This is a genomic window from Selenomonas sputigena, assembly GCF_026015965.1.
Classification (GTDB): Bacteria; Bacillota; Negativicutes; order Selenomonadales; family Selenomonadaceae; genus Selenomonas.
Map to the genome: position 1 here is coordinate 1288187 of NZ_CP110383.1, position 57671 is coordinate 1345857.

The 57671-nt window shown below is 56.9% G+C and carries 46 protein-coding genes, 4 tRNA genes, 3 rRNA genes and 2 pseudogenes (1 of these 55 cut by a window edge); 6 read left to right on the forward strand and 49 right to left on the reverse strand.

The annotated features are described in order from the left end of the window. From mfd to rsmD, 16 genes and pseudogenes are all read right to left on the reverse strand, one after another. Nucleotides 1-2051 carry the 5' portion of a transcription-repair coupling factor gene (gene mfd, locus OL236_RS06265; protein WP_265071742.1) on the reverse strand. 1291 nt of this gene lie to the left of the window's left edge, so 2051 of the gene's 3342 nt are visible here — the first part of the coding sequence; the start codon lies at nt 2049-2051; its stop codon lies beyond the left edge, outside the window. A 117-nt stretch (nt 2052-2168) separates the two neighbouring features. Beyond that, nucleotides 2169-4643, reverse strand: coding sequence for a leucine--tRNA ligase (gene leuS, locus OL236_RS06270; RefSeq protein WP_265071743.1), 2475 nt, complete (start codon nt 4641-4643; stop codon nt 2169-2171). Between the two features lie 67 nt (nt 4644-4710). Beyond that, a complete protein-coding gene (locus tag OL236_RS06275; protein ID WP_009645725.1) occupies nt 4711-5994 on the reverse strand; it encodes an SLC13 family permease in 1284 nt (427 codons plus the stop codon). 84 nt (nt 5995-6078) lie between these two features. Continuing rightward, nucleotides 6079-6387: a hypothetical protein gene (locus OL236_RS06280; protein WP_009645721.1), complete on the reverse strand. Its 309-nt coding sequence runs from the start codon at nt 6385-6387 to the stop codon at nt 6079-6081. Nucleotide 6388: 1 nt separating this feature from the next. Then, nucleotides 6389-8053, reverse strand: a complete 1665-nt coding sequence (locus OL236_RS06285) for a glutamine--tRNA ligase/YqeY domain fusion protein (protein ID WP_265071744.1) — start codon at nt 8051-8053, stop codon at nt 6389-6391. Nucleotides 8054-8287: 234 nt separating this feature from the next. After that, nucleotides 8288-9070 (reverse strand): HD domain-containing protein, encoded by a 783-nt coding sequence (locus OL236_RS06290; protein ID WP_265071745.1) that lies wholly within the window; start codon nt 9068-9070, stop codon nt 8288-8290. A gap of 67 nt (nt 9071-9137) precedes the next feature. Then, on the reverse strand, nt 9138-11186 hold the full coding sequence (gene uvrB / locus OL236_RS06295) for an excinuclease ABC subunit UvrB (RefSeq protein WP_009645705.1): 2049 nt from the start codon (nt 11184-11186) through the stop codon (nt 9138-9140). A gap of 27 nt (nt 11187-11213) precedes the next feature. Next, entirely contained in the window at nt 11214-11609 is a 396-nt protein-coding gene (locus tag OL236_RS06300) for a putative toxin-antitoxin system toxin component, PIN family (protein ID WP_265071746.1), read from the reverse strand. 11 nt (nt 11610-11620) lie between these two features. Then, nucleotides 11621-11920, reverse strand: coding sequence for a type II toxin-antitoxin system RelB/DinJ family antitoxin (locus OL236_RS06305; RefSeq protein WP_265071747.1), 300 nt, complete (start codon nt 11918-11920; stop codon nt 11621-11623). A 347-nt stretch (nt 11921-12267) separates the two neighbouring features. Next, on the reverse strand, nt 12268-12642 hold the full coding sequence (locus tag OL236_RS06310; RefSeq protein ID WP_265071748.1) for a hypothetical protein: 375 nt from the start codon (nt 12640-12642) through the stop codon (nt 12268-12270). A 168-nt stretch (nt 12643-12810) separates the two neighbouring features. Then, nucleotides 12811-13629, reverse strand: a complete 819-nt coding sequence (gene larE, locus OL236_RS06315; protein ID WP_265071749.1) for an ATP-dependent sacrificial sulfur transferase LarE — start codon at nt 13627-13629, stop codon at nt 12811-12813. Then, nucleotides 13626-14924: a nickel pincer cofactor biosynthesis protein LarC gene (gene larC / locus OL236_RS06320; RefSeq protein WP_265071750.1), complete on the reverse strand. Its 1299-nt coding sequence runs from the start codon at nt 14922-14924 to the stop codon at nt 13626-13628. Before larC ends, larE begins: the two co-directional genes overlap by 4 nt. A gap of 3 nt (nt 14925-14927) precedes the next feature. Beyond that, a pseudogene (gene larB / locus OL236_RS06325) lies at nt 14928-15671 on the reverse strand (nickel pincer cofactor biosynthesis protein LarB). A gap of 43 nt (nt 15672-15714) precedes the next feature. Continuing rightward, nucleotides 15715-16200, reverse strand: coding sequence for an ATPase (locus OL236_RS06330; protein ID WP_037369825.1), 486 nt, complete (start codon nt 16198-16200; stop codon nt 15715-15717). A gap of 51 nt (nt 16201-16251) precedes the next feature. Further along, on the reverse strand, nt 16252-16740 hold the full coding sequence (gene coaD / locus OL236_RS06335; RefSeq protein WP_265071751.1) for a pantetheine-phosphate adenylyltransferase: 489 nt from the start codon (nt 16738-16740) through the stop codon (nt 16252-16254). Further along, a complete protein-coding gene (gene rsmD / locus OL236_RS06340; protein WP_009645701.1) occupies nt 16709-17308 on the reverse strand; it encodes a 16S rRNA (guanine(966)-N(2))-methyltransferase RsmD in 600 nt (199 codons plus the stop codon). The genes coaD and rsmD overlap by 32 nt, the downstream gene beginning before the upstream one ends. Before the next feature lie 113 nt (nt 17309-17421). On the opposite strand from rsmD, the gene OL236_RS06345 reads away from it, so the two are divergent. Continuing rightward, complete coding sequence (locus tag OL236_RS06345; protein ID WP_265071752.1) at nt 17422-19095, forward strand: DUF4127 family protein; 1674 nt, start codon at nt 17422-17424, stop codon at nt 19093-19095. A gap of 87 nt (nt 19096-19182) precedes the next feature. Here OL236_RS06345 and OL236_RS06350 read toward each other — a convergent pair. The 29 genes from OL236_RS06350 to ybaK form a co-directional block, all read right to left on the reverse strand. Beyond that, nucleotides 19183-19273, reverse strand: a tRNA-Ser gene (locus tag OL236_RS06350). A 103-nt stretch (nt 19274-19376) separates the two neighbouring features. Beyond that, complete coding sequence (locus OL236_RS06355; protein WP_265070005.1) at nt 19377-20243, reverse strand: NAD-dependent epimerase/dehydratase family protein; 867 nt, start codon at nt 20241-20243, stop codon at nt 19377-19379. Next, the gene (locus OL236_RS06360) at nt 20240-21532 is read right to left on the reverse strand and encodes a glycosyltransferase family 4 protein (protein ID WP_265070006.1); all 1293 of its coding nucleotides are present in this window, start codon (nt 21530-21532) and stop codon (nt 20240-20242) included. Before OL236_RS06360 ends, OL236_RS06355 begins: the two co-directional genes overlap by 4 nt. Before the next feature lie 43 nt (nt 21533-21575). After that, entirely contained in the window at nt 21576-22133 is a 558-nt protein-coding gene (gene rfbC, locus OL236_RS06365; RefSeq protein WP_265070007.1) for a dTDP-4-dehydrorhamnose 3,5-epimerase, read from the reverse strand. Then, nucleotides 22130-22768, reverse strand: a complete 639-nt coding sequence (locus tag OL236_RS06370) for an HD domain-containing protein (RefSeq protein ID WP_265070008.1) — start codon at nt 22766-22768, stop codon at nt 22130-22132. The genes rfbC (OL236_RS06365) and OL236_RS06370 overlap by 4 nt, the downstream gene beginning before the upstream one ends. Further along, nucleotides 22765-23826 carry an FkbM family methyltransferase gene (locus OL236_RS06375; RefSeq protein WP_265070009.1) on the reverse strand — a complete coding sequence of 354 codons (1062 nt, stop codon included), beginning with the start codon at nt 23824-23826 and terminating at the stop codon, nt 22765-22767. The genes OL236_RS06370 and OL236_RS06375 overlap by 4 nt, the downstream gene beginning before the upstream one ends. 13 nt (nt 23827-23839) lie before the next feature. Then, on the reverse strand, nt 23840-25660 hold the full coding sequence (locus OL236_RS06380) for a B12-binding domain-containing radical SAM protein (protein WP_265070010.1): 1821 nt from the start codon (nt 25658-25660) through the stop codon (nt 23840-23842). A gap of 143 nt (nt 25661-25803) precedes the next feature. Beyond that, a complete protein-coding gene (locus tag OL236_RS06385) occupies nt 25804-26799 on the reverse strand; it encodes a radical SAM/SPASM domain-containing protein (protein WP_265070011.1) in 996 nt (331 codons plus the stop codon). Continuing rightward, complete coding sequence (locus OL236_RS06390) at nt 26796-27830, reverse strand: radical SAM/SPASM domain-containing protein (protein WP_232208182.1); 1035 nt, start codon at nt 27828-27830, stop codon at nt 26796-26798. The genes OL236_RS06385 and OL236_RS06390 overlap by 4 nt, the downstream gene beginning before the upstream one ends. Further along, nucleotides 27821-28837: a radical SAM/SPASM domain-containing protein gene (locus OL236_RS06395; RefSeq protein ID WP_265070012.1), complete on the reverse strand. Its 1017-nt coding sequence runs from the start codon at nt 28835-28837 to the stop codon at nt 27821-27823. Before OL236_RS06395 ends, OL236_RS06390 begins: the two co-directional genes overlap by 10 nt. An 11-nt stretch (nt 28838-28848) precedes the next feature. Continuing rightward, nucleotides 28849-29874 (reverse strand): radical SAM/SPASM domain-containing protein, encoded by a 1026-nt coding sequence (locus OL236_RS06400; protein ID WP_009645722.1) that lies wholly within the window; start codon nt 29872-29874, stop codon nt 28849-28851. 2 nt (nt 29875-29876) lie between these two features. After that, nucleotides 29877-31022 (reverse strand): FkbM family methyltransferase, encoded by a 1146-nt coding sequence (locus OL236_RS06405; RefSeq protein ID WP_009645663.1) that lies wholly within the window; start codon nt 31020-31022, stop codon nt 29877-29879. A gap of 12 nt (nt 31023-31034) precedes the next feature. Continuing rightward, nucleotides 31035-32315, reverse strand: coding sequence for a glycosyltransferase family 2 protein (locus OL236_RS06410; protein WP_265070013.1), 1281 nt, complete (start codon nt 32313-32315; stop codon nt 31035-31037). A 246-nt stretch (nt 32316-32561) separates the two neighbouring features. Next, nucleotides 32562-32637, reverse strand: a tRNA-Trp gene (locus tag OL236_RS06415). A gap of 4 nt (nt 32638-32641) precedes the next feature. Beyond that, a tRNA-His gene (locus tag OL236_RS06420) sits at nt 32642-32717 on the reverse strand. Nucleotides 32718-32754: 37 nt separating this feature from the next. Beyond that, nucleotides 32755-32871: ribosomal RNA gene (gene rrf / locus OL236_RS06425) — 5S ribosomal RNA — on the reverse strand. 173 nt (nt 32872-33044) lie between these two features. Then, a 23S ribosomal RNA gene (locus OL236_RS06430) occupies nt 33045-35962 on the reverse strand. A gap of 365 nt (nt 35963-36327) precedes the next feature. Further along, nucleotides 36328-37882 (reverse strand): 16S ribosomal RNA (locus tag OL236_RS06435). Together the 16S, 23S and 5S rRNA genes with 2 tRNA genes alongside form the textbook arrangement of a ribosomal RNA operon. Before the next feature lie 638 nt (nt 37883-38520). Further along, nucleotides 38521-39732, reverse strand: coding sequence for an MFS transporter (locus OL236_RS06440; RefSeq protein WP_265070014.1), 1212 nt, complete (start codon nt 39730-39732; stop codon nt 38521-38523). Nucleotides 39733-39908: 176 nt separating this feature from the next. Continuing rightward, a complete protein-coding gene (locus OL236_RS06445) occupies nt 39909-40805 on the reverse strand; it encodes a LysR family transcriptional regulator (protein ID WP_265070015.1) in 897 nt (298 codons plus the stop codon). A gap of 96 nt (nt 40806-40901) precedes the next feature. After that, nucleotides 40902-40977 (reverse strand) — tRNA-Ala (locus OL236_RS06450). A 67-nt stretch (nt 40978-41044) separates the two neighbouring features. Further along, a complete protein-coding gene (gene rfbB, locus OL236_RS06455; protein WP_265070016.1) occupies nt 41045-42052 on the reverse strand; it encodes a dTDP-glucose 4,6-dehydratase in 1008 nt (335 codons plus the stop codon). Beyond that, nucleotides 42049-42621, reverse strand: a complete 573-nt coding sequence (gene rfbC / locus OL236_RS06460) for a dTDP-4-dehydrorhamnose 3,5-epimerase (protein WP_265070017.1) — start codon at nt 42619-42621, stop codon at nt 42049-42051. The genes rfbB and rfbC (OL236_RS06460) overlap by 4 nt, the downstream gene beginning before the upstream one ends. A gap of 11 nt (nt 42622-42632) precedes the next feature. Next, nucleotides 42633-43505: a glucose-1-phosphate thymidylyltransferase RfbA gene (gene rfbA / locus OL236_RS06465; RefSeq protein ID WP_265071796.1), complete on the reverse strand. Its 873-nt coding sequence runs from the start codon at nt 43503-43505 to the stop codon at nt 42633-42635. A gap of 42 nt (nt 43506-43547) precedes the next feature. Continuing rightward, nucleotides 43548-43982, reverse strand: coding sequence for a hypothetical protein (locus OL236_RS06470; protein WP_009646867.1), 435 nt, complete (start codon nt 43980-43982; stop codon nt 43548-43550). Between the two features lie 149 nt (nt 43983-44131). After that, entirely contained in the window at nt 44132-46189 is a 2058-nt protein-coding gene (gene recG, locus OL236_RS06475; RefSeq protein WP_265070018.1) for an ATP-dependent DNA helicase RecG, read from the reverse strand. A gap of 154 nt (nt 46190-46343) precedes the next feature. Next, nucleotides 46344-47948, reverse strand: coding sequence for a phosphoenolpyruvate carboxykinase (ATP) (pckA, locus tag OL236_RS06480; RefSeq protein WP_265070019.1), 1605 nt, complete (start codon nt 47946-47948; stop codon nt 46344-46346). A 133-nt stretch (nt 47949-48081) separates the two neighbouring features. Continuing rightward, nucleotides 48082-49587, reverse strand: a complete 1506-nt coding sequence (gene thrC / locus OL236_RS06485; protein WP_265070020.1) for a threonine synthase — start codon at nt 49585-49587, stop codon at nt 48082-48084. A gap of 27 nt (nt 49588-49614) precedes the next feature. Continuing rightward, entirely contained in the window at nt 49615-50172 is a 558-nt protein-coding gene (gene ybaK / locus OL236_RS06490; protein WP_265070021.1) for a Cys-tRNA(Pro) deacylase, read from the reverse strand. A gap of 121 nt (nt 50173-50293) precedes the next feature. Between ybaK and OL236_RS06495 the strand changes: the two genes are divergently transcribed. From OL236_RS06495 to rpmB, 5 genes and pseudogenes are all read left to right on the forward strand, one after another. Next, nucleotides 50294-50482 carry a type II toxin-antitoxin system HicA family toxin gene (locus OL236_RS06495; protein WP_013740702.1) on the forward strand — a complete coding sequence of 63 codons (189 nt, stop codon included), beginning with the start codon at nt 50294-50296 and terminating at the stop codon, nt 50480-50482. Nucleotides 50483-50528: 46 nt separating this feature from the next. Next, nucleotides 50529-50981, forward strand: coding sequence for a type II toxin-antitoxin system HicB family antitoxin (locus OL236_RS06500; RefSeq protein ID WP_009646853.1), 453 nt, complete (start codon nt 50529-50531; stop codon nt 50979-50981). Nucleotides 50982-51015: 34 nt separating this feature from the next. Next, nucleotides 51016-52905, forward strand: coding sequence for an NAD(+) synthase (nadE, locus tag OL236_RS06505; RefSeq protein ID WP_265070022.1), 1890 nt, complete (start codon nt 51016-51018; stop codon nt 52903-52905). A 113-nt stretch (nt 52906-53018) separates the two neighbouring features. Further along, nucleotides 53019-53167 (forward strand): annotated as a pseudogene (locus OL236_RS06510) (secretion protein HlyD). 25 nt (nt 53168-53192) lie between these two features. Then, nucleotides 53193-53384, forward strand: coding sequence for a 50S ribosomal protein L28 (gene rpmB, locus OL236_RS06515; protein ID WP_006192484.1), 192 nt, complete (start codon nt 53193-53195; stop codon nt 53382-53384). Between the two features lie 86 nt (nt 53385-53470). On the opposite strand, the gene OL236_RS06520 is transcribed toward rpmB, so the two are convergent. From OL236_RS06520 to OL236_RS06535, 4 genes are all read right to left on the reverse strand, one after another. Next, complete coding sequence (locus OL236_RS06520; RefSeq protein ID WP_006192485.1) at nt 53471-53869, reverse strand: RidA family protein; 399 nt, start codon at nt 53867-53869, stop codon at nt 53471-53473. Nucleotides 53870-53917: 48 nt separating this feature from the next. Next, nucleotides 53918-54283, reverse strand: coding sequence for a chorismate mutase (gene aroH / locus OL236_RS06525; RefSeq protein WP_264918750.1), 366 nt, complete (start codon nt 54281-54283; stop codon nt 53918-53920). Between the two features lie 88 nt (nt 54284-54371). Then, entirely contained in the window at nt 54372-55979 is a 1608-nt protein-coding gene (locus tag OL236_RS06530) for an ABC1 kinase family protein (protein WP_265070023.1), read from the reverse strand. Nucleotides 55980-56034: 55 nt separating this feature from the next. Further along, nucleotides 56035-57660 carry an ABC-F family ATP-binding cassette domain-containing protein gene (locus OL236_RS06535; protein WP_265070024.1) on the reverse strand — a complete coding sequence of 542 codons (1626 nt, stop codon included), beginning with the start codon at nt 57658-57660 and terminating at the stop codon, nt 56035-56037. Between the last annotated feature and the right edge of the window lie 11 nt (nt 57661-57671).

The following is a 57671-nucleotide window of genomic DNA, read 5'->3' on the forward strand; positions in this document are numbered from 1 at the left end:
CGCTGCTCCTCATCGACGATCAGAAGCCCGAGATCGGAAAAATGCACGCGCTTCTGATTCAGGATAGCGTGCGTGCCGATGAGCACGTCGACCTTGTTCGCCTCCAGACGCTCGATCGTCGCCTTCTGCTCCTTCGCCGAGCGAAAGCGGCAAATGACGTCGACGCTCACGCCGAAATCGGCGAAGCGTGCGGAAAACGTCTGAAAGTGCTGCTGTGCGAGCACGGTCGTCGGCACGAGCACGGCTACCTGCTTATGATCCATGACCGCCTTGTAGGCGGCGCGGATCGCCACCTCCGTCTTGCCGAAGCCGACATCGCCGCAGAGCAGTCGATCCATCGGCTCGGGCTTTTCCATATCCGCCTTGATCTCCTCAATGGCGCGGCGCTGGTCGGGCGTCTCCTCATAAGGGAAGGCGTCCTCGAACTCCCGCTGCCACGGCGTATCGGGGGAAAAGGCGAATCCCTTCGCCGCGCGGCGCTTCGCGTAGAGCGCGATGAGTTCATCAGCGATGTCCTCGACGGAAGCACGCGCGCGCGCCTTCGCCTTGACCCATTCCGTGCCGCCCATGCGGTGCAGCCGCGGCGTCTCACCCTCCGAACCGATGTACTTCTGCAGGAGTCCCACCTGATCGGTCGGCACGAAGAGCTTGTCGTCGCCGCCGTACTTGATGTGCAGATAGTCCTTCTTGATGCCACCCACATCGAGCGTTTCAACACCCAGATACTTGCCGACGCCATGATTCACATGGACGACGTAATCGCCGACGTTGATCTCGCGAAAGTGCGAAATGCGCTCTTCCTTCGACGCTTTCTGCGCGAGTTTCTTTTTCTGCCTGCCGAAGACGTCCTTTTCGGATACGACGACGAGTCGCGCTCCGGGCAATTCGAAGCCATTCGAGAGCGTGCCCACCACGATGTTCAGATAGGCGTCGCTCAAAGGCTCATCGCCCGCTGCGACGGCAGATGGTATGCGTGACTTCGCAAAAAGTTCGCGCAGGGAAGCAGCCTTTTCTGCCTCGCCGACGAGAAGGACGACGTGCTGCTTGTTGGAAAGCCAGTTTCGCGCCTCATTCTTCAAAAGATCCATCTGTCGTTGGAAGGGCGCGACTGCCTGCACAGCCAAGCTCACGAGACTGTCCGGCTCCGCGCCGTGAATCTTCTGCAGCATGAGAGCGGCGAAGAAGGTTGCATTGCCTTCGGCGCCCGCCACAAGTTCTTCCCATGAGAAAAGCTTCGCCCTCAGCTCGGGCGTCTCCTTGACGAGTTTTTGTGCACTTTCACGCGTGCGCAAGGGTTCGTCGAAAATGACGGCTCCCTCGCCCTCCAAGTAAGAGAGGAATGTCGCATCCTCGCCGGATTCCTCAGGGGTCGCGACGGGCAGTACCACCGCTGAAGGCACATTGCGCACGGAGCGCCGCGTCGCCGGATCAAACTCGCGCAAAGAATCGATCTCATCGTCGAAGAATTCCAGACGAAGAGGTAAGGACGCATTAAGCGGATAGATATCGACGATACCACCGCGCGCGCTGAACTGCCCGAGGGCGTCGACCTCGCCCGCCGCCTCGTAGCCAAGCTCGACGAGACGCGAAAGAAGCGTCTCGCGCGAGAGCGTCGCACCGACTTCAAGGCGCAGGCTCATGCACTCGAAATCTCGGCGCGATACGCCCTTCTGTACAGCGGCGGCGGCGTGAGCGAGCACGATGACAGGATTCTTCTTGAGCAGCCTGCCGAGTATGCCCATGCGCAGAGCCGTGCGCTCCATGCCCTTCGCCGTCGCTTCCACCGCCATCATGTCGACCTCGGGCAGTTCCAGGATTTCACGTGCCGGCAGAAGCGCCGTCAGATCGGCGCGCCACGCCTCGATCGCCTCGCGGCTGTGCGTGACGATGACCATGGGCTTCTCTGCATTGTCGCAGGCGGCAGCAAAGAGCGCATGCTTCTGCGAGCCGCTGAGACCGTAGACGAGCGTCTTGCCCGCGCGGCGCGAAAAGGCCTCGACAATCTTTCGAGCCGAGCCATCCTGCATCATTTGTTCAAAAAGTGCTTTCATGATTCCACCATTCGGCAAAGCGCGAAAAGGAGCTTGGCGAAGCGCCAGCCCCTCTGCGCAGTGCGTCGGAAGGAGCACTCCCAGCGCACTTGCAAACGCCTTTATTGTTCAAAAAAGTCATTTGACGACAATGTTGACGAGCTTCTTCGGCACGCAGATGACCTTGACGACCGTCTTTCCCGCCGTGAGTTCGACGACCTTTGGCTGCGCGAGCGCCAGCTTCTCCATCTCCTGCGGCTCAATATTCGCCGGCACCGTCAGCTTGTCGCGCACCTTGCCGTTGATCTGCAGGACGATCTCGACCTCGTCCTCGACGATGGCCGCACGGTCAAACTTCGGCCACCTTGCATCGTGCACGCTTCCCTTGCCCTCCATGCGGCTCCAAAGCTCCTCCGTGATATGCGGCGCAAAGGGCGCGAGCATCTTCACGAGCGCAAAGGAAAGCTCACGCACGAGTCCCGGATGAACCGGCTTTTCCTGGAACGCATAGAAAGCGTTGACGAGTTCCATGACGGCGCTGATCGCCGTGTTGAACATAAAGCGCTCGCCGACGTCCTCCGTGACCTTCTTGATCGTCTGGTGCAGCGTGCGGCGCAGCGACTTCTCCTCAGCCGTCAGCGTCGAATGGTCGTAATCATCAATGCCCTCTTTGATCGCATCCTCGAAATGCGCGACGATGCGCCAGACACGGTTCAAAAAGCGGAATGCCCCCTCGACGCCCTGGTCGCTCCACTCCAAGTCACGCTCGACAGGCGCGGCGAAGAGAATGAAGAGGCGCGCCGTATCGGCGCCATACTTTTGGATGATCTCCTCGGGGGAGACGACGTTGCCCTTCGACTTCGACATCTTCGCGCCGTCCTTGATGACCATGCCCTGTGTCAAGAGATTTTGGAACGGTTCATCGAAATCCAGAAGCTTCTCGTCGCGCAGTACCTTCGTGAAGAAGCGCGAATAGAGAAGATGCAAAATCGCATGTTCGATACCGCCGATATACTGATCGACAGGCGCCCAGTAGTTCACCTTGTCCGCCGCAAACGGCTTGTGCGTGTTGTGCGGATCGGTGTAGCGCATGTAGTACCACGACGAGCAGATAAAGGTGTCCATCGTGTCCGTCTCGCGCCTTGCTGGACCGCCGCATTTCGGGCATGTGCAGTGCACGAAGGATTCGCTCTGCGCCAAAGGGGAAACGGCGCCTTGCTCGAAGTTCACATCCTCGGGCAGCTTGACGGGCAATTCCTCTTCGGGAACGAGCTGCTCGCCGCATTTGTCACAGTAGATGACGGGAATCGGCGCACCCCAGTAGCGCTGGCGTGAGATGAGCCAATCGCGCAGGCGATAATTGACCTTGCGCCTGCCGAAGCCCTCCTTGACCGCCTTTTCTACAATTGCCACGAGCGCCTCGTGCATCTCCATGCCGTCGAACTCCGCCGAATTCACGAGGATGCCGTCCTTGTCCGTATAGGCTTCCGTCATTTCTTCAAGCTTTAGCTCACGATCCTTCGGGCGCAGGGTGACGATGATCGGCAGGTCGTACTTCTTCGCAAACATCCAGTCGCGCTGATCCTCCGACGGCACGCCCATGACGGCGCCCGTGCCGTACTCGGCGAGGACGTAGTTCGTGATCCAAAGCTCAACCTTCCTGCCGTTGAAGGGATTGACGGCGTAAAGCCCCGTGAACATGCCCTCTTTTTCCGACTCGCCCGACGTGCGCTCAAGCTCCGACTGCGCCTTGACCTTGTCGGCGAAGGCGCGAAGCTCCTCCGCCTTCGGATTATCCGCGAGGATCTTCTCCATCAGAGGGTGCTCCGCCGCGAGCGCCACGAAGGTCACGCCGTACGCCGTATCGGCACGCGTCGTGTAGACGGCGATCTTCTCGCCGAGCGCGGGCACGTCGATGTCAAATTCCAAGCCCTCGGAGCGGCCGATCCAATTCTCCTGCATCGTCTTGACGCGCTCGGGCCAGCCCTTGAGCTTGTCGAGATCGGCGAGAAGTTCGTCCGCATAGTCCGTGATCTTCAAGAACCACTGTGAGAGATCCTTCTTGTGCACCTCGGAGTCGCAGCGCCAGCATTTACCGTCGATGACCTGCTCATTCGCGAGCACCGTGCCGCACGTATCGCACCAGTTGACCGACGCTTCCTTCTTGTAGGCGAGCCCCTTCTTGTAGAAAAGCTCAAAGAGCCACTGCGTCCAGCGGTAGTACTCGGGACGACAGGTCACAGCCTCGCGGCTCCAATCGTAGGAAAGCCCCATGCTCATCTGCTGGCGCTTCATGTTCTCGATGTTGGAATATGTCCAGTCGGCGGGCTTCACACCGTGCTTGATCGCAGCGTTCTCCGCCGGCATTCCAAAGGCGTCAAAGCCCATCGGGTGCAGCACATTGCAGCCTTGCATCTTCTTGAAGCGCGCGATGACGTCGCCGATCGAATAATTGCGCACATGACCCATGTGCAGATTGCCCGACGGGTAGGGGAACATCTCCAGCACATAATATTCAGGCTGCGTGCGATCGATCTCCGTCTTGTAGACATCATCCTTCTGCCACTTCTCCTGCCACTTTTTTTCGATTTCCTGCGGAGCATATCTCTCCATACAACAAAGTCCTCCTAGAGAAAGAGGGGCGTGCGGGTCTCCCCGTGCGCCCCAAAAAACTTACGGTTTACAAATACCTGAGCCAGATGTAGACGCTCGAAATCGCAATCGAGAGCGTCATCATCGGCAGCGCGATCTTCATGAAGCTGATGAAGGAGATCGGCTTGCCGCGTTGCGCCGCCATCGAAGCGACGACGACGTTCGCCGAGGCGCCGATCAAGGTGCCGTTGCCGCCGAGGCAGGCGCCCAGGGCGAGAGACCACCATACGGGATCGAGATTCGTCATGCCCATCTGCCCCATATCCTGAATCAGCGGAATGAGCGTCGCGACGAACGGGATGTTGTCGATGAACGCCGAAGCGTAGGCACTCATCCAAAGAATGAGCATCGAGGTCGCCGTGAGATCGCCGTTCGTGATCTTGATCGCCTCTTCTGCGAGCATCTTGATGACGCCCGTCTCGACGAGTGCGCCGACGAGGATGAAGAGACCGGCGAAGAAGAAGATGGCGAGCCATTCGACCTTCGACAAGACCTTCGCGATCATCGCCTCCTTCTGTGGGAAACTGATGAGGAGCAGGAGGCCTGCGCCTGTCATGGCGGCGGTCGCCGTGTCGAGGTGGAGCTGTCCGTGCAACACGAAGAGGCTGATCGTAATAGCGAGCGCGAACAGGCACTTCTTCAAGAGACGCGGCTCGACGATCTGACTCTTCTCATCGAGCTGCATGACCTTCTCGCGCAGCTCGTCCGTCGTGTGGAGCTTCTTTCCGTAAATCACGATCAAAAGAGCGATCGTCACGATGAAGATCAGGATACAGATCGCCGTGAGGTTCGTGATGAAATCCATGAACTGCAGGCCGACGGCACTGCCGATCATGATGTTCGGCGGATCGCCGATGAGCGTCGCCGTGCCGCCGATGTTCGACGCAAGGATCTGCGCGATGAGGAACGGCTTGACATCGACGTTGAGCTGCTTCGTGATGCTGAACGTGATCGGCACCGTCAGAAGCACCGTCGTCACGTTGTCAAGAAGCGCCGAGCAGACGGCCGTGAGGAGCGAGAGAGCGACGAGCAGGGAGATCGGCTTCGCCTTGACCTTCTTCGCCGCCCAGATTGCGAGGTAGTTGAAGAGTCCGGTCTCACTCGTGATGTTCACGATGACCATCATGCCCATGAGGAGTCCGAGGGTGTTAAAGTCAATGTGATGAATCGCGGTCTCCTGGTTGATGATTCCGAGGAGGATCATCAGCATGGCGCCACAAATACCAATGATGGTGCGGTGAATCTTCTCTGAAATGATCAGCGCGTAAGCCGCGACGAAGATCACGATAGCAACAATTGTGCTTGTTTCCACTGGTTACACTTCTTTCTTCATAAATTTTTAATAATAAATCTCAAAACACCTTTCATCTTGGAGCCCGCCCGCGAAGAAGCCGCCTCACCTCCCCTTCGTTTCTTTCGGCGCGAGCATGATCGTCGTGCCCTCGCGCTTGATGTCTATGCGATAATTCTTGATGCCCTCGGCAAAAAGATCAAGTTTCAGTTGGAGAAGCTCCTTGCCCAACCGGTCGAGAAGGTCAGGCGTGAGTGCCGCTCGCGAAAGATCCGCTTCCTTTTCGTGCACAGCGCGGCGGCGCTTTTCCTCCTCGTGCGCTTCATGCGCGAGGAAGCAGTCTTCGAGCGTCGCCTCTTCCTCGAAGCCTTGGATCATCGCCTTGTCAGAAAGCCCCTTCGGTATCTTTCCCATGTCAACCCTTGACCTTTCCCCACGAATCCTTGAGTCCGACGACGCGGTTGAACACGAGCCTGTCGGGACGCGTATCCTTGTCCACGACGAAGTAGCCCGTGCGCAGGAACTGATAGTGCGTGCCTTCCGCCGTACGCGCAAGACTCGGCTCGACCTTCGCCCCCTCGATGACTTCGAGAGAATGCGGATTCAAGGACGCAATGAAGTCTGCCGTCGTCTCCTCATCGTCCGTCTTCAAAAGATAGTCGTAGAGGCGCACCTCGGCGTCCATGGCATCCTTCGCCGATACCCAGTGCAGCGTGCCCTTGACCTTGCGGTTCGCCGCACTGCCGCCCGACTTCGACTCGGGGTCATAGCTGCAGCGAAGCTCTGTGATCTCGCCCTTTTCATCCTTGACGACTTCCTCGCACTTGATGATGTAGGCGTGCTTCAAGCGCACCTCGCCGCCTGGGCGCAGACGGAAGAACTTCTTCGGCGGCTCTTCCATGAAATCCTCGCGCTCGATGTAAAGTTCGCGCGAAAACGGCACATAGCGCTTGCCGCCGCGCGTCGGATGGTTCTCTGCCAAAAGTTCCTCCGACTTGTCCTCGGGATAATTCGTCAGCACAACCTTCAAAGGATGCAGCACCGCCATGACGCGTGCAGCGTGCTCATTGAGGTCTTCTCTCACACAGTGCTCAAGCATTGCCACGTCGACCGTACTGTTCGACTTCGCGACGCCGATGCGCTCGCAGAAGTCGCGGATTGAAGCCGGTGTATAGCCGCGCCGCCGAAGCCCCGAGATTGTCGGCATCCTCGGATCATCCCAGCCGCGCACATGCCCTTCCTCGACGAGTTGGCGCAACTTGCGCTTGCTCGTGATCGTATTCGTGACGTTGAGCCGCGCGAACTCGATCTGGCGCGGGCGCGTATTCTTATCGAAGCCCAGGACTTCCAGAAGCCAGTCGTAGAATGGACGGTGATCCTCAAACTCTAAGGTGCACAGGGAATGCGTGATATTTTCAATAGCATCTGACAGAGGATGCGCGAAGTCGTACATCGGATAGATGCACCAAGCGTCCCCCGTGCGATGATGCACGGCGTGCGCGATGCGGTAGATGACGGGGTCGCGCATCGTGATGTTCGGCGACGCCATGTCGATCTTGGCACGCAGCACGCGGCTGCCGTCGGGGAACTCACCCGCCTTCATGCGCTCAAAGAGCGCGAGGTTTTCCGCGACACTGCGATTGCGGCATGGACTCTCCTTGCCCGGCTCCGTCAGCGTGCCGCGATAGGCGCGGATCTCCTCCGCCGTGAGGTCATCGACGTAGGCAAGCCCCTGCTCGATCAGGGCGCACGCATACTCGTAGAGCTTTTCAAAGTAGTCCGACGCATAGTAGCGGCGATCACCCCAAGAAAATCCCAGCCACTTGATGTCCTCTTGGATCGAGTCGACGTACTCCGTATCCTCCTTCGTCGGATTCGTGTCGTCAAAGCGCAGGTTGCAAAGCCCCGCATATTTCTCCGCCGTGCCGAAGTTCAAGCAGATCGACTTCGCATGACCGATGTGTAGATAGCCGTTCGGTTCGGGCGGGAAGCGCGTATGTATGCCCTCGGGATGCTTGCCGTTCTTCAGATCCTCGTCGATGATGTTATAAATGAAATTCGATGATATCGCTTCTGCCATATTTGCAGCTCCTTCTGGCGCATCCGATCAACGCTTCACCGTCTGCACCGGAAATTGAGGAAGCACGGATACATTCAGCATTTCCTCAAGAAAAAAATTTAACGCCTCTTTATTCGAGGCGCAATGCGGAAAATCCTTCTGCTCGCTGAATTTTCCTGAAAAAACATTCGATTGAGACTTCTGGCGAAGATTCGCCCGCTATCACAAGCCTCCCAAGACTTCCTCCAGCCGCCATCACTTCCCGCGCTGCAGAACCTCCGCCGGCGCCGCGTCCTCCTCAGCACACTTTTTCTCCACATAGGCGTGCAGCCGTTCGATGCCGAGCGCCATGCGCGGATCCTCAGGTAGGTGCGCGATGATGTCCTCGATGTAGCCGCGCTCTTTGACGCGCCGCAAGGTCCAGCTGAAATTCACATCGTAGACCCACATGAGACGCACGAGCTTGCGGTCGTCCATCGTGCGGATCTTCGTGTAGTCCACTTGATCGCCCGCGATGAACTTTTCGAGGAAATCGGGACTGACGCCCGTACCGTCCGACGGCGCGAGAAACGGGCGCAGCACGCGGAAGATATCAAGCTTGTCGGCATCGCGCAAGAGGCGCGCAAAGAAAAGCTGCCGCGCATCTTCCGTCGGCGCGATGACCTTCTTGTTGTGGTTCAGAATAGAGAAGCGCACGAGAGCCTCGTCCTCAGGCACAAGACGCGCAAGGAACGGCAATTCGTCAAGCACCTTGAGTCCGAGCGCCGCATGATCCTCCGATACGGCGTCGTTGAACGTGCGGTAAAGCGTAAATTGACGAAAGCGCCCCACATCGTGAAAAAGCCCCATGATTTCCGCCAGCTGCACATCGTGCGCAGAGAGATGCAGATGTTTGGCAAGCTCCACGGCAATCGAGGTCACACGGCCAGTATGCACCTCCTTCATGCGGATCGCCTGCTGCACCTCCTCGTCCTCCGTATAGAAGGAACGCATGTAATCCGCCATCCAAGCGTGCATCTCACGCAGTAGTTTCTCCAAAAATGTCGCCTCCGCTTGTGTGCTTCAATTTACAGTATAACACAGCGCCCTCCGAACAACAATTTCCTCATGCGCCCTTTTTCTTCTTGCCCGGCAGCGATCCTTCCAACTCGATGATCATGTCGCGCAGTTCTGCGGCGCGCTCGAATTCCAAGGCGCGCGAAGCCGTCTGCATCTGGGCGAGCAGCGTGCGGATCAGAGACTCCTTCTGCTTCTTCGTGAGCTTCTTTTTCTTTCCATCGGACTCCTCGCCGTAGGAGGCGCGGCTCTCGGCGACAAGCGTCGTTTCGATCAGCGGCACGACGGGCTTGACGATGGTCTTCGGCGTGACGCCGTGCTCCTTGTTGTACGCCTGCTGCACCGTGCGGCGACGCTCCGTCTCGTCCATGGCGCGCTTCATCGAGTCCGTGATGCGGTCGGCGTAGAGGATGACCCTGCCGCCCGCATTTCGCGCCGCACGCCCGATCGTCTGGATCAGCGACGTGTCGGAGCGCAGGAAGCCCTCCTTGTCGGCATCGAGAATCGCCACGAGCGACACCTCGGGCATGTCGAGTCCCTCGCGCAGCAAATTGATGCCGACGAGCACATCGAACTTTCCCGCACGCAGATCGTGGATGATCTCAGCACGCTCGAACGTCGCTATGTCCGAATGCAGGTAGCGCACGCGCACCTGCATATCCTTGAGGTAGTCCGTGAGGTTCTCCGCCATCTTCTTCGTCAGCGTCGTCACGAGCACGCGCTCGTCCTTCTTTGCACGAATGCGGATCTCCGACAAAAGATCGTCCATCTGCCCCGCCAAAGGCCGCACCTCGACGATGGGATCGAGCAGCCCCGTCGGGCGGATGATCTGCTCGACGACCTGCTGCGCCTTTTCCAACTCATATTTCGCAGGCGTCGCCGAAATGTAGATGATCTGATTGATGCGCTGCTCGAACTCCTCGAAAGAAAGCGGACGATTGTCAAAAGCGGACGGCAGACGAAAGCCGTTTTCCACAAGCGAAATCTTGCGCGAACGGTCGCCGTTGAGCATCGCCTTGAGCTGCGGCATTGTCACATGGCTCTCGTCCATGACGATGAGGAAATCGTCGGGAAAGTAATCGAGCAGCGTATACGGCGCCGCCCCCGCCGGACGGTGTGTGAGGTGCCGCGAATAATTCTCGATGCCCGAGCAGTAGCCCATCTCCTGCATCATTTCAAGGTCGTAGTTCGTGCGCTGCTCAATGCGCTGCGCCTCGATGAGCTTGCCCTCTTCCTTGAAATGCGCGACCTGCGCGATCTTCTCCTCGTCGATCGCCGCCATGGCGATTTCCATGTCCTCCTTCTTCGTCACATAGTGCGAAGCAGGAAAAACCATCGAATGCGTGCGCTCGCCGTAGATCTCTCCAGTCAAGACGTCGAACTCAAGGATGCGCTCAACCTCGTCGCCGAAAAGCTCGATGCGCACGGCGCGGTTATTCCAGCCCGCAGGAAACACTTCTATGACGTCGCCGCGCACACGAAAGCGGCCGCGCTCAAAGGCGATGTCGTTGCGCTCGTACTGAATGGCGACGAGCTTGCGCAAGATGTCCTCACGCACGACCGTCTGCCCCTTGTGCAGCGACAGAACCATCTCGTGATAGCTCTCCGGCGAGCCGAGACCGTAGATACACGAAACGCTCGCGACGATGATGCAGTCGCGCCGCTCGAAGAGCGAGCACGTCGCCGAGTGGCGCAATTCATCAATCTCGTCGTTGATCGACGCATCCTTTTCGATGTAAGTGTCCGTCGAAGGAATATACGCCTCGGGCTGGTAGTAGTCATAATAGCTGACAAAATAGCCGACATAATTCTTCGGGAAGAACGCCTTGAACTCACTCGCGAGCTGCGCAGCCAGCGTCTTATTATGCGCGATGACAAGCGTCGGCTTCTGTACGCGCTCGATCGTCTTGGCGATCGTGTACGTCTTGCCCGTGCCCGTAGCGCCAAGGAGTACCTGCGCCTCTTGCCCGTTCTCGATGCCCGCCGCCAGATCGCGGATCGCACGCGGCTGATCCCCCATCGGCTCAAAAGGCGCCGAAACCTCAAACGGTATCTCCTTATCAAACTCCATCGTATTGAGCTTAGGCAAAATCGCCATGTGTGCGCCTCCCCTGTGCAATCTATTTCAACTGTCCATAATATCCAAAAGCTGTTTTGGTGTAACGATATATGGCCTTTCAGGAAAATGCTTCATGTTTCCAGTAACGAGATATGCTCCATCCAAGCGCTTTTCCATGACGACTTTATAAAAAGGTATATCTTTCATATCAGGCAAAATAATATCAATCGGCCTTGCCTGCACAAAAATGCCGAATCGTTCCATGAAAGACAGCAAATACTCTATCTTCTGCGGAGAAAATCCAAACTTCTTGCGTTCTAAAACCTCTCGATACTCTTTCATGATTACATCGCTGTACAACGGAACGATTTCTCCTGTAATCATCCTGCCAACAACCTGCACAGTAGCAGCGTCATCTTTAGAAGACAGCAACGCAGACACCAGTACATTCGTATCAATCACAGCAAGGCAAGTCATTTCCCTGCTCCCTGTCGAGCCATTTCAATCTCTCGATTGATTTCTTCCAACGTCATATCAACCGCACCGCTTCTCTTTGCTTCTTGGCGAAGAGTCATGAACGCTTGCATAGCGCCCTCTCTCGTCAACTTCGTCTCCAACGAAGAGATTTCAAAAGGTATCCTGCGCTCTCGTACCACGGCTCTGACAAACACATGGATAGCGGTCGCCATATTCATCCCAAATTCCTGGCACAATCCCTCAAATTGTCTCTTAAGCCCCTCTTCCATCCGCACGCTGAATGTTGTCTGCGCCATATTGAACACCCCCTTGAATATCCAAAAGCATACATTCCCTTGCCGCACCTGTACGGCTCTGTTCTCGGCAAATATCTACCTTCATTATAGCGAACGGGCGGAAAAAATCAACCGCGTCGAAATTGCTCTTTTTCGATCTTGGAGGAAAAGAGAACGCCGAAAAACCGTATTTCTCATAGAAAGCGGCATTCTTGCTCTCTTCCTGCATAATTTCAAAATACAGAATACGTAATCATACGATGAAAAGAGAGAATCCCCTGCCTTTGGCACACAGCCCAAACAGGGGATTCTCTTGCTTGCATCAATAGTATTCTATTGGCATCCTATGGTCGATGTACATGCTGTACTCAGTTGGGTAGAGCGTTGGGCGCTGCGAAAATGAAATGGTAGACATCAACGCCAGGAACACGCATGCTGCCCAGATCGCGCACGGCGCCCATGGATTTCCAAGTGCTGTAGATGACTTTGTTCGGCGTGTACACTTCCACGCCGTTGCTCAGTTCCGCAGCGATTTCATGAGCCGCAGGCGGACCCGAGCGAGTGCACCAATATTCGGTGTAGCTGCTGCCATTCTTCACGTAGACAGAGGAGCGCGCCTGATCGGTGCATTTCGTCTTCATGACGCTCTCACTGATCGAATAGCGCTCCACGGAGGCGAAACAGAGGCTGGACGAGAGTAACAACATAGCAAACGCCACGGAAAGTACTTTCTTCAGTTTCATAATGGTTCCCTCCTTTGAAAATTTTAAAATCAACCCGTGCGCCAACTCCTCTAGAACACCGGATGCCTGTTCTCATTATATCATATATTAGGCAATGAGCGTCCTCTCATAAATGAAAAGCAACCGCGCCGAAGAGGCGAATCATCTCCTCTAGGCGCGATGCATCCTCTACGAATCCATATCCAGACCTTCATTCTGACTGCCCATGCGATAGCCACGCAAATCCAGCGTCACATAGGTAAAGCCTGCCGACCGTACGGCATCTTCCATCTCTTCCCTGTGCTGCCAGAAAACATCGAACTCCGCCGGCTCGATCTCGATGCGTGCGAGTCTGCCGTGACAGCGCACGCGAAGCTGACCATGGATGTAACGGCGCAGGGCATTTTCTGCGACTTCCACCGCACGAAGGCGCTCCCTCGTCAATTCGATACCATACTCGATGCGCGAGGCTAGACAAGCGGCGCTGGGCTTCGACCATACGGGGACGCCCCACGCTTTCGCCACTTCGCGTATATCGCGCTTCGTCCACCGCGCTTCTTTCAAGGGCGAGGCGACGAAAGGAGCAAGCTCTTCGATCGCGGCGAGTCCTGGGCGATAGTCTCCCGCATCGTCAGCGTTCGTGCCATCGAGGACACGTCGGAAGCCATGTTCCTTCGCCCATGCGACCAACATTTCAAAGCGGCGCTTCTTGCAGTAGTAACAGCGGCGCTCGTCGTTCCTTACGACGTCGGATGAGGTGAGGTCGTCTGCCGGCAAAATCGTCAGGGGAACGCCCGCAAGAGCCGCGCAGCGCTTCGCGTCCTCTAGCTCCCTCTCAGCCAAAAGCTCAGATGCAGCGGTAGCGGCGACGACATGCGCCGCGCCGAGCGTGCGCACCGCCGCCACGAGCAGGACGGCGCTGTCGACGCCGCCCGACAGGGCGACGGCGGCAGAACCGTAGGACTGCAGAAGGGAGGAGAGTGTTTCCTCTTTTTCCTTTTCCATCATTCGCCAAGCCGCTCGCGCAGATCGTCGAGCGCTTCTTGGCGCACGCGCTTCAGCGGAATGCCCTCACGCGCAGCAATCTCGCGGCAGTCTTCATACTCGGGCGAGAGCGAAACGATCTTGCCGCCGTAGGCGCTGACCTTGCAGCGCACCTTGCCGTGCGGTGTATCGACGAGCGCCGTATGGCGCACAGCCTCGACGCGCTCATCGACGTGCAGCACGCGCATGCCAATGCTCGTCGTCTCGGAAAAGAGCAGAGAAAGGCACTGTGCCCTCTTGTCCTCCTCCACGAGAACGGACAGCATGTGCGCTGGGCGATTTTTCTTCATGTAGATAGGTGTCGTCCAGACATCGAGCGCACCGAGGGCGAAGAGGCGCTCGCTCACATAGCCGAAGAGCTGCGCGTCCATGTCGTCGATGTTTGTCTCGATGAGCGAGAGATCGCGCTTTCCACCGCTCTTGCACTCGCCGATATAGAGCCGCACAACGTTCGGCAGTTCGAGATCCCACGTGCCCGCACCGTAGGCGATGCATTCCGTCAGAAGATCTGTAGGCACATGATCGGAGAACTCGGCGAGTGCGGCGAGGACGGCGGCGCCCGTCGGCGTTGTCAACTCCTTCGCCGCACCTTCATGATAGGTGGGAAAAAGCCGCAGCAGCTCCGCCGTCGCGGGCGCGGGCACCATCATACGTCCGTGCTGCGTATGCACGGTGCCGCTTCCCGTATTCACGCGGGAAACGAAAATTTTCTCGATTTCAAGATAGTCGAGGCAGATCGCTATTCCCACTATGTCGACGATGGAATCGACAGCACCGACCTCGTGGAAATGCACGTCCTCTGGCCTCACACCGTGCACCTTGCCCTCCGCCTGCGCGAGAACGCCGAAGATCTTGAGACTCATCTCCTTGACTTCCGCGGAAAGCGACGAGCGCTCCAAGATTGTGCGCACATCATGCATCGTACGATGGTGATGCTCATGACTATGCTCATGTGCAGGCACAGCTCCTTCATTTGCATGTCCGTGGTCATGCTCGCAGCTATGTTCATGCGCATGGTCGTCTCCTTCCCCATGCTCGCAGCAATGCCAATGCGTTGCGCCCAAAAGTTCGACGTCGACATACGTCGCGGCAATGCCGTTCTTCTTCACGGAACTAACCTTCAAACGAAACTCTTCCGCCATCGGCAGGCGACGCAGTTCGGCTTCCAGCGTTTCCAGCGGCATGCCCGCCGCAAGGAACGCGCCGAGCAGCATGTTGCCGCTCAGTCCTGAAAAACAGTCCAAATATATCGCTCTCATATTTCACCTCGTCTGATTGATGCGGCTCGCCATCGCGCCCGCACCGAAGCCGTTGTCGATATTCACGACGGCGACACCTGTCGCACACGAATTGAGCATGGAAAGAAGCGCCGTCAACCCGTGAAACGATGCGCCATAGCCCACGCTCGTCGGCACGGCGATGACGGGACGCGCGACGAGGCCGCCAACGACGCTCGCGAGTGCCCCCTCCATGCCGGCGACGACGATGACGACATTCGCCGACATAAGTTCCTCCTTGTGGGCAAGCAAGCGATGGATGCCCGCGACGCCAACGTCATAAATCGTTCCGACGTCGTTTCCCATGAGCCTTGCTGTCAGCGCCGCTTCCTCGGCGACGGGGATGTCGCTCGTGCCCGCCGTGAGGACGAGTATGCGGTGCGCCGCATCCTCGCATCGCACCTTGCGCTCGACATAAACGATACGCGAAACCTCGTCGTAGTGCGCCTCAGGCAAGGCGGCAAGCACCGCCCGCGCCTTTTGTGCGTCAACACGCGTCGCCATGACGTTGCCCTCGCTCTCGGCGAGCAGCGTCTTCAAAATCTCGGCAATCTGCTCTGCCGTCTTGCCCGCGCCATAGACGACCTCAGCAAATCCTTGACGTTTCTCACGTCCCGTATCGACGGCGGCGAAGCCCAATTCCTTCTGCTCCACAAATCTCACCTCATCCTATGAATCTTCCTGCACAGAAAGCCTTGCAGGAAAATCTGCGGCTTCTCTCCGTCGCATAGACAAAAGGCGCTGCCTTGCACAGCGCCTTCTTCTCCGTTCATCAGCCTCTGGAACCGTGATTCAGATCGTCCTTTGCCTGCTGCACGACCTGCAGAGCGTTGCCGAGGTTGCCGATCAGATGGTCAAAGACCTGGTTCGCATATTGGTCGGCATCGTCTCTAAGCTGTTTTGCATTCGCCATGGTCTTTTCCATGATCTCGCGCTCCTGCTCCTTCGTCTGCTGCATGATCGCCTTGGCCTTCTCTTCTGCCTGCATGACGATCTCGTTCTTGTCGACAAGCTCCGCCGCGTACTTCTTCGCCTTCTCGATGAGTGCCGCAGCTTCGTCGTTCGCACGATCGAGAATCTCCTGACGCTCCTGCATGACCCGCTCCGCCTTCTGCAGTTCCAAAGGCAATTCGCGGCGCAACTCGTCAACAAGGTGGATGAGATCCGTCTCGTCAATGAGGCTCTTGTTCATCAAAGGCATGCGCCTCGACTCGACAACAAGATTTTCTATGGAATCCAAAATATTTTTTACAGCCATATTTCTGCCCGCCTTCTTTTCAAGAATATTGATATAAGGAAACATCTTCCTTCAATGATTTGTATCTTCAAAATGCCTATTTATAGCTAATTCTACACACTCGGGCACAAGTCCTGTCACGCGCCCGTGAAAATTTGCGATTTCCCGCACTCCCGAAGAACTGACGAAGGAATAGCGCGGATCCGTGAGCAAAAACACCGTCTCGATATCGGGCGCGATGTACTTAAGCATTTGCTCCTGCTTCTGCTCATACTCATAGTCCGTGACGGAACGCAGGCCGCGCACGATGACGGTCGCTCCTACGCTGCGCATGTATTCGGGCAGAAGCCCTTCGAAAGCGCCGACGCGCAAGTTCGGGATGTGGCGCGTCGCCTCTTCCAAAAGTTCCACGCGCTCTTCTACCGTGAAGAACGGCGTCTTTCGGATGTTGTGGAAAACGCCCACGATGAGCTCATCAAACATGCGGCTGGCGCGCTCGAAAATATCGACATGCCCGTTCGTCACAGGATCAAAACTCCCCGAGCATACAGCCTTGATCATCGGGATTCTCCTCCTCGCCCTTTGCAGCTCGCGTGAAAAAGCGTAGCTGTGTCGTCCTGCCATAAATCTCCTCGCGTACGCAACGGAGATTTTGCAGCGCCGGAAGCGCCTCCTCCGTGCCGTGCTCCACGATCATGCAGCCATCGGGCGTGAGCAGACCTCCTCTATCCACAGAAGAAAGAGCCTTCTCCCAAAGCCCCCGTCGGTACGGCGGATCGCAGAAAATCAAGTCGAAGGAACGCCCCAGAGCGCCAAGGCGCGCCAAGACGCGCAGAGCATCAGCACGCACGACCTCAGCATGCTCTAAAAGCCGCGTCTTAGCGGCATTTTCCTCGATCAGAGATGCCGTCTTCTCGTCGACAAAGAGTGCCGACGCCGCACCGCGGCTCAAGGCCTCGAGTCCCAGAGCACCCGTCCCAGCGAAGAGATCGAGCACGCGCGCCTCTTCGACACGCCGTCCGAGGATATTGAAAAGCGACTCCTTGATGCGGTCTGCCGTTGGCCGCGTAGCCTCGCCCTTCGGCGTTTTCAGGCGACAGCCACGCGCTGTGCCCGTGATGATACGCATAATCTCACCTCAAAGTCAAGGATGACCTTTCATATTCTATCATATTTTCTTCGTTTCGTGAACCGCACTATGCTATAATATTGAAAAATCGAATTGTTTTAGGAGGAACTTCCTTGAAAAAGCGACTTCTGTATTTCATCGTCCTCGCGCTCTGTGTCCTTTCACTCTTCCACGCTTTCCTGCGCCCTTCTTACGGCGGCGCACCGCTCAACGCCGTGCGTGAAAAGATGGGGCGCGTCGTTCTCGTGCCGCTCGACGGCAGACCACCGTGCCGCCAACTCGTACTCGACACCGCCGATGTCGCAGGAACAGAGATTGCCGCCCTGCCCTACGAGATGCAGGACTACTACACGATGCCGGGCCAAACGAAGGAGGCACAGAAGTGGCTGCGCGAAAATCTGGCGCAAAGCGACGCCGCCATCATCTCCATCGACCAGCTTCTCTACGGCGGTCTGCTCGCGGCACGCGAGGCGGACAAATCGCCCGACGAAATCGAGGCCTTCATCGCCTATCTGCGCGAACTGCACGCCGCGCATCCGACGGTTCCCATCTATGCCTTCTCCATCCTGCCGCGCATGATTCCGCCCGCGAACATCGATGACTATTACGACAACAAATACCTCCTCGCTTACTCGCGCCTCGCCGATCGCTATGCGCTCTGCGGCGCCCCCGAGGACGCTGCGAAGATGCAGGAACTGGAAGAGAAAATCAATCCCGCAAGCCTCGCGCAGTACCTCGCGCTCTTCGAGAAAAACGAGCGCCTCTCCCGCGCTCTCATCGAACTTGTCAAGGAAGGAACACTGGAACGACTCCTCATCGGACAGGACGATGGCGAAAAGTACAGCATCCCCAACATCGAGAAGCGCCATCTGCAGGCTTTTCTCATCGAAGAACAAATTCCAAAAGAAAAAGCTGCCATCGTCCACGGTGCCGACGAACTCGCGCTGACGCTTCTTGCTGCCATCTCTGCCGCAAAAAACGGTCACCATCCGCAGATCTTTCTCGATTGGAATGACGAATCAACGCCCGACGAAATCCTGCCCTTCATGGCGATTTCCCTGCGCGAAACGGCGCGGGAAAAAATCGCTGTTTTCGACGGCGAATGTACGGCGTCCGCCGCGAGCGCCGACTTCGTGCTCTTCATCAGCGCAGGCTCGGAAAAAACCCTCGCCTCTCGCCGAAAAAGTGTCGAGCGCATCGAAAGATACCTCGCCTCGGGCACGCCCGTCGCTCTCGTAGACCTCAGCCGCCACTTCGCAGCCGAGGAGACGCTGCTGCCGCTCCTGATCGAGCGCGGTACTCCCATCGAAGGGCTTCGCTCTTATGCCGGATGGAACACGGCGAGCAACTCCATCGGCACAGCACTCTCGCAAGCAGCGATTTTTACCGCCGCACGCGAAAAGGCGGCGACGCGAGAGGAAGTTCTCGCACTTCACGCTGCGAATCTCAAGCTGCTCAACAATCGTTTCTTGGAAGACTATTTCTACCTCAAAGACGTCATCACTCTCGTCAATACGAACCTCAAGAAAAACGGCACAAAAAACGTCTACGACCTCGACTTAGAACGCGACTACCTCGCGGCGACCGCGATGCTCAGAGAAGCGATGAATGACCGTCTGCAGACCTTCAAGAGCACAAAGGCGTGCCGTCGCCCCTTCCGCGTCCATCTGCCCGGCGGAGAAAGCGCCGAACTCGCCGTCTACGACCTCCAAACCGACATGAGCTTCCCATGGCCGCGCACCTTCGAGATCTATTTGGAAACGACACCCTTCATAGCCGTGCAGTGACGGTTCAAGGGAACAATTCTGCATGAGACGTCAAAACCTACGAATATGAAAAAACCGCCGAACGAAATCGGCGGTTATATTTTTAAATGGCGGAGTGGAGAGGATTCGAACCTCCGCTGCAGTTGCCCACACTAACGATTTAGCAAACCGTCCTCTTCAGCCTCTTGAGTACCACTCCATATGCGATTGACGCGCAAGCTACGGAAAATCTGTCCGCAAGCTTACGACATAAGATATAATAACAGACCCATGCCGCCTTGTCAACCGAAATTTTCCGTAAGCTACATGATCTCCTTGTGCCTGCGCTGCCAGCCCGGCAGAAGCCTGCCCGTGCTCCACGGCTCCATGACCTCGCGGCTGCGGTAAGGCCGTGCGCCCCAGCGTGCGGGAATCTTCTTGCCGAGCAGCTTTTCCAGACGCGCGGCGATTTCCCGAAGCGATAGCGCCGTCCCTGCACTTACGGCGTACTCGCCGCAGATGTCCGCTCTGTCCGCTGCAAGATACTCTGCCGCGAGCCGAAAAGCTTCGGCGACGTCATCGACATGGACGAGATCGAGCTTCTGCTCGCCGGGCGAAAGAGCGAGCTCTTCGCCCGTCTTTGCCGCCTCCTCTAAGAGCGCGAGAATCTTGCGCCGCGTATCGCCCTCGCCATAGGTATCGAAGAGCTTCAAACCGACGGCATGAAGCCCCGCCGTCTCCTCGTAGTAGCGCAGCATGACCTCGAATGCTTCCTTCGTCGCCGCATAGAGGTTGACGGGCGAATATTGCATCCCTTGATAGTGCTGCCAGCTCGTGCCCGCAAAGACGAAGCGGCGCACATCGTTCTTCGCCATCGCTTCCAGCAGCTCCGTGCCGAAGAGGATGTTGCTCGCGACGAGCGCCGGAATGTCCGCACTCTCATGCGCGGCAAGGTAGAGCGAAGCGAGATGGCAGACGACCGTCGGCTCCGCTTCGCACACGATATCCGTGAGCGTGCCGCCCACGTACACATGGAAATCGACACGCCCGCGCACCGCAGCGGAAAGCGCCTCCAAATCCGACGACGGGCGCACGATGGCAGCGACCTCCCAGCCCGCCTCGATCATGCGCTGCGCGAGATGCCTGCCGACAAAGCCTGTGACGCCCGTCAAGAGGATGCGCTTCTTCATCGCGCACCGCCCCCCTTTCTCTGCACGATTTCACGCGCCCAGCCACAAAGCATCTCGTCCTCGGGGAAGATCCGCGCGAAATGGCGCACGGAACTCTTGCTCTCGCCCAAGAGGATTTCCGGCAGCTCCTTCGGCACGCTCCCCTGCGCAAAACCTTCGTGAAGCGGCGGCGGCAGGAAGTTCAAAAATACCTCATGCGGGTCTTTTCCCATGCCGGTGAAATCGCACATCGTCTTCTCCATTTTCATGACCGCATCGTAGATGGCGTTCAAATGCGCCGCCGTGCGCCCTACGGAAAAATTCTCCTCGATATAGCGCCGCGCATTTCGCCCGAGCCGCGCACGCTCCTCAGGATGCGCATAGAGACGGCGCAGAGCCTGCTCGAATTCCTCAGGCGTGCGCACCAAGAGTCCCGTTTCGCCGTGACGCACGAGATGTTTTTCCGCACATTGGTCGAGCGCGACGACAGCAAGACCCGCATTCATCGCCTCAAGCAACACATTCTCCGTCGTGCCGAAATGCTGCGGATTGAGCAGATAGGCGAAGACATCCATACGGCGCAGTTCCGCCGCCACATCCGTCACATAGCCCGCAAAGGAAAGCTGCTCGGCAAGACCGAAAGGCGCCGCATCGCGGCGAATCCGCGCCTCGTTCTGCGCATCGCCGACCAGACGAAAAAAAACGCCGCATATGTCCTTGACACGCGCACAGAAGCGCACAAAATCGGGATGCAGCTTCGCATAGGAAAGCGTGCCGACGTAGCCGACAGAAAATCCCGTGTGCGCCTCATGACGCGGCTCCTCTGCCGAGAAGTCGCCGACGCTGTTGACCATCGCGGCGTGCTCCTTCGCCCAAGTGCGCTGCGCCGCGTCCCAGAAAGGATTCTCATACGAATATGCCGACGTGAATACGAAGCGCTGCGGCACGCGCAGGAATGCGGGCGGCAGCCAAGGATAGAACGCGCCCGAAACGTGCGCCCAGAGGACGAGCCGCGCGGGCACGGGCGAAAGCTCCAGCAAGAAGCGCACCATGCGCGGGTGATGCCACCACTCCAACTGCACGATGTCCGCGCGCGCCATCGCCTCGGCGATCTTCGCCGCATCCTGCTCGACGTGTGCGGCGACGCCCACCTCGGCAAGAAGATCGAAGAAATTGCGCTTCTCCGGCTCTTCGAGCAGCAGAAGCTCGTGGCGATCCCCGCCCTCGGCAGCAAAGGCGGCAAGAAGCCCCGAAAGCACCTTGCCGACACCGCCGCCCATGTGCGTCGTGATATGAAGTATCTCGCGCATCGTCATCCCCCTCGCACATCGACACATCCAAACGATCAAACCATCAAAACGGACTCGAAAAATCTGCCAAAGAAACGAACCCCTGATCGCGCTCCGACAGAAGCGGCGAGGAAACGCCCCAGTCGATACCCGCCGTATCCCAGCGTATGCCCGCATCACACGCGGGTGCATAGACGCTCGTCACCTTGTACATCATGACGGCTTCATCGCTCAAAGTCAAAAATCCGTGCGCCATGCCGCGCGGGATATAAATCATCTCGCCCGAACCTCCGGACAGCATGAAGCTCTGATGCGCGCCATACGTCGAGGACGCGCGGCGCAAGTCGAGCACGACATCAAGCACCTTGCCGCTCATGCACCAGACGAGCTTCTCGTGGTCGGCGGGCGGCAATTGGAAGTGGAGACCGCGCAGCACATTCCTCTTGGAAACGGAGAAGTATTCCTCTCGAAACTCCGTCGTCAATCCCAACTCGCGAAAAGCGCCCTCATGGTACACCTTCGTGAAAGAGCCGCGCATATCCTCGCGCACCTTCGTGCGCAGGACATAGCAGCCTGCAAGCCGCGTTTCCTCACGCGTGAAAATCCCTGCTGCCTCCGTCACGTCCAATCCTCCTCTGAAAACGCCTGCTCGAAGCTGCACGGACGCAGCTCCAAGACCTCCTCGATCGTCATGCCCATGCGCTGCTCGAAATCCTCCTTGATCGCAAAGAGCGCCGCCCATCGTGAGGGGACGTTCGCCGCATCAAGTCCGTAGCGGCGGATGATATCGACGAGCCGCTTCTCCAGGACGACGATGCCCGAAGCGTCGCCCAAGACGTCAGCAAGCTGAATCAGGCGATCGTAATCCGTGTAGGTGATGCTTGGAAGGTACTCTCGCAAGAAAGCGATATCCTCCTCCGTGCTGTCCCAAACGCCCGTGACCGAACGCGCATCCTGCACGGGAAAGGAATGTGTGAGGCAGATGCGCGCCGCCTCCTCGTAGCCTTCTGCCAAAAGGTAGCGCCAGCCGCAGAAAATGTGATTGATGCGCATCTCACCGAAGCGCCGCCCGATGTCGTGCAAAAAACCATAGGCACATGCAAGATCGCCGTCCATCGCCGGCACACGCGCCGCAATCTTCCCCGCCGCCAGCCCGACATAGTACGAGTGACGAATCCACAGCTTCGGCGCGCGCCTATGCGCCTCACGCAGATACTCTCGGGCGATTGCCGCCGTCAACTTCCGCTGTCCCGTCATAATGCATAAAGCACCGTTTCACCGCTCGTCGCGCTGTGCTGACGCAGGAAGAAACGGTAGAACGGATAGCGCTCCATGAGCAGCTCCGGGATGCGCACATAGTCCTCCAAGCTGTGATAGACGCAGACCGCAAGCTTCGGGCGATGCTGCTCGATCGTCTTTGCCGCGCCGAGAAGCGCGTTGTACTCCGCCCCCTCAATATCCATCTTGAGAAGCGTGCACGCTGCGCCCTGCAGCACATCGTCGAGCGGACGCGCCGCGATGCCCGCCGCCTTTTCGTGTGCATCCGCGCCCGCCAGTCGCGAAGCCGACGGCGTCGCGGCGTTGCTTTGAAATACGAGCCGCTCATCCTTATCCCATAACGCACACGGATGAATGCGCACATCGTCCCTGCCCTCGTATTTCTTTAATAGATACGCATAGTTCTCCGCATCCGGCTCAAACCCGTGGACAAATATGCCCCCCCCGTGGATTGCACGGTCGATTTCCTCGCCATGACACACGCCCGCATCGACAAAGACCTCCCCTTGCGCAAGTTCACCGATAACATCGTTGCCGAAGTATTGGTTCGGCTCATAGAGCGAAAAATCTACAGGCCTGCCGCTCTTCATGTTCGCGATAAGCGAGCGATAAATATGACGTGACTTCTCGTCAGAGAACTTCTGCGCGATCTTCTCGATTCGGGCGTGTTCCGCAGAAAAATAGCACGCAGCGTCAAGCTGTACGGCGGAATAGACCGTCGCCTTGACCATTCTGTGCTCCAGCAAAGAAAGGATTTCGAGCAGGAAGATGCCCGTCGCGCCGATGACGACGGACAGCCGCCCGCCCTTGGCGTACATATCCTCACTCCGTTGATAGAACGTCTCGGGCGCGGCGACCTCGATGCCTGCGATACGGCTGCCGTGCTTCGCCGCGTTGCTGTCCACCCAGAAGATCGGCTTCTTGCCCTCGGGCGCACAGTACGTCCGATAAAACGCCTGCGCCACACGCCCCGTACCCCAGATGACGTATGGCGCGGCAAAAAGCTCCGACCATTCGCCCGCTGCAAACTTTTCCATCGACATTCCTTCATCACCCCACACATTTTTCATCCGTCGGTTTCACGAGGTCAAGAATGTTGATGACGTTCTTGACGCGCGGAAACGCCTGATGAATCTGCTTCTCGATGGTAGACATCAGAGAAACGACAGGCACGACGACCGTATCGATCTTCTCCGCATCCAAAATCTCAGGGCTGTGGATGAGATGCCCATCGACCTCGCTGCCCTGCTTGATCTTCGAATTGTCAATGAGAAAGACGCCTGTCGCTCCGACGAAAGGCAGGTCGGGGATCATCGTGGCAAAGTAGTCGTTGATGCCCCAGAAAGCAATCTTGCCGCATTCCTCGCGCAAAATCTCCACCGATGACGTGATGTAGCGCACGACTTCGGGCAAGATCGGCAGTTTGTGCTTCTTGCCGCACTTCTTGCACGTCAGGACGTTGCGCGTGAAAAATCGCACGTTCTCCCAACGGTTCTCCTCGCTGCATTCCGTGCATTTTCCCGTGAAGCTCAAAGCGCGGTGCGCATAATCAACATACACGTCATGAATGTCCTCCGGCGGCAGGAAAGCGCGCTGCGGCAGGCGCATGACCTCGCCTGCAAGCCAGTCCAGCTCCTCCTTCGACATCTTCGAAAGGTTCACGACAGGGCAGCCGTCGCGGATGAACTTCACCTCGTCCTTGATGATGCCGCGTGCGAGCGCCGTCTTATAGAGCGGCGTTCCCGGATACGTCGTGATGAAGTTCAGCGTGATGCCGTATTCCGTATGTGCCTTCCACCAATCGAGCGTGCGCTTCGCCGTCTCGATCGTTTCCTCCACATCGCCGAAGATGAAGCCGCCCTGAATCGTCAGCCCGTACTGGTAGGCGAGAGCCAGAGCCTTCTCCGTCTGCTCGAAACGGATCTTCTTGTTCATGCTGCGCAGAATGCCGTCGTCTGCACTCTCCAAACCGAAGCCCATCGTCACGCAGTTCGAGTCCTTGAGGATGCGCACCATCTCCTCCGTGACATCGCATACGCGGAACTGCGCCCACCAGCGAATGTTGTACGGCTTAATACGCGCACAGAATTCGACCACGCGCTGCATGTTGATGGCAAAAAGCTCGTCCGACACAAAAATGTACTTGATACGATACTTTTCCACGAGGAGGTCTAGTTCCTCGAAGAAATTGTCCAACGAACGCTTGCGGTAGTGACTGCCGCTCGTATGGAAGCAGAACGTGCACTGGAACGGGCACGAGCGGCTCGTCGTCATCGTGATCGCATGATCCTCGTTCATGCCGAGGAGACTCGGCACCATCGCGGCGATCTTCGAAAAGTCGAATCCCTCGTAGTCGGGGAAGGGAATCGCATCGAGATCGGCGACCTCTTTGCGCGCCTTCGTGCGCATCCAGACGCCGTCGTCACGGTAAACGATGCCCTCGACTGCCATCACATCTTCGCCGCGCTCCAAGGCATGACAAAGCGCCGGCGTCGTCTCCTCGCCCTCGCCGACGATGCCGTAGTCCGCAAACTCCAAGACCTCCATGCCCGCCGCAGGCGCACTCGTGATGATGCCGCCGCCTGCGACCGTAACGATGCGCGAATCGACATCCTTCGCCGCCTGCAAGATCTCGCGAATCGCTGGATATTGAAAAGACAGCCCGCCCGTCAGAACGACATCGATCGAGTGTGCTCGGATCTCTTCCGCTATGATCTCGCGCGTCACACCCTCGCGGCTGTTCATGTTCAGCGTAAATACGCGAAGCCCCGACTGCTTCATACTTGATGAAACGTAGGGGATTCCCAAAGGGAAATGATACCACTCGCCGATCGTATCGACAAAACGCGGCATGACCAACAAATAATTCATAAAAGCACCTCATGAAACACTTGCGATTGTATTCTACTATGAACCCCCAAGAAGTCAAGCCGAAGGGCGCAGACTGATTGGCTAGGTTTCTGTAAGGGCGGCGCACTTTTGTCCACAAAGTGGACGTTTGTGCGTGTAGTTTATCAAAGATCTTGAAATTTTTGCAGCACTCGCTCTGCATCATCATCGAGCATATCTTCCCTGCACATGATGTTGCGAAACGGGCGGCAGTCACGGCAGCTCGCATATAGATGCCGCTCATCGCGCAGGAGATGGCAGCGCATATCGTTGAGCGCCCGCCCTGTCCAAATGGAAGGGAAATCCTCTTTGAGAATATTGCCGACGGCGAGATCGTTGTCCCCAACGCAGCACGGCAGAATATCGCCATCCGGGTTTAACAGGCATTGATAGAACGGGAAGGAGCAAAGCCGCGCAGAAGAGATCTCGCCGCCCAACTGCGCTACATCCGACGTATTTTCATCCGCTAACGGAACGAGATGCTCGACGGCGGTCAAGTCAGCGACAGGATCGAATACTTCATGAAAATGTTCCTCTTTGTCCAAAGCGAAGTCCAAGATCTTGACGTACACCTTTGTACCCCCCCCGCATACTTTTGTCATTTCATGAAACTCCCGTATGTGTGCGACGAATGCCGAAAAATCGAGATCCACGCCGGAAACTTCCCGATACTTCTCAGCATCCATCCCCTGTATACTGATGCGCAGCCAATCAAGCCCCGCCGCAATGAGCTTTCGGGACAATTCTTTATGAAGAAGCGATCCGTTCGTGACGACATCAATGCTTTCCGCGATCTCCTTCTCCTTCGCATAGCGAATCATTTCAGGCAGATCAGGATGCAGAAGCGGCTCTCCCCACCCCACGAAATGCAGGACTTTCAATTGCCGCTTTCCCACAGCGCGAATCTGATCGACGAGACGGTAAAACGTAGCGAGCGGAAGCTGCACGTTCTTGCTGAACTTCTCCTGATCACTTTTCGCCTGCGTCAAACGACAGTAAAAGCAGCGGAAATTGCAGGCTCGCATCGGAAATACGGTCAGCGCATAGGGCATCGCAAGCGGGACGACATCCGCCAGCGGCCGCCGCTCCCCATGAACCGAAACACCGTCTTTCTTTATCACACGTTCTTCCCCCTATTGCCAAACACCTTTAACAAACGCTCTGCATCTTGATCGAGCACATCTTCCTCGAACATCGCATAGCGGTACTGTCTGCACTTCGCGCACGTCGTATACGCGGACTTTTCGCCGCGAAGCTGGGCTTCGAGGAAGGCTCGCAAGCGTTCGCCCTGCCAGATTGCGCGCACGGATTCTTTCGCAACGTCGCCCAATATCGCCGCCGTTTCCATGGCGCAGCATGGAACCATCTTGCCGTCGGGATTGAACTGCATCATGTAAAATGGCTGCGGGCAAACCTTTGCCATGCGCACGGCGGCGCCGTTCTGTGTCACATCGGCGAGCGCGTGACCCGCGAGCTTTTCGTAATCGATCTGCTCGACGGCGGGGATCAGATGCTCGACCGCGATGAAGTCGGCGATGTCGCCGAAGATGCGCAAAAACTCTGCTTCCTCACCATCGCCGAGCACACAGTCCATGATCTTCACATAGATCTTCGTATCGCCGCGATGCGCGTAGAGCCAGCCGATATTCTCCACGAGGTTTTGAAAAATGCCCCGTTTTTTCGTATAAGCGTATGCCGCATCCGAAAGACCCTGCAGAGAAATGCGGATGCGCCCGAGTCCCGCACGGACGAGCGCCGCAGACAACTCACGCGTCAGCCGCAGACCGTTCGTCACAATGTCGAGCGATTCGGCGACGCCCGCCGCCTTCGCACATGCGACCATCTCGGCAATCTGAGGATGCAGGAGCGGCTCGCCCGTACCTGCAAAGCGCAGCATTTTGAGCGGGCTGGGAAACTCGGCAAGATCGGCGATGAACTTTCGGTAAAGTCCCATGTCAAGCACGGTCTTGGCAGCGATGAAGCCGCGCTCCTCCAACGGCACGGAGTGGATGCAATAGGCGCACGCGAGATTGCACGCATAGACAGGAAATACTTGGATGGAAAACGGCGTATCGAGCGGCAGTCGGTCGGCGAGACGCTGCCTCTTGCCGCCGGGCGTCTGCCCGTCGATGCGCTGCGCCTTCATCGCCATGCCTCCAAACGCTTGAGGATCTCTTCTGCCGCACCGTCCAAGATATCCTCTGGGTGCGCGACGTCATTCGGTGCGCAGCAGTGCGCGCAGCGCCTGTTCTCCTCGCGCCTGCCTTCAAGCTGCAGGCGCCAGAACTCGCGCAGCTTTTCCCCGTGCCACATATCCAGGATGCGCTCTTCATGCACATTGCCGAGGACGACCGGCTTGTATATCGTATCGCACGGCTCGACGTCGCCGTTCGGAAACACGCCGAGCATATAGAAGGCGAGCGGACAGACCTTGCGGATGCCGTCCGTCTTGCCGCCGTAGCGGTCGTACTCGACTTCCATGCCCTGCGTCAGCTCCACACCGTCGTAGGCGGGCAGCATGTGCTCGATATACATGCGGTCCGTCATGTCGGAAAAGAGCGCGTAGAACTTCTCGTCCTCGCCCTCGTCGAGCGCCACATCCATGACCTTCAGGAAGAGCTTTGTCTTGCCGCGGTGCGCGTAGAAATAGCGCAGGTTCTCCAACAGCTCCTCAAAGTTCACGCGCGCCTTGCAGATCGACGCATACTTCTCCGAAGAAAGCCCCTGCAGCGACACGCGCAGGGTATCGAGCCCCGCGTCGATGAGCGCGTCGGCGAGCGCGTGGTGCAGCAGGGAAGCGTTTGAGATGATCTCAATGCGCTCGGCGACGCCCTTTTCCTTCGCCAGGCACACCATATCGGCGATGTGGGGATTTAAGAGCGGCTCACCCTGCCCCGTCAGAGACAGCATCTTGAGCTTCTGCGGAAACTCCGCGAGCTGTTCGATCGTCTTCTCATACGTTTCCATCGTCATGTGCTCGGGCTTGAAGTCGTACTGGCGCTTCATCTCGGCATGGCCAAGCGAGTGACCGCAGTAGGCGCACTTGAAGTTGCAGTACGTCGTCGGAAAGACGAAAGCGCTGTAGGGAGCAGCGAGCGGCACGACATCCGCGAGATGCACGCGCTCCGTCCCGTAGATCGGTTTGATTTCAGACGCCATATCCTTCCTCCTCAGGAAAAGAGCGGCAGGAGTCTTTCTGCATCCGCATCGAGATCCTCCGCCGGATTATTGATCGCATTGAAGCATGTGCAGCCGCGACACTCGGGCACCTCATCCTTGCGCTTTTGCAGCAGCATGCGCAAAAATGCCCGGCGCTTCGGGCCGTTCCAGATCTCGACGAGCGACTGCTCCTTCGCATTGCCCATCGACAGCCCCCTGCCCAGTCCGGGCACGGGACAGGGAAACGTATGCCCCTCGCAGCCGATCTGCAGAAAGTAGAAGGACTGCGCGCAGACCTTGCGGTCGAGGTCGAGCTCCTCGCCGTAGAAATTCTTCGAGCCGTCCACGACACCCTTGAGGTCTTCCATCTGCTGCTGCATGACGACGAGATGCTCGATATAGATGCGATCCGCCATCGGGCTGAAGAGCGAAAGGAAGCGTTCCTGCTCCTCTTTCGTCGGCACGGTCGCGTCGATCGCCTTGATGTAGATCGCCGTATCCTTCTTGTGAGCAAAGAGGTAGCGCAGGTTTTCGAGATACTGCTCGAAGTCGATGCGCACGCCGCACGTCTTCTCATAGCCGGCGGCGTCGAGCCCCTGCACGGAGATGTTGATGTTCGTGATACCCGCCGCGACGAGTGCGTCGCTCTTCTCGGGCGTGAGCAGAAGCCCATTCGTGATGACCTCCACACGCCCCGCGATGTCGGCGTCGACGATCTTTTTGACGAACGTCGGCAAAAGCGGATTCGTCAGCGGCTCACCCAGCCCCGAAAAGACGATGCGCTTGACACCGCCCTTCGGGAACTCTTTGAGATCGTGCACGATCTTATCAAAGTACGCCTCATCCATGTGCAGCATGCGGTGCCCGAGCTTCTGGAACTCGCCGCCCGCCTCGTCGCGCGTCGAATGGATGCAGTAAAAGCACTTGAAGTTGCAGTATTTCGTCTGCTCGATGTATACGGTGAAAGGCTGCGCCAGCGGTATGATGTCCGCAAGCTTCTTCCTCTTCGTGTCATAATTCGGTTTGATTTCTGCCATATTTATTCTCCATCTGCAAAAGCATAGACAACGGTTTCCAATCCCATATATTGATAATTGCGCACATAGAAACGATAGCCGCTGTAAAACTCGCGCAGCAAGAGCGGTATGCGCCAGATATGCGACATGTCGTGGTAAATGCAGATCGCGAGCTGCGGATGATGCTCGCGGATAAGCCTTTCCGCGCCGTGCAGGGCTTCGATCTCCATGCCCTCGATGTCCATCTTGATGAACGTCGGCGCTTCGCCCGCGAACATCGTATCGAGCGATACGCACTGGATGACGTGTGCGCCCGCCGCTTCCCGCTTCACGGCGGACTTGCCCTCCTCTGCCGCGCCGAAGCGGATCTGCTGCGTCGTGCTCGAAACGCCGCACGGCACGATGACCGCACGCGGGATCGCGAGCTCCTCAGCTGCGGCATGGATGCGCGTAACGAGCTCCTGCTGCGGCTCAAACGCAAAGTAGTCGTGCATCTCTCTGCCCGCCGCCGAAAGAGCGCGCAGCGTGTCGCCGTCAAAGGCGCCGCAGTCAACGAAGAAGCGCATGTCCGCCTTCTCCGGCACGTCGTGCGCCGCATACTGCAGGCGCAGCGGCAAAGGATCGGGGAAGATGGAAAAATCACGGCGCAGATACGCCTCGATCTGCGTCATGTAGAAGAAGCGTTCCGCCTCTGTCTGCCAAAGCGCATATGCCGCAAGGACAGCCTCTTCGTCGCCGGCGAAGTCGCGCTCGATGTCGTAGTCACCGATGAAGATGTTGCGGCAGAACGATGCACTGTCAAAACTCCGCCAGTCGAGCTCGTGCAGCGCGACGACGAGCGGAAAGCCTGCCGTCTGAAGCACCTCGCGAAGTGCAGGCTCATCCTCCAGGGAAAAAAGCGCCGACAAAATGACGACGCTTTCCTCCTTCGGCACCGCCGCCATTTCCTCCAAAGTCAGGGCATCGACGCCCTGCTCGCGCAGCGCCGCCGCACGGCGGTCGATCAATCCCTTGACAGAAATGCCCGCCTCTTCCAGCGATGCCTTGAGCTTCTTGCCGAGATTTCCTGCTCCGTAGAGAAAGATATCCCTATGCGCAAAAGAAGAAACATCTACGGCACGGCTGTGCCACCTCGCCGACATAGCGCGCCGCAAATCGGCAAATCTCATTCGCTTTCCACCTCACTCATAACGCTCCAGGGAAAAGACCTCGCCGTCCTCTTCCATACGCCCCGCCATCCTGCCGCCGATGGAAAGATGATCTCGCATGATTTCAAGCAGAGCCTTGGGATCTTCGTAGTCGGCAAGCGGCATGCCGAGAATGATATAGTCATAGGTGCGCCCTTCTAAAGCGGCTTCAAGATCTCGCAGAGGCTGACAGAATACCTCGCCGCTGCAGATCGTCTTCAGATCGACCCAATACTTCGCATCCTGCACGAAAGCGGAAAGTGTCGCCCTGCCCAAATCATACGCCCGCAGGCAGTTTTTGAAATGCAGCAGATTGGCGCCGCAGCGCACATCTATGCCAAGAATGCGATTATCCTCGCACGGCGTCGAAGAATCCATGCACTTACGGCAAAGCTCATCATCCAGACGCGTATCCGTCCAGGCATCAACGCCAAAGTATTTGCGTCGAAAGGTCTCCCGCCCTTCCCGCAGATCGATCTGATAAGCCTCCTCCGACATCGCCGTGCCCGGCGCATGGTAGACGAAGGTATCACGACAAAACATCAAGCGATAACCGAGACGGCGATAGGTGAAGGACAGATCATCATCAGCAAAATTATAAAAAAATCCATAATCGGCTTCATACATCTTGCGCAGGGAAGAACGCATCAGCGATGCTGTAGGAATGAGGCGCAGGCGCTCCTCCCACTTTTTCGAATCGCTGACATTGTAGGCAGCCGCGGCCTCCTGCATTTCTCCGTATGTAGAAAATTCCAGCTTCACCTGCTGATAATAGCTTGTATAGTTTGCCGCGGGAACGACCATGCCGATGCGCGGATCAGATTCCATGCACGTGACAAGATTCTTGAGCCAGTCCTTCGTGACGACGACATCGCTCGGAATCGCGGCAAAGTATCTGCCGCGGATGAATTCATTGCCCGCCGCTCCCTTTGCCGCCAGATAACCAAACAAAGCGCCGCGATTTTCCCTGACATGGAAGATGCGCTTGCGCGGATGCTCAATGCTGCGGAAAAAGTCCAGCGTGCCGTCGGTCGAGCCGTTGTCAACGAGCAGCAGCTCATGGTCGACGTTCCGCGTATAGGCAAGGAGGGAATGAATCGCCATCTTCGTCTGATCTTCCAGATGATTGTAGGCTTGAAAGTACACTGTCACCAGCGGCGGCTCATCGCCGACGCAGAGATTAGCCGCCATCTCTCGCCGCGCAAAACCATCCCTCTGATGAACATTTGCGCCCGCTCCTCCCACATCAACCTCAACGACTTCTCCATAGTTCACGCTTATTTTCCTCCGTTGCCATAATCGGCGTCGTTTCCCATAACTCTAAACTCTTCTTATATCGAAATTCTCATGAACTTTCATAAGGAAGTACGAATAAAATGAAGCTCCCCCTATTCGCCCTAAACTTATCCGTACCACCATGAAGTTCGACAAAAATTCCGCTATCATTATAACACATTCATTTTCCCTGTTCGAAGGCAATAAAAAAAACCTCATTTCCAAGAAATGAGGCCGATATGACAATGGCAGGGGCAGTAAGACTTGAACTCACAACCTACGGTTTTGGAGACCGTTGCTCTACCAGTTGAGCTATACCCCTAAGATGGGGCGACTGGTGGGGCTCGAACCCACGAATGCTGGAGCCACAATCCAGTGTGTTAACCACTTCACCACAGCCGCCATAAGGTATGCCACCGCAAAAGCGGTGGCATGTCAGAACCAGCAGCTTTCTATCCTCCCAGGTCGTCTCCAACCAAGTACTTTCGACGTATGAGTGCTTAACGACTGTGTTCGGGATGGGAACAGGTGGAACCACTCAGCTATCGCCACTGGATTTCTTTGTTGAGGTGTGCCCTCAAAACTATACAGAAGACAAGAACATTTTAGGGTGACGAAACTTAGCGGTCAACGTCAACCAATCACCTGCGTCCCCTTGGGACTTGGTTCTTGGGACGTTTTCGCATACGACCTGTTACCCAATCGACTTTCGTCTCTTGGACAGGTCAGTAGGTCAAGCCCTCGGCGTATTAGTACGGGTCGGCTGCACGCCTTGCAGCGCTTCCACTCCCCGCCTATCAACCTCATCGTCTTTGAGGCGCCTTACCGGATTACTCCGTGAGAAACTTCATCTTAGGGCTGGTTTCACGCTTAGATGCTTTCAGCGTTTATCCTTTCCGGACGCAGCTACCCAGCTGCACGGCTGGCGCCATGACTGGTACACCGTTGGTCCGTCCACTCCGGTCCTCTCGTACTAGGAGCAGCCCCCTTCAGGTTTCTTCCGCCCGCGATGGATATGGACCGAACTGTCTCACGACGTTCTGAACCCAGCTCACGTACCACTTTAATGGGCGAACAGCCCAACCCTTGGGACCTGCTTCAGCCCCAGGATGTGATGAGCCGACATCGAGGTGCCAAACCTCCCCGTCGATATGGACTCTTGGGAGAGATTAGCCTGTTATCCCCAGGGTAGCTTTTATCCGTTGAGCGATGGCAATTCCACTCTCATTCCACCGGATCACTAAGCCCTACTTTCGTACCTGCTCGACTTGTCGGTCTCGCAGTCAAGCTCCCTTCTGCCTTTATGCTCTTCGCGCGATTTCTGTCCGCGCTGAGGGAACCTTTGGACGCCTCCGTTGCTCTTTCGGAGGCGACCGCCCCAGTCAAACTGCCCACCTGGCACTGTCCCGAGTGTCGTAACTACTCCGGTTAGATGACCAGCGGAGGAAGGGTGGTATCCCAACAGCGGCTCCGGGCGTCCTTGCGGCCGCCTTTCTTAGCCTCCCACCTATCCTGTACATCATCCGCCGGGCATCAATGCCAAGCTGCAGTAAAGCTCCATGGGGTCTTTCTGTCCAGTCGCGGGTAACCTGCATCTTCACAGGTATTTCAATTTCACCGGGCCCCTCGTCGAGACAGTGCCCAAATCGTTACGCCTTTCGTGCGGGTCGGAACTTACCCGACAAGGAATTTCGCTACCTTAGGACCGTTATAGTTACGGCCGCCGTTTACTGGGGCTTCAGCTCAAGGCTTCGGATTGCTCCTGACCTCTCCCCTTAACCTTCCAGCACCGGGCAGGCGTCAGCACCTATACGTCAGATTTCTCTTTTGCAGGCACCTGTGTTTGTGGTAAACAGTCGCTTGGGCTTCTCTTCTGTCGCCGGCCCCGGCTCCAACCGCAGGGGTCTTCACCAGTTCCGGCCATCCTTTTCCCGAAGTTACGGATGCAATTTGCAGAGTTCCTTAACGAGGGTTTTCCCGCGCACCTTAGGATCCTCTCCCTGCCTGCCTGTGTCGGTTTCGGTACGGGCGCAGTTTGTCTCGCTAGAAGCTTTTCTCGGCAGTGTGGTCCGCTCGGCTTCGGCTCACCCATAGGTTTGCCTCCCTGTCACGTCTCGGCTTTTACAAGGGGGATTTGCCTCCCTTGCAGCCTACCGGCTTCGACGCGCTCTTCCATTCGCGCGCCCAAGCTCCCTCCTGCGTCACTCCATCACTCAAACGACTCCCTGCGGTACTGGAATGTTTGCCAGTTGTCCATCGCCTATGCTTGCTGCCTCGGCTTAGGTCCCGACTGACCCTGGGACGACGAGCGTTGCCCAGGAAACCTCAGGCTTTCGGTGGGCCAGATTCTTGCTGGCCTTTTCGCTACTCATACCGGCATTCTCACTGCCATGCACTCCACCGCTCCTTCCGGTACGGCTTCGCCGCGCATGGTACGCTCCCCTACCCCGCATACTTTCGTATGCAGCCGCAGCTTCGGTTCTGTACTTGAGCCCCGGATATTTTCGGCGCAGGGACTCTCGACCAGTGAGCTATTACGCACTCTTTAAATGGTGGCTGCTTCTGAGCCAACATCCTGGTTGTTTTCGAATTCCTACATCCTTTTCCACTTAGTACAGCATTGGGGACCTTAGCTGGCGGTCTGGGCTGTTTCCCTCTTGCGTACGGGTCTTATCACTCGCACGCTGACTCCCGAGTTTGACATGCAGCCATTCGCAGTTTGACTGGGGTCGGTAGGCTTTACGCCCCCTTGCCCGATCAGTGCTCTACCGTCTGCATGCATCACTCGAGGCTAGCCCTAAAGCTATTTCGGGGAGAACCAGCTATCTCCACGTTCGATTGGCATTTCACCCCTATGCACAGCTCATCCCAAAGTTTTTCAACACTCACGGGTTCGGCCCTCCGCTCAATTTTACCTGAGTTTCAGCCTGGCCATGCATAGATCACTGTGGTTTCGGGTCTACCCCGTCGAACTCTTCGCCCTTTTAAGACTCGCTTTCGCTTCGGCTCCGCGTTTTCCGCTTAACCTCGCTCGACAGGATAACTCGCCGGTTCATTCTTCAATAGGCACGCCGTCGCGCATATAAAGCGCTTCGACTGCTTGTGGACATACGGTTTCAGGTTCTATTTCACTCCGCTCCCGCGGTTCTTTTCGCCTTTCCCTCACGGTACTTTCCTCTATCGGTCGTCAGGTAGTATTTTGCCTTGGATGGTGGTCCACCCGGCTTCCCACAGGGTTCCTCGTGTCCCGTGGTACTCTGGATTCCAGCCCGTTCTTCATCCTTTCGTGTACGAGGGTTTCACTCTCTTCGCCCGGCCTTCCCATGCCGTTCCACTAGGCTGCTTTCCCTTTGTGCTGGTCCTCAACCCCGAAAGCCCGAAAGCTTTCGGTTTGGGCTCTTCCCGCTTCGCTCGCCGCTACTGAGGGAATCTCGTTTGATTACTTTTCCTCCGGCTACTTAGATGTTTCAGTTCACCGGGTTTGTCTCCCTTTCGGGTAGTGCGACATGACTCGCACTGGGTTGCCCCATTCGGAGATCCGTGGATCGAGGCCTATTTGCGGCTCCCCACGGCTTTTCGCAGCTGATCGCGTCCTTCTTCGACTCCTGACGCCAAGGCATCCACCGTATGCCTTTCGTAGCTTGACTTTTCCACGGCTTTCGCCGTGTGTTTCGCCTCAAGGCATCATTTGTTTCTGATGCTTGGTTTGTGATCCTAAAATGTTCGGAAAATCTTTGCTGTATTTCTACAGCCTTCGATGATTTTCTTTCATTTTGTCTTCTGTGTAGTTTTCAAGGTACCACTCTGAGAGAACTGTGTTCCCTCAAAACTAGACAATGCAGAAAACCTGATGCCTCGACTTAAGATTAAGCTGCAACGGCTCGGCGCGGTCAACGTCTGCCAATCGCGCTTCGCCTTTCGGCTCGCGTTCTTGGGACGTTTTCGCGTACGAGCTGTTTCCGAATCAGCTACGCCCTTCGGGCTTGCTTCTTCGACAGCTCAGTATCCCTAGAAAGGAGGTGATCCAGCCGCACCTTCCGATACGGCTACCTTGTTACGACTTCACCCCAGTCATCGCCCCCGCCTTAGACGGCTGCCTCCTTGCGGTTGGCCCACCGGCTTTGGGCGTGAATGACTTCCGTGGTGTGACGGGCGGTGTGTACAAGGCCCGGGAACGTATTCACCGCAGTATGCTGACCTGCGATTACTAGCGATTCCGACTTCATGCAGGCGGGTTGCAGCCTGCAATCCGAACTGGGGGATGGTTTGTGGGGTCCGCTCCGGCTCGCGCCTTCGCTTCCCTCTGTCCATCCCATTGTAGTACGTGTGTAGCCCAGGACATAAGGGGCATGATGACTTGACGTCATCCCCGCCTTCCTCCGCGTTCTCCGCGGCAGTCTCCTTTGAGTTCCCGCCATTACGCGCTGGCAACAAAGGACAGGGGTTGCGCTCGTTGCGGGACTTAACCCAACATCTCACGACACGAGCTGACGACAGCCATGCACCACCTGTTTTCGTGTTCCCGAAGGAAGGGAGCTATCTCTAGCTCTTTCACTCAATGTCAAGCCCTGGTAAGGTTCTTCGCGTTGCGTCGAATTAAACCACATACTCCACCGCTTGTGCGGGCCCCCGTCAATTCCTTTGAGTTTCAGTCTTGCGACCGTACTCCCCAGGCGGAATGCTTATTGCGTTAACTCCGGCACAGGAGGGGTCGATACCTCCTACACCTAGCATTCATCGTTTACGGCCAGGACTACCGGGGTATCTAATCCCGTTCGCTCCCCTGGCTTTCGAGCCTCAGCGTCAGTTACAGTCCAGAAAGCCGCCTTCGCCACTGGTGTTCCTCCCAATATCTACGCATTTCACCGCTACACTGGGAATTCCGCTTTCCTCTCCTGCACTCAAGGCATACAGTTTCCATCCCCTCACGGGGTTGAGCCCCGCACTTTTAAGATGGACTTATATGTCCGCCTGCGCTCCCTTTACGCCCAATAATTCCGGACAACGCTCGCCACCTACGTATTACCGCGGCTGCTGGCACGTAGTTAGCCGTGGCTTCCTCGCTCGGTACCGTCACCCAAACTCAATATTCTCAAGCTCGGTTTTCGTCCCGTGCAACAGAGCTTTACGATCCGAAGACCTTCTTCACTCACGCGGCGTTGCTCCATCAGGCTTTCGCCCATTGTGGAAGATTCCCCACTGCTGCCTCCCGTAGGAGTCTGGGCCGTGTCTCAGTCCCAATGTGGCCGTTCATCCTCTCAGACCGGCTACTGATCGTCGCTTTGGTGGGCCGTTACCCCGCCAACTGGCTAATCAGACGCAGGCCCATCGACAGGCGATAGCATATTCAGAGGCCATCTTTCATCACCAGAGGATGCCCTCCGGTGACTTCATTCGGTATTAGCATTCCTTTCGGAATGTTGTCCCCATCCTGTCGGCAGGTTGCCTACGTGTTACTCACCCGTTTGCCACTCTCACCTTTACCGAAATAAAGGTTCCCGTTCGACTTGCATGTGTTAAGCACGCCGCCAGCGTTCGTCCTGAGCCAGGATCAAACTCTCCGAAAAAAACTTGATCTTTTTCCGCTATACTGCGTCACGGCTTCGCCGCGTGTCCTCGACGTACACGAGTACGTCTGCGGGACGCTGCTTCGCCGTTCCTTGCCTAGCGAAAAAATCTCTGCGTTTTTTTCACTAACTCCAGCCATGGTATCATCACAGTAGAATTAGTGAAAATCACTTTTCAAGTTTGCAGAGAGCCGTGATTGGCTCTTTTATCTTTGGATACGATTCTTTCGAATCGCATAAAGAAATTGTCGATTGCTTTTACAAATGTAGTTCACAATCGATGTTTCATCAAGATTTCTCTTGATGGACATCTGGCTTGAATCATATAGATGATTCATTTCTGCATTGTTTAGTTTTCAAGGAACACCGCCGAATTACTTCGGCTGTTCGCCGCTCGGTTGAGCTAGCCTATTTAGTATACTCGCTTCAGTGAATTTTGTCAAGCACCGTTTTTCATGTCCGCCAGGACTCAGGAGCCGTTTTTCTCCGAACCTTTCACTTGCTGTCCGCTCTCTTCGCGACTTGACCTATTCTACACGAAGACTTCACGCCTGTCAACATCTTTCTTTTCTTTCATTTTGTCCACTGGAATAGAACAAAAAGAGGAGCCGCTTGCCGCAGCTCCCCTTTTTGTTCTTTCACTCTGCTTCTGTTTCCAGCTTCATCTCCACGACGGGCGCAGCGTCGCGCTTTCTCGCATAGAGCAGGTAATAAAGTCCTGCACAAAGGAGTGCGGCTACACCGCAGGCGGCATAGATGCCTTCGAAACCAATGCCGTCCTTGAACGCGCCAAGCGCATAGGGGCCGACGCCGAGACCGAGGTCGAGCGCGATGAAGTACGTCGATACGGCGACGCCGATGCGATACTCGGTGACGAGCTTCACGCAGATCGCCTGCCCGTTCGACATGAACGTGCCGTAGCCGAGGCCAACGAACACGCCCGCGAGGAGAAGCGTCCAGCTTTGCGTCGTGACGCTCAGTAGCAGAAGCCCGATGGCAAGGCACGCATATGTCGGGTACATCACGAAGTCCTCTCCCTTGCGGTCGAACATGACGCCGGCAACAGGACGTGCGAGCGTGATCGTCAGGGCGTAGACAAGGAAGAATACCGTGCCTGCGCCGATGAGACCAAGTTCCTGCGCATACGTCGCAAGGAAGCTCAGAACACTCGAATAGCTGATGCCCATGATGAACGCCACGATGGAAATGGACGTGACCTTCGGCTCCAAGAAGTTGCTAATGCTGAACTTCTTAAGCTCCGCCTTCTTCTCTGCCGAAAGCTCCATCTCCGGCACCTTGAGGGCGACGATGGAAACGAGGCAGACGACGAGCATGGCGACGCAGAAATCAATGATGTAATTGAACGTCATCGTATGCTGCATGAGCATGCCGAGGAATGGGCCGATGGCGGCAGCGAGGCTCATGCTCAAGGCGTAGTAGTTGATGCCCTCGCCGCGGCGCGTCACAGGAATGATGCTCGATACGATCGTGCTCGTCGCCGTCGAGGCGATGCCGTAGCCGATGCCGTTCAGACAGCGCACGATGTAGAGCATGGAAAGGGAATCGACGAAGAAATACAGGAGCGTCGTCGCAAGATAGAAGATGATGCCTGCATAGAGCATGAACTTTCTTCCATAAAGCTCGATGGAATGACCGGCGACCATGCGTGCGAGCAGTGTGCCGAGGATGAAGATGCCGGATGCCAGCCCCGCCTCGCTCATCGACGCGTTGAGCGTCTTGATCGCTTCGGATGCGATGATGACCATGAGCATGTAATAGATGATATAGATCAAGAAGTTCACCAAGGTATCAAGAATGAACTCCTTCGTCCATAACTTTTCATGTTCCACGTTTAACAACGACCTTTCTTTACCGAACGCGCTTCTTAGCGCTGCGGCGATTTCTTAAAAATGAACTGTACCCGATTATAAGCATCGACCTCCGTTTTGTATAGCGCATAAAAAAGATGGGAGTTATCGCAAAAAGCGATAACTCCCGACGTCATTCCTCAACGTGATCTCCACACTCACATCTCACCCGTACTCCGATAAATTTTCTGAACATATTCAACGTAGGTACGAATATGGCGCAGACGCGGGTTTTCCTTCTTATATACAAGCACAGCGTCGAGTGTCAGCGCGGGGGCAAGGGAAGAGAAACCCGACGTGATGCCGAGCGCTTCGATGAAGCGGCGCGGCAAGAGCGCACCCGCCGGATTTTCCCGGCAAAAATGCACCATCGCATACGGCGTCGAAAGACGCGCCGCCACTACGGGCATCTCTTCACCGAAGTAGCGCTCGTAGACGCGATTCATCGACGACTTCACGGGATAAAACACGAGCGGCTGCTTCGCCGCCCAAGATCGCGTTGCATCGCCTTCGGCGCGCGCAAGGCAAGGTGCATAAAAAACGATGTCATCATCGGAAAAATGCACGCACTCCCATCCGTCAAAACTCATCTCTTCCAAGCGATATACCGAGGCAACGTCGATGCGGTCTTCCAGAAGCCCACATCGAATCTCATCTTCCTCCATTTCAAAAACATTGAGGCAAATCTTCTCATTCTGCTTCTGAAAGTACGATACATGACGATTCATGTGAACATCGCCCAGAGAGCGCAGTACGGCGACATTTAGCTCGACAGGCTTGCGTTTCACGCTTTCTTGCACCTTCGCCACCGCGTCCCTCAGCTGCTCGACGCAAAGCTGCGCTTTCGCCAGAAACGCCGCGCCCTCCTCCGTCAAGTCGCTGCCGCGCGTCGAGCGGCGGATCAAAGTGACGCCAACCACCTCTTCGAGCTTCTTCATCTGCATGCTGAACGCTGACTGTGTAATATTCGCTTCCTGTGCGGCAAGCGAAAAATTCCTGACCCTGCCATAGATGATGAAACATTCCAACTGATGTATGCTCGGCAGTTCGCCCATGCCGCAGCCTCCCTTCGACAGGAGAATCCCTGCCGTATTTTCTCTAAAACAAAAAGCGGCTTCTGCGCCTAAGCAGAAAACCGCTTGAATACCCTATGGTGGAGACGAGGGGGATCGAACCCCTGACCTCTTGCATGCCATGCAAGCGCTCTCCCAGCTGAGCTACGCCCCCGTGGACAAGTTACTTTGCTAGTATACAGCACGAAAGCAAAAAGCGCAAGCCCTTTTTGTAAAAAATTTCATGCGCTCGGATACGCTTTTCGATAGCTGCCGTCGAGGATATGCTGCCACCATGCGCGGTTTTCCAGATACCATGCAATCGTGCGCTCGATGCCGTCTTCGAATCTCGTCTCGGGCAGCCAGCCGAGTTCCGTATGGATCTTCGTCGGATCGATCGCATAGCGGCGGTCATGTCCCTTCCTGTCCGCCACATACGAGATGAGGCTCTCAGGCTTCTTCAAGGCGCGAAGGATGACCTTGACGACGTCGATGTTGGCGCGTTCGTTGTGACCGCCGATGTTGTAGACCTCTCCCGTGCGTCCCTTCTGCAGCACGAGGTCAATGGCGCGGCAGTGATCCTCGACGTAGAGCCAGTCGCGCACGTTGGCGCCGTCGCCATAGACGGGAAGCTGCTCGTCGGCAAGCGCCTTGACGATCATCAGCGGGATGAGTTTCTCGGGAAAATGGTACAGGCCATAGTTGTTCGAGCAGCGCGAGATCGTCACGGGCAGGCCGTATGTGCGACTATAAGCGAGTACGAGGAGATCGGCGCTCGCCTTCGAGGATGAATACGGGCTCGACGTATGCAAGGGAGTCTCCTCAGTGAAGAAGAGATCGGGGCGGTCGAGCGGCAAATCGCCGTAGACTTCATCCGTCGACACCTGATGGTAGCGCGAAATGCCGTACTCGCGGCAAGCGTCCATGAGAACGCTCGTGCCGATGATGTTCGTCTGCAGGAAGATCTCCGGCGTCTCGATCGAGCGGTCGACATGACTTTCCGCCGCGAAATTCACAACGACATCGGGTTTCTCGGCGCGAAAGAGCGCGTAAATCGCCTCGCGGTCGCATATATTGCAGTGGGCGAAGCGAAAGCGCGGCTCTTCTGCGAGATCGAGCAGAGATTCATAGTCGCCCGCATACGTCAGCGCATCGACGCAAAGAATCTCTGCATCCGCGTGCGCCTTCATCATATAGTGGACAAAATTGCTACCGATAAAGCCGGCGCCGCCAGTCACAAGATACTTCACGCCTTTTCCTCCCCATAGACGAAATTGAGCTGAGCTTCCCGCTCGGCGAGCGGCGGCGCCGCCTCGTCCTTCGCCGAAAGAACCGTCGGCGCGATCTCCCAGTCAACGCCGATGACAGGATCGCTCCAAAGAATGTTGCCGTCGCACTCCGGCGCATAGTAATTGTCCGCCTTGTACTGCACCTCGACGTCATCCGTCAAGGTGATGAAACCATGCGCGAAACCGCGCGGAATCATCAGCTGTCTCTTGTTTTCCGCCGAAAGGCGCACGGAAACCCACTTCGCATACTGCGGCGAACCCTTTCGTATGTCAACGGCGACGTCTAAGATCTCGCCGCGCGTGCAGCGCAGGAGTTTCGCCTGCGCCATGGGATTCTTCTGGTAGTGAAGTCCGCGCAGCGTACCCTTTTCCGCTGAGAAAGACTGATTGTCCTGCACGAAGTCGTAGAAGAGACCCGCCTCTTCCATCTTCTTTTTCGACCAGCTCTCCATGAACCAGCCGCGTGCATCGCCGAACACCTTCGGTTCCAAGATAAAGACACCCTTGAGGCGCGTTTCCGTCACATTCATTTCTCGTTCTCCTATCCCTTGACCAGTTGCTCCAAATAGCGCCCGTAGTCGTTCTTCATCAAAGGCTGCGCGAGGCGCAGAACCTGCTCCGCATCAATATGTCCCATGCGGTAGGCTATCTCCTCGATGCAGGCGATCTTGAGACCCTGGCGATCCTGAATCGTCTCGACGAACGTCGCCGCCTGCAGAAGCGACTCATGCGTGCCTGTATCGAGCCACGCGAATCCCCTGCGCATCTTCTCCACCTGAAGGTCACCGCGCTCCAAATACGCGCGGTTCACATCCGTGATCTCAAGCTCGCCGCGTGCCGACGGCTTGACCACCTTCGCGATCTCAACGACATCGTTGTCGTAGAAGTACAGCCCCGTCACCGCATAGTTCGAGCGCGGCATCTCAGGTTTTTCCTCCAAACTGACAGCGCACCCCGTCTCATCAAACTCCACGACGCCATAGCGCTGCGGGTCGCGCACGTAGTAGGCGAACACCGTCGCGCCCGCCTCGCGTGCCGTCGCACGCTGCAAAAGCCGTGCAAGGTCAGCGCCGTAGAAGATGTTGTCGCCCAAGACAAGCGCGCAGCCGTCGCCGCCGATGAAATTCTCGCCGATGAGGAACGCCTGCGCCAAGCCGTCCGGGCTCGGCTGCACGGCATAGGAGATATGAATGCCCCATTGGCTGCCGTCGCCGAGCATAGCAGAAAACATCGTGCTGTCCTGCGGCGTCGTGATGACGAGGATGTCCTCCAGTCCGGCGAGCATCAGCGTGCTCAACGGATAGTAGATCATTGGCTTGTCAAAGACCGGCATGAGCTGCTTCGACACGACCTTTGTCAGCGGATAGAGCCGCGTTCCCGAGCCGCCCGCCAGAATTATTCCCTTCTTCAGCACAAAATCACCTCTCAAACGACACGGCTGCAATATTTCCGCATCTCAAGCCTTCTGCCAAATCAAGCTCATGAACTCGCTGTGGCGCTTCCTGACCTCCCGTGCGACGACGCCCACGATCGTATTGACGAGATCGGCCGAATAGTTCTTCTGCGTCATCGGGATGCAGGCGTCAAGGATGACAGACGTATCAGGCGCAAGATAATACTTGAACAGTTTGTTGCCGTTGTTCAGGCGCATGATGAAATTCGTCACCTCATAGGCGTTGTCATCATTCAGTGCCTTCGGCGCAAGATTGGCTCGTACAATCACATAGATTGTATCGTCGAAAATGACCCCGAGCGGCACATACTGTCCCTGCACCTCAACGGTCGAGCGAAAAATCACGCTCTCATGCTCATCGCCAAGCTCCTCGCGCTCAAAGCTGTCAATCTTATGCCGCTGCAAATACCGCTTGAACTTCTCCGCTGCCTCTACCATAAACTTCCTCCGTAAATGCGAAATTCGTATCTTTCAATAAGATTCATCAAAGGCACAGGAAACTCCTGCCAAGAAACGGTCTTTCTTTTTTATTTTATTCCCCATACCATTATGAGAGATGTATCGAAGATGCAGCCGCACACGTCTTTTCAGACCTCCGTGATCTTCGCAAAAAATTCCTTGTACTCAAGCCGCAGGATTTCAGCAACCTCCTTGCGCATTGCGGGGCTTTCCATCGTTTCGAGCGCCGCGCGACGCGCCTTGAGCAGAATATCGACGTCGCGCAGGGCGTCTGCCATCTTGAGATCAGGCAGGCCGTGCTGCATCGCGCCGAAGAATTGACCGGGGCCTCTGAGCTTCAAATCCTCCTCGGCGAGCACGAAGCCGTCGCGCATGCTCTCCAAAAGGGCAAGCCGTTTCTTCGCCGCAGCGGTTCGCGCCGCCGAAACGAGGATGCAGTAGGAACGATGCGCCCCCCTGCCCACGCGTCCGCGCAGCTGATGAAGCTGCGCGAGGCCGAAGCGCTCGGCATTCTCAATGACCATGATGCTCGCGTTCGGCACGTCTACCCCCACCTCGATGACTGTCGTCGTCACGAGGACATCGATCTTGCCCGCATGGAAGTCCGCCATGACGGCTTCCTTCTCCTTGCCTCGAAGTTTGCCATGCACGAGGCCGCATCGCACTTCACGGAACACGCCCGCGCTGAGTTCCTCGTAGACCTCCTGCGCCGACGGCAGGTCGAGCGTGTCGCTCTGCTCGACGAGCGGACAGACGACATAGGCCTGCCTGCCCTTTTCAATCTCTTGGCGCACGAAGCGATAGATGCGGTCGCGCCGGTCGGGCGTGCGCACGAAGGTCTCGACGGGCACGCGCCCCGGTGGCAGATGCTCGATGCGCGAGACGTCGAGATCGCCGTAGACCGTCAAGGTCATCGTGCGTGGAATCGGCGTCGCCGTCATGACGAGCATGTCGGGCGTCAGGTGCGCACGCTTTTCGAGCGCCGCTCGCTGCTCGACGCCGAAGCGATGCTGCTCATCCGTCACGACGAGGCCGAGCGAGGCGAAGGCGACAGGCTCCTGGATCAAGGCATGCGTGCCGATCACGATATCGACATCGTGCGCCTCGATCGCCTCGTACGCCGCCTCGCGTTCCTTCTTCGACAATCTTCCCGTCAGGAGCAGCAGACGCACGGGCAGATCTCGCAGCAATTCGCTGAACTTATCGAAATGCTGACGCGCCAAGATTTCCGTCGGCGCCATGAATGCACCCTGAAAGCCGTTTTCCACCGTCTTGACGAGTGCCAAGAGGGCGAGCGCCGTCTTGCCCGAGCCGACGTCCCCCTGCACGAGGCGGCGCATCGGCAAGGCAAGCTCCATGTCCTGCCGAATGTCGCGCCACGCCTTTTCCTGGTCCTCTGTCAAGCGGAACGGCAAAGCCTCACGCGCCTCGCGCGAAAGGCGGCTCGCGCCGAGATGGCGCACGCCCTTCTTTTTTTCACGACTCTCGCGGCGCAGGAGAAGAAGCCCACACTGGATGAGGTAAAGCTCCTCGAAGATCAGTCTTTCCCGCGCGAGATGCAGCGCCTCGGGCGATTCGGGAAAATGCACCTCGCGATACGCCTCTTCTCGCGCGACGAGACGATAGCGCTGGCAGATGCTCTCGGGCAAGGTCTCCACGATCTTACCGATTCCTTGAAATACTCCTGTGAGAAGCGTGCGGAAAAACTTCTGATTCAGACTGCCCGAAGCCGCATAGACCGGCAAAATGCCCAGAGCCGCTTCCCCGCCTTTTTCCATCAGGGAGAAGTCCTTGACCTGGCTCATCTGCTTCTTGCCGCGCCCGCCGAAGGCATAATCAATCTTACCGACAGCAAAGAGCTGCATCCCCGCCTTGAGCTTTCCCTTGAGAAACTTCTGATTGAAGAACGTGACCTGCAAAAATCCCGTGCCGTCGTCAATATCGACGCTCAGGATATGAATGCCACGCCCCGTGCGCCTCTCGGCTATATGACGGATGACGCCTGTGACCGCCTGCTGCTCGCCGACCGCGAGCGCGGTGAGCGGCGTCAGCACGCGCCTGTCTTCGTATGTGCGCGGATAATAGGTCAGGAGGTCATAGACGGTGAAGAGGCCGATCTTGTTCAATGCCTCGTATTTCTTCGCGCCGACGCCTTTGAGCTCCAAAAGGCTCGTCTGCAGCTCCATGGCCGCCCCCTCTCCGAAAGATGCAAAACATAAGAGAGCCCGCCTCCGCATCGAATCGCAGGCGAGCTCCTTCTTCATGGCACGCTTTTTCGCGCCTTTTTCCTATCACGATATTGCTGGAAGCGCTTTCGCCCAAAAGCCGCCCGAAAGCTGCTTAGAGTTTCGGACCGGCAGCGACGAGCGCCCTGCCCTCGTCATCCGTCTCGTACTTCTTGAAGTTCTTGATGAAGCGACCGGCGAGATCCTGCGCCTTCTTGTCCCACTCGGCCGGATCGGCATAGGTGTCGCGTGGGTCGAGGATCTTCGTATCGACGCCTGCAAGTTCCGTCGGGATGTCGAACTCAAAGTACTTGAGCTTCTTCGTCGGCGCCTTGTTGATCGAGCCGTTCAGGATCGCGTCGATGATGCCGCGCGTATCCTTGATGGAAATGCGCTTGCCCGTGCCGTTCCATCCCGTGTTCACGAGATATGCCTTGGCGTCGCTCTGGCGCACCCTCTTGACGAGCTCCTGTGCATACTTCGTCGGCGGCAGTTCGAGGAACGCCTGACCGAAGCATGCCGAGAACGTCGGCGTCGGCTCCGTGATGCCGCGCTCCGTGCCCGCGAGCTTCGCCGTGAAGCCCGAGAGGAAGTAATACTCCATCTGCTCCGGCGTCAGAATCGCGACGGGCGGCAGCACGCCGAAGGCGTCCGCCGAAAGGAAGATGACCTCTTTGGCCGGAGGCGCAGAAGAAATCGGACGCACGATGTTCTTGATGTGGTCGATCGGATAGGAGACGCGCGTATTCTCCGTCACGGACTTATCGGCAAAATCAACCTTGCCGTTCTCGTCGACCGTGACATTCTCCAGGAGAGCGTCGCGGCAGATGGCGTTGTAGATGTCCGGCTCGGAATCCTTGTCGAGGTTGATGACCTTCGCGTAGCAGCCGCCCTCGAAGTTGAAGACGCCGTTGTCGTCCCAGCCATGCTCGTCGTCGCCGATCAAGAGGCGCTTCGGGTCGGTCGAGAGCGTCGTCTTTCCCGTACCCGAGAGGCCGAAGAAGATCGCCGTATTCTTGCCCTCGAGATCCGTATTGGCCGAGCAGTGCATGGCGGCGATGCCCTTCAGCGGCAGGTAGTAGTTCATCATCGAGAACATGCCCTTCTTCATCTCGCCGCCGTACCACGTATTGATGATGACCTGCTCGCGGCTCGTGATATTGAAGGCGACCGCCGTCTCCGAATGAAGTCCGAGCTCCTTGTAGTTCTCAACCTTCGCTTTCGACGCATTGTAGACGACGAAATCCGGCTCGAAGTTCTCCAACTCCTCCTTCGAGGGCAGGATGAACATATTGCTGACGAAATGCGCCTGCCATGCGACCTCGACGATAAATCGCACGGCCATGCGCGTATTCTTGTTCGCACCACAGAAAGCATCGACGACGAAGAGACGCTTGTCGGAAAGCTCCTTTTTCGCAATCTTCTTGAGTTCTTCCCACGTCTCCTGACTTGCCGGATGGTTGTCGTTCGGATAGGCGTCCGAGGTCCACCAGACCGTATCCTTGGAGTTCTCGTCCATGACGATGAACTTGTCCTTCGGCGAACGGCCCGTAAAGACGCCCGTCATGACATTCACGGCATCAAGCTCCGTGAGCTTTCCCTTCTCAAATCCCGTGAGGTCGGCCTTCATCTCTTCTTCGAAAAGCTGTTCATAGGACGGATTATGGACGATTTCCTTCACGCCGGTAATCCCGTACTTTGTCAGATCAAGTTTTGCCATGTTTCTCTACCTCTTTCATAAAAAAGTTGAGTTTATAGCTTCCACTTACTTTCTTTCTCTCTCTTCTAGGGAAATCCTGCTTGTTTTCAATTTTTATTTATGAAATTCCCCTTGAGATTCCACTTGAAAAGTCTTATTTCATCGCAAAGTCTTCCGCTGCCATACGCATTTCCGTCTTCTCGCACACTGCGCGATGCAGGATTTCAGCCGTTTTCAGCGACGCCAATCCCTGCGGAATCGGGCTTTCGTTCAAGGAGGCGAGCTTGTCGAGCTGCGCGAATTCGTCGAGTCCCGCACGCTCTTCCCCGAGCGCGTCCAAGACGCTTTCGTTGAACTTGTACGGGCTTGCCGTCGAGACGACGACGAGCGGGCGCTTGCTTCCCGTCTCCTTCTTATATGCCTGTGCCACGCGATACGCGACAGCCGAATGCGTGTCGAGCACATAATGCTCCTTCTCGTAGACCCCGCGAATCGTCTCCTTCGTCGCCGCATCGTCGACCCAGCCAGCCCAAAACGTCTCTTTAAGATTCTGCAGCACGGTCTCACCGACCTCGTACCTGCCCTTTGCGGCAAGCTCCTCCATCCAGCCCCTGACCAGCGTCGCATCCTGCGTCTCATGATAGAGCAAACGCTCAAGATTGCTCGAAACCAGGATGTCCATGGACGGCGAGATCGTCTTGTAAAAATCGCGCTTCTTGTCATAAACGCCCGTCTGCAGGAAATCCGTCAGCACGTTGTTGCTGTTCGACGCACAGATCAGTTTCGCGATGGGAAGCCCCATGCGCTTGGCATAATAGCCCGCGAGAATATCGCCGAAATTGCCCGTCGGCACGCAGAAGTCGATGGCTTCGCCCGCTGCAATCATCCCCTTTTCCAAGAGGTCGGCATAGGCGCTGAAGTAGTAGACGATCTGCGGCACGAGCCTGCCCCAGTTGATCGAATTTGCCGAAGACAGCTTGACGTTCCCAGCGGCAAGCTTCTCTCCAAAGGCCTTGTCGCTGAAAATCTCCTTGACGCCGTTCTGCGCATCGTCAAAATTCCCCTTGACCGCGACGACACGGACATTTGTGCCCTTCTGTGTGCACATCTGCAGGTTCTGGATCTTCGACACGCCGCCCGTCGGATAGAACACGAGGATCTTGATCTGATTGACATCGGCAAAACCTTCGAGCGCCGCCTTGCCCGTGTCGCCCGACGTAGCGACGAGAATCAGAATCTCAGCGTCCTCACCCGTCTTCTTGAGCGCTGTCTGCAAAAGCTGTGGCAAGAGCTGCAGTGCCATGTCCTTGAACGCACTCGTCGGCCCGTGCCAGAGCTCCAATACGGGGAACTCCTTGAGCGCGTGCACGGGCGCGATGCGCACGTCGTCAAACTTGCCGCCCCCGTAAGCGCGTGCAATGCAGCCTGCAAGCTCCTCTGACGTGTAATCTGTAAGGAAGAGTCCCAGAATGCGTGCCGCGCGCTCCTCATAGGAAAGCTGCCGCATCCCTGCAATAAAATCCGGATCAGCCTTGGGCATCTCCTCGGGCACGAAAAGCCCTCCGTCCGCCGCCAACCCCTGGATGATTGCCTCTGCCGAGGCGACGCTTGCCGCCTTTCCCCTTGTACTGCTGTATTTCAATTCCTTCACTCCATTCATCTCTCTCCATCGACTGTGCCGCTTCTCTCAGCGCGTCAGCTGCGCCGTCGTCGCATGGACGGCACGCTCCAAATCGGCGGGCGCGAGCACGATCTGTTCGCCGCGCCTGCCCGCGCTGACGGCAATCTTGTCCCAAGCTTTCGCCGAAGCGTCGAGGAACACAGGATACTCTTTCTTCGCACCGAGCGGCGAGCAGCCGCCGCGCTGATAACCCGTGAGCGCAAGCACTTCCTTGAGATGCACCATCTCCGCCTTCTTGCTCGCGGCGGCCTTAGCGAGAGCCTTGAGGTCAAGCTCCGCCGCGCCCGGAATGCACGCCATGACGACGCCCGCCTTGTCCGTGCGGGCGACGAGCGTCTTGAATACCTGCTCCACAGGCATATGGAGCATCTCGGCCGCATGGACGGCGCTGAGGTCGTCCAAGTCGACGGGAAACTCCCGCAGCTCGTACGAAATCGACAGCCCGTCGAGAATCCGCGCCGCATTCGTCTTCTTCTGCCCCTTCATATCGCTCACCGTTTCTGCATCCGCAATCTCAAGCAAAAAGCTGCTTCGGATGCAGATTCTATTATACCATAGGTTCACGAGAACTCCTATGGCCGAAGCAAAAGAAGCGCATCAGCGGGAGAAAATACACCTTCTATGTGTATCATTGTTGACGTTGAAACACAAAAGGTATATGATGAACTTATCAAAGGAGTCGATCATGAAAACATCTGAGCTTTTGAGAATCCTCAAAAATCATGCTTGCACGATGGTCGAACATGGCGGCAGGCACGATAAATATTATAGTCCGATCACGGGGCGCGTATTCGTCGTTTGGCGGCACAAAAGGGAAATTCCGACTGGAACGGTGCAGAAAATTTTGAAACAAGCTGGAATCCAGCAGCCGTGATGAGGATACGCTTCGACACACTTTTTTTCGACAGGAGGCTTGAAACATGAGCAAATACGCTTTTCCTGCAATCTTTCGCTGGGATGAGGAGGAACAGGTCTATGACGTGACCTTTCCCGATATTGAGAACTGCTTCACCGCTGGTGAAAATCAGCCTGAGGCTTTGGAGAACGCCGCCGATGCACTCGCCCTGATCTTGTGCGATATGGAAGACGAGCACGCCGTCATCCCCCTGCCTGCCCCCCTCGACACTTTGTCTGCTGGCGAAAAAGGCTTCGTGAGCCTCGTCGCTGCTGACACCGACGCTTATCGGGAGATCATCGAGCGCGAAAACAATCCCATCAAATATGCACGCAAACAGGCAGGTCTGAACATCAAGATGCTGGCCGAGCTTCTGGGCGCTCCCTATCGTACGGTACAGGAGTGGAATGCCGGCCGCCGTCTGCCGCCGCCCTGGGTGCAGCGTCTCATCGTTGAGAAAATCGAAGCCAACGCCTGATGCAAAGTCCCAACTTGGAAAGAGGTGCTTCCCCTTGCTGAAAATCGCGTCCGCACAGATGGAAATACAGCCCGGACGGCCTGACGCCAATACCGCGAACATACTGCGCCAGATGGAAGAAGCGAAAGCGAATCATGCCGACATCGTCATCTTCCCCGAGATGGCGATTCCCGGCTATCTGCTCGGCGATACCTGGGAGCAGGACGCCTTCCTGCGCGACTGCGAATCTTGCGCCGCCGACATCATCGCCGCCTCGCACGGCATCGCCGTCATCTTCGGCAGCGTCGCCGTCGATTGGACGAAGAAAAACAATGACGGTCGGCCGCGCAAGTACAACGCCTGCTTCGTCGCCAGCGAAGGAAAGCTTTGCCATCCCGAGGCAATGCCCTACCCCTTCGTCATCAAGACGCTCCTGCCGAACTATCGGGAGTTCGACGACACACGCCACTTCTTCAGCCTGCAGAAGCTCGCACGCGAGCTGGGCACGACACCCAAGAGCCTGATTTCTCCCGTCTCGCTGAAGATTCACGGCAGACGCTGGAAGATCGGCTGCCTATTGTGTGAAGACGGCTGGAGCGACAATTACGAGACGGCACCGATGAAACTTCTCGAAGAATACGAGGATCTGGACTTCTACGTCAACATTTCCTCCTCCCCCTATACGCTCGGGAAGAACGAGAAGCGCCAGCGCCTCTTCTCTGCCGCAGCCAAGGCGGCAGGGGCGCCGCTCATCTACATCAACAACGTCGGCTTGCAGAACAACGGCAAGACTGTCTACACCTTCGACGGTGCGAGCGCCGTTTACAGCGCGGAAGGTTTATGCGTCGCCGCCGCTCCATCCTACGAGGAAGGGCTGCACTATGTCGATGTCGAAGAAATCGCCTCGCTCCCTGCCCTCACGCCCGAAAAAAAGACCGAAATCGCCCAGATTTACGAAGCGCTTTCCTACGGCGTCAAAAATTTTCTTGACAGCATCCGCATGAAGAAGGTCGTCGTCGGCGCCTCGGGCGGCATCGACTCCGCCGTCGCCGCCGCGCTCTATACGAGCGTCCTCGGCGCAGAAAACGTCCTGCTCATCAACATGCCGAGCCGCTTCAACTCCGAGACGACGAAGGATCTCGCACACGCGCTCGCCGAAAACCTCGGCTGCTATTACGCCGTCTTCCCCATCGAAGAGTCCGTACAGCACACGATGAAGCAGATTGCCGCGACGCCCATCGAGCTTCTGAAGACAGGAGAAAAGAAGACGCTTGCCGTCTCCTCCTTCCTCGCCGAGAACATCCAGGCGCGTGACCGCAGCTCGCGCATCCTCGCCGCCCTCGCCGCAGCCTTCGGCGGCGGCTTCTCGTGCAACGCAAACAAGGCGGAGACGACCGTCGGCTACTCGACGCTCTACGGCGACCAGGCGGGCTTCCTCGCCGCCCTCGCCGACCTTTGGAAGCATCAGGTCTACGATCTTGCACGCTACATGAACGAGCATATCTTCAAGCACGAAGTTGTGCCGCAGGCGACGATCGACATCGTGCCGAGCGCCGAACTGTCCGATGCGCAGAACGTCGACGAGGGCAAGGGCGATCCGCTGCTCTATCCGTACCACGACTATCTGTTCCGCGCCTTCGTCGAGCGCTGGGAAAAGGCGACGCCCGAAGACATCCTCGATTGGTACGTCAAAGGCACGCTTGAGCAGCAAATCGGCTGCGAAAAAGGCCTCGTGAAGAAATATTTCCAGACCCCCAAGGACTTCGTCGCCGACCTTGAACGCTGGTGGAACCTATTTTCCGGTCTCGCCGTCGCCAAGCGCATCCAAGCGCCCCCCATCCTCGCCGTCAGCCGCCGCGCCTACGGTTTCGACCACCGCGAGGCGCAGAACGGCGCCTACTATACAAGAGCCTATCGAAAGCTCAAGGAAGCGCTGCTGAAATGAAAACTGCTCGCGCCGAATTATCCGTGGATCTGCAAGAACAGCTTGCGCTTCCCTGCACTTTGTGCTAAAATACTTTTGTTGTCTATGGCGCAAGATTAGGAAGCACTGATAAAATGAAGTCCGTCAGATTGGCGCAGATTTTTCGTTCGATCAAGGAGACGAACCGGACGCATAGTGGTGCTATGCGGAGGATTTGTCGACGCAGAGAGGGCGGAAAAGATACGTCAAGATGGCGGTGCTGAATTTATCAGGGATTCCTTAACTGCGCCGCGAAGGAGGTGTACCCCATGGCAAGTGTTTGCGAAATCTGTGCAAAGGGCGAGATGTCCGGCATGAATGTCAGCCATTCGCATTTGAAGACGAAGCGCAAGTGGAAGCCGAATATCCAGCGTGTACGCGCGATTGTGAACGGCGAGACGAAGCACGTCAACGTCTGCACGCGCTGCCTGCGCTCGGGCAAAGTCGAGCGTGCCATCTGATCTGTGCACAAGGATCCGAACTGATATATCATAAAACAAGCCGCTGAATCGAAAGATTCAACGGCTTGTTTTATTGCAGCGACGCATCAATAGGAATAATTCTGCCCTTCCGAAGCGACGCAGTCGATCTCAATGAGCGCGTCCTTCGGCAGTCGCGCCACCTCGACGCAGACGCGTGCAGGCGGGCAAACTTTGAAATACTTCGCGTACACCGTGTTCATCGCCGCGAAGTCCTCGATGTCCTTCAGATAGACTGTTGTCTTAACAACATCTTCCAGAGAGCATTCAGCGGCTTCGAGAACGGCCTTGAGGTTTTCCAGCACGCGCTCGGTCTGCTCGGCAATGCCGCCCGCGACGAGTTCGCCCGTCTGTGGGTCGAGCGGAATCTGCCCCGAAGCGAAGATGAAGCCGCCCGACGTGCGAACTCCCTGCGAGTACGGGCCGATCGCTTTCGGCGCATTTTCCGTGATGATTTCTTTTTTCATGATCGAATCGCTCCCTTCGTCATATACCACATTGGCACATAGTACGCACTACTCCTCCACTTGAAGATCCGGGCGCAGCGAAATGGCGCCGCCCAGGTAGATGTGGCGAATCTCACTCTGCGGCTTGTCCGTATCAACGAGCAAGAGCGCCCGTATGCAGCGCGGCAAAGAATTTTCGATCTCCGGCTCCAGCGTGTCAAAAAGCGGCACTGCATCGAACCCTTTCAAGAATCTCGCACCCGCAGCCGGAAATGCCGACTTGAGATCGGGCGTCGCGGAAAAAATCGCCGCTCCGATGTCTGAAGGATCAATCTTGTTCGTACGGCACATACCCATGACCATGAGTTTCACCGCTTGAAATATCTCAGCCTTCGTATCCTTTTCTACCGTGATCGCACCCCTGATCCCACGCATGGGAATCCCTCCTATCCTACTCTTCCTAGCATTAAAGCCCCAAAGGAAACGCGCATTTCGCGCATTTCCCCAATCAACGGCAGCCTCGTCAATGACCGCGCAATATGCTCCACAGGAGCCGCGTCGAGAGCACGATCGCCGCCAGATAGCCCAAGACGCCCAGAAACGGTATCTCCATGATCTTCGGTGTCATCTGCGTCGTGCAGATCGTGCTTGAGCCAAGGAGAAGCGCCGCACTCAGGAGGGCGATGATGAGTTTATTGATCATCTTGTTGAGCCTCGCGAGCGGCTCATCGGCGCCCGTAAGCTCAAGATTGACCTTCGTCTGCCCGCTCAGCGTCATCTTCAGAATGTCCGAGATCTGCTCGGGCAGCTGCAAGGATTTGCGCAAGAGGATGTAGCCCTCACGCTTCGCCTTGCCGGCTTCCTCGCGCCAGTTGAATCCCTTCGCAAAGCTCAGTTCCATACTGCGCGCCAGAATCTCAACGAAGCTGACCTCAGGGCATACGAGGCGCATGACGCCCTCGATCGTCATGACGCCGCGGCAGAACATGCTGATGCCCGGCGCAATCGCAATGTGATGAGAGCGCAGAACGTTCATGATCTGACGCGAGAGTATGCCCATCTTCAGCGAACGGAAATCGAGATCTCCGTACTGCGCGATGAGCGCGTCGATGTCCTGATAGAGCCTCGCATGGTCGATGCGCTCCTGCGGCACGCCGAGTGAGAGCACCGCCGCCTTCATCTCGAAGACGTCATGCTGCGCCAGAGCGAAGATCGCCTTGCGGATTGCCGCGCGATCCTTGTTCGACAGACGCCCCATCATGCCGAGGTCGAGCCAGACGATCTTACCGCCGCGCACCCAGATGTTCCCCGGATGCGGGTCGGCGTGGAAGTAGCCATCCTCGACGATCTGCTTGACGTAATTCTCACCGAGCCGCTCGCCGATGCGCCGCACGTCGATGCCCGCCGCCTTGAGTCCCGCCACATCGTCAATCTGTATGCCGTCGACGTACTCCATGACGAGCACATGCTGCGTCGTCAAATGGCGATAGACCTTGGGACAGCTTACGAAGTCGGCATCCTGGTTCGCATGGCGGAACTCCTCGATGTGGTTCGCCTCCATGACGAAATCCATCTCCTGTTTGGCAATCGCCCAAAGCTCATCGAGCACCATGCTGAAATCCACGACGTCCTGCGCAGGGCCAAGGATCTTCAAGATGCCCGCCGCGCGCTTCAAGAGCACGATGTCCTTGCTCATGATGTCGTGCACGCCTGGTCGCTGCACCTTGATGACGACCTTCTCACCGTCCAGGAGCACCGCGCAGTGCACCTGCGCAATCGAAGCTGAACCCAGCGCTTCTTCATCAATCGAGCGAAAGATGCGCGTCCAGCGACGCTGATACTCCTGCTCGATGACCTTCTCTATGACGGAAAACGGCAGGGGGTTCGCCTCCGTCTGCAGTTTCATAAGTTCATCACAGTATTCCTGCGGCAGAAAATCCGGACGCATGCTCATGATCTGCCCGAGTTTCACGAAAGTCGGTCCGAGATCTTCCAAGATCAGCCGCAGCTTCTCGGGCGTTATGCCATGCACGATGTCGCGCGCGCGCAGGACTTCAACCATCTCGCGCAGACGCGTCGCCGAGCCTTGATCCTCCTTGCGCCACGCTTCGCGAAAAGCCTTTGCGAACATCGTATCCCCCCTCGGAAGAGCACCCATCGCCATGCCGGACGGCAAAAGCCTTGCCTTAGCTCTTCTTGCCGTACTTTTCTTCGAGCTGCTGGCGCACCGTCTCGTTTTCCAGGAATTCATCGTATGTCGTCACGCGGTCGACAACACCCTCAGGCGTGATGTCGATGATGCGATTTGCGATCGTCTGAATAAACTCGTGGTCGTGCGAAACGAAAAGTACCGTGCCCGAAAAGGCGATCAGTCCGTCGTTCAATGCCGTGATGGACTCCAAGTCGAGGTGGTTCGTCGGCTCGTCGAGAAGCAGCACGTTCGCGCCCGAAAGCATCATGCGCGACAACATGCAGCGCACGCGCTCGCCGCCCGAGATGACCTTCGCCTTCTTCTGACTCTCCTCGCCCGAAAAGAGCATGCGTCCCAGAAAGCCGCGCACAAACGACTCGTCCGGGTCGCGCGAATACTGGCGCAGCCAGTCGACGAGGTTCAGGTCGACGTCATCGAAAAATTCGTTGTTGTCCTTCGGCAAGTACGCCTGCGTCGTCGTCACGCCCCATTTGAACGTGCCTGCATCCGCCTCCATATTGCCCATGAGGATCTCGAAGAGCGCCGTCTTGCCCACGGAATTCGGGCCGACGAAGGCGACCTTGTCCCCCTTTTTGAGCGTGAAGCTCACGTTATTCAGCACCTTCTCGCCGTCGATCGTCTTCGTCAGGCCGCTGACCTGCAATAGCTGGTCGCCCGCCTCGCGGTCGGGCGTGAAGGCGATGTAGGGATAGCGGCGCGAGGATGGCTTGATGTCATCGAGCGTGATCTTTTCGAGCAGCTTCTTGCGCGAGGTCGCCTGCTTCGACTTCGAGGCGTTGGCGCTGAAGCGTTGGATGAAGGTCTGCAGTTCCTTGATCTTCTCCTCTTTCTTCTTGTTCGCATCTTTCGCCATCTGCAGGGCGAGCTGGCTCGACTTGAGCCAGAAATCATAGTTGCCCGCATAGAGCTGAATCGATCCGAAGTCCACGTCAGCGATATAGGTGCAGACCTCATTGAGGAAATGGCGGTCATGCGAGACGACGATGACCGTGTTCGGGAAGTCATCGAGGAAGGCTTCGAGCCAGTTGATCGACTCGATGTCGAGATGGTTTGTCGGCTCATCGAGGAGCAGCACATCGGGACTGCCGAAAAGCGCCTGCGCCAAGAGCACGCGCACCTTCTCCTTGTCCGTAAGATCTGCCATCTTCTTGTGATGCTTCGAAGGCTCGATGCCGAGGCCGTTTAAGAGGCGCTCCGCCTCAGGCTCTGCATCCCATCCGTTCATGTCGGCGAACTCCGCTTCAAGCTCCGAGGCTCTCATGCCGTCGGCATCGGAGAAGTCCTCCTTCTGATAGAGCGCATCCTTCTCATCCATGATGGCGACGAGACGCTCGTGACCGAGCATGACCGTGCGCAAAACCTCGACCTCATCGAAGGCGTAGTGATCCTGCTTGAGCACGGCAAGGCGCTCGCCTGGCGTGATGTCGACCGAGCCTTTCGACGGCTCGATGTCGCCCGCAAGGACGCGCAAAAACGTCGACTTGCCCGCGCCGTTCGCGCCGATGATGCCATAGCAGTTGCCCGGCGTGAACTTGATGCTTACATCCTTGAACAAAACGCGCTTGCCAAACTGCAGCGTCAGCCCGCTTGTACTAATCATAAGATCCGATC

Excerpts from the sequence above, each read along its gene's own strand:
- leuS (WP_265071743.1), bottom strand. The coding sequence starts at position 4,643 with ATGGAGAGATATGCTCCGCAGGAAATCGAAAAAAAGTGGCAGGAGAAG.
- OL236_RS06280 (WP_009645721.1), bottom strand. The coding sequence starts at position 6,387 with ATGGGAAAGATACCGAAGGGGCTTTCTGACAAGGCGATGATCCAAGGC.
- OL236_RS06285 (WP_265071744.1), bottom strand. The coding sequence starts at position 8,053 with ATGGCAGAAGCGATATCATCGAATTTCATTTATAACATCATCGACGAG.
- uvrB (WP_009645705.1), bottom strand. The coding sequence starts at position 11,186 with ATGGCGATTTTGCCTAAGCTCAATACGATGGAGTTTGATAAGGAGATA.
- OL236_RS06305 (WP_265071747.1), bottom strand. The coding sequence starts at position 11,920 with ATGGCGCAGACAACATTCAGCGTGCGGATGGAAGAGGGGCTTAAGAGA.
- OL236_RS06310 (WP_265071748.1), bottom strand. The coding sequence starts at position 12,642 with ATGAAACTGAAGAAAGTACTTTCCGTGGCGTTTGCTATGTTGTTACTC.
- larE (WP_265071749.1), bottom strand. The coding sequence starts at position 13,629 with ATGATGGAAAAGGAAAAAGAGGAAACACTCTCCTCCCTTCTGCAGTCC.
- larC (WP_265071750.1), bottom strand. The coding sequence starts at position 14,924 with ATGAGAGCGATATATTTGGACTGTTTTTCAGGACTGAGCGGCAACATG.
- OL236_RS06330 (WP_037369825.1), bottom strand. The coding sequence starts at position 16,200 with ATGGCTGTAAAAAATATTTTGGATTCCATAGAAAATCTTGTTGTCGAG.
- coaD (WP_265071751.1), bottom strand. The coding sequence starts at position 16,740 with ATGATCAAGGCTGTATGCTCGGGGAGTTTTGATCCTGTGACGAACGGG.
- rsmD (WP_009645701.1), bottom strand. The coding sequence starts at position 17,308 with ATGCGTATCATCACGGGCACAGCGCGTGGCTGTCGCCTGAAAACGCCG.
- OL236_RS06355 (WP_265070005.1), bottom strand. The coding sequence starts at position 20,243 with ATGAAGAAGCGCATCCTCTTGACGGGCGTCACAGGCTTTGTCGGCAGG.
- OL236_RS06360 (WP_265070006.1), bottom strand. The coding sequence starts at position 21,532 with ATGCGCGAGATACTTCATATCACGACGCACATGGGCGGCGGTGTCGGC.
- OL236_RS06370 (WP_265070008.1), bottom strand. The coding sequence starts at position 22,768 with ATGACGGGACAGCGGAAGTTGACGGCGGCAATCGCCCGAGAGTATCTG.
- OL236_RS06375 (WP_265070009.1), bottom strand. The coding sequence starts at position 23,826 with ATGGAAAAGTTTGCAGCGGGCGAATGGTCGGAGCTTTTTGCCGCGCCA.
- OL236_RS06380 (WP_265070010.1), bottom strand. The coding sequence starts at position 25,660 with ATGAATTATTTGTTGGTCATGCCGCGTTTTGTCGATACGATCGGCGAG.
- OL236_RS06390 (WP_232208182.1), bottom strand. The coding sequence starts at position 27,830 with ATGGCGATGAAGGCGCAGCGCATCGACGGGCAGACGCCCGGCGGCAAG.
- OL236_RS06395 (WP_265070012.1), bottom strand. The coding sequence starts at position 28,837 with ATGGCGTCTGAAATCAAACCGATCTACGGGACGGAGCGCGTGCATCTC.
- OL236_RS06400 (WP_009645722.1), bottom strand. The coding sequence starts at position 29,874 with ATGGCAGAAATCAAACCGAATTATGACACGAAGAGGAAGAAGCTTGCG.
- OL236_RS06405 (WP_009645663.1), bottom strand. The coding sequence starts at position 31,022 with ATGAGATTTGCCGATTTGCGGCGCGCTATGTCGGCGAGGTGGCACAGC.
- OL236_RS06445 (WP_265070015.1), bottom strand. The coding sequence starts at position 40,805 with ATGGGCGAACTGCCGAGCATACATCAGTTGGAATGTTTCATCATCTAT.
- rfbC (WP_265070017.1), bottom strand. The coding sequence starts at position 42,621 with ATGAATGTGACGGAAACGCGCCTCAAGGGTGTCTTTATCTTGGAACCG.
- OL236_RS06470 (WP_009646867.1), bottom strand. The coding sequence starts at position 43,982 with ATGGTAGAGGCAGCGGAGAAGTTCAAGCGGTATTTGCAGCGGCATAAG.
- recG (WP_265070018.1), bottom strand. The coding sequence starts at position 46,189 with ATGGAGCTGCAGACGAGCCTTTTGGAGCTCAAAGGCGTCGGCGCGAAG.
- pckA (WP_265070019.1), bottom strand. The coding sequence starts at position 47,948 with ATGGCAAAACTTGATCTGACAAAGTACGGGATTACCGGCGTGAAGGAA.
- thrC (WP_265070020.1), bottom strand. The coding sequence starts at position 49,587 with ATGAATGGAGTGAAGGAATTGAAATACAGCAGTACAAGGGGAAAGGCG.
- OL236_RS06495 (WP_013740702.1), top strand. The coding sequence starts at position 50,294 with ATGAAAACATCTGAGCTTTTGAGAATCCTCAAAAATCATGCTTGCACG.
- OL236_RS06500 (WP_009646853.1), top strand. The coding sequence starts at position 50,529 with ATGAGCAAATACGCTTTTCCTGCAATCTTTCGCTGGGATGAGGAGGAA.
- rpmB (WP_006192484.1), top strand. The coding sequence starts at position 53,193 with ATGGCAAGTGTTTGCGAAATCTGTGCAAAGGGCGAGATGTCCGGCATG.
- OL236_RS06520 (WP_006192485.1), bottom strand. The coding sequence starts at position 53,869 with ATGAAAAAAGAAATCATCACGGAAAATGCGCCGAAAGCGATCGGCCCG.
- aroH (WP_264918750.1), bottom strand. The coding sequence starts at position 54,283 with ATGCGTGGGATCAGGGGTGCGATCACGGTAGAAAAGGATACGAAGGCT.
- OL236_RS06530 (WP_265070023.1), bottom strand. The coding sequence starts at position 55,979 with ATGTTCGCAAAGGCTTTTCGCGAAGCGTGGCGCAAGGAGGATCAAGGC.
- OL236_RS06535 (WP_265070024.1), bottom strand. The coding sequence starts at position 57,660 with ATGATTAGTACAAGCGGGCTGACGCTGCAGTTTGGCAAGCGCGTTTTG.